Annotated in this window: 54 protein-coding genes, 2 tRNA genes and 1 pseudogene (1 of these 57 only partly in view); 33 read left to right on the top strand and 24 right to left on the bottom strand. The window is 68.5% G+C overall.

Features of this window, described 5'->3' with window-relative positions:
* Positions 1-779, bottom strand: partial view of a M20 metallopeptidase family protein gene (locus tag L2C96_RS28585; RefSeq protein ID WP_237338391.1) — the 5' portion only. It extends 448 nt beyond the left edge of the window; only the first 779 of its 1,227 coding nucleotides appear in the window; its start codon is at positions 777-779; its stop codon lies off the left edge, out of view.
* A gap of 58 nt (positions 780-837) precedes the next feature.
* Between L2C96_RS28585 and L2C96_RS28580 the strand changes: the two genes are divergently transcribed.
* The 4 genes from L2C96_RS28580 to L2C96_RS28565 all read left to right on the top strand — a co-directional run bounded on the left by L2C96_RS28580 (position 838) and on the right by L2C96_RS28565 (position 2,169).
* On the top strand, positions 838-1,320 hold the full coding sequence (locus L2C96_RS28580) for a tRNA adenosine deaminase-associated protein (RefSeq protein ID WP_020419480.1): 483 nt from the start codon (positions 838-840) through the stop codon (positions 1,318-1,320).
* 1 nt (position 1,321) lies between these two features.
* Positions 1,322-1,774, top strand: a complete 453-nt coding sequence (locus L2C96_RS28575) for a nucleoside deaminase (protein ID WP_020419481.1) — start codon at positions 1,322-1,324, stop codon at positions 1,772-1,774.
* Between the two features lie 50 nt (positions 1,775-1,824).
* Positions 1,825-2,037 (top strand): CsbD family protein, encoded by a 213-nt coding sequence (locus tag L2C96_RS28570; RefSeq protein WP_020419482.1) that lies wholly within the window; start codon positions 1,825-1,827, stop codon positions 2,035-2,037.
* Between the two features lie 45 nt (positions 2,038-2,082).
* A tRNA-Ser gene (locus L2C96_RS28565) sits at positions 2,083-2,169 on the top strand.
* Between the two features lie 51 nt (positions 2,170-2,220).
* On the opposite strand, the gene L2C96_RS28560 is transcribed toward L2C96_RS28565, so the two are convergent.
* Positions 2,221-2,688, bottom strand: a complete 468-nt coding sequence (locus tag L2C96_RS28560; protein WP_237338390.1) for a hypothetical protein — start codon at positions 2,686-2,688, stop codon at positions 2,221-2,223.
* A gap of 219 nt (positions 2,689-2,907) precedes the next feature.
* Here L2C96_RS28560 and L2C96_RS28555 point away from each other — a divergent pair, with 219 nt between their 5' ends.
* Both L2C96_RS28555 and L2C96_RS28550 read left to right on the top strand, forming a co-directional pair.
* Entirely contained in the window at positions 2,908-3,309 is a 402-nt protein-coding gene (locus tag L2C96_RS28555) for a hypothetical protein (protein ID WP_020419484.1), read from the top strand.
* Between the two features lie 124 nt (positions 3,310-3,433).
* Positions 3,434-5,815: a DUF8508 domain-containing protein gene (locus tag L2C96_RS28550; protein ID WP_308191189.1), complete on the top strand. Its 2,382-nt coding sequence runs from the start codon at positions 3,434-3,436 to the stop codon at positions 5,813-5,815.
* 36 nt (positions 5,816-5,851) lie between these two features.
* On the opposite strand, the gene L2C96_RS28545 is transcribed toward L2C96_RS28550, so the two are convergent.
* Positions 5,852-6,109: a YbaB/EbfC family nucleoid-associated protein gene (locus L2C96_RS28545; protein ID WP_020419486.1), complete on the bottom strand. Its 258-nt coding sequence runs from the start codon at positions 6,107-6,109 to the stop codon at positions 5,852-5,854.
* A gap of 95 nt (positions 6,110-6,204) precedes the next feature.
* Here L2C96_RS28545 and L2C96_RS28540 point away from each other — a divergent pair, with 95 nt between their 5' ends.
* On the top strand, positions 6,205-6,372 hold the full coding sequence (locus L2C96_RS28540) for a hypothetical protein (protein WP_237338389.1): 168 nt from the start codon (positions 6,205-6,207) through the stop codon (positions 6,370-6,372).
* A 92-nt stretch (positions 6,373-6,464) separates the two neighbouring features.
* Here L2C96_RS28540 and L2C96_RS45380 read toward each other — a convergent pair.
* The 10 genes and pseudogenes from L2C96_RS45380 to L2C96_RS28495 all read right to left on the bottom strand — a co-directional run bounded on the left by L2C96_RS45380 (position 6,465) and on the right by L2C96_RS28495 (position 14,364).
* Positions 6,465-6,999, bottom strand: a pseudogene (locus L2C96_RS45380) (IS5 family transposase).
* A 221-nt stretch (positions 7,000-7,220) separates the two neighbouring features.
* Entirely contained in the window at positions 7,221-7,577 is a 357-nt protein-coding gene (locus L2C96_RS28535) for a hypothetical protein (RefSeq protein ID WP_020419488.1), read from the bottom strand.
* Positions 7,574-10,297 carry an FtsK/SpoIIIE domain-containing protein gene (locus L2C96_RS28530; RefSeq protein WP_020419489.1) on the bottom strand — a complete coding sequence of 908 codons (2,724 nt, stop codon included), beginning with the start codon at positions 10,295-10,297 and terminating at the stop codon, positions 7,574-7,576. Before L2C96_RS28530 ends, L2C96_RS28535 begins: the two co-directional genes overlap by 4 nt.
* Positions 10,298-10,304: 7 nt before the next feature.
* Positions 10,305-10,553: a hypothetical protein gene (locus L2C96_RS28525; protein WP_017986315.1), complete on the bottom strand. Its 249-nt coding sequence runs from the start codon at positions 10,551-10,553 to the stop codon at positions 10,305-10,307.
* On the bottom strand, positions 10,554-10,814 hold the full coding sequence (locus L2C96_RS28520; RefSeq protein WP_017986316.1) for a hypothetical protein: 261 nt from the start codon (positions 10,812-10,814) through the stop codon (positions 10,554-10,556).
* Positions 10,815-11,013: 199 nt separating this feature from the next.
* Positions 11,014-11,100 (bottom strand) — tRNA-Ser (locus tag L2C96_RS28515).
* 36 nt (positions 11,101-11,136) lie between these two features.
* Positions 11,137-11,808, bottom strand: a complete 672-nt coding sequence (locus L2C96_RS28510) for a class I SAM-dependent methyltransferase (protein ID WP_237338388.1) — start codon at positions 11,806-11,808, stop codon at positions 11,137-11,139.
* Between the two features lie 35 nt (positions 11,809-11,843).
* Positions 11,844-12,071, bottom strand: coding sequence for a hypothetical protein (locus L2C96_RS28505; protein WP_020419491.1), 228 nt, complete (start codon positions 12,069-12,071; stop codon positions 11,844-11,846).
* Between the two features lie 44 nt (positions 12,072-12,115).
* Positions 12,116-12,880, bottom strand: coding sequence for a lipase family alpha/beta hydrolase (locus L2C96_RS28500; protein WP_020419492.1), 765 nt, complete (start codon positions 12,878-12,880; stop codon positions 12,116-12,118).
* Positions 12,881-12,984: 104 nt separating this feature from the next.
* The gene (locus L2C96_RS28495) at positions 12,985-14,364 is read right to left on the bottom strand and encodes a helix-turn-helix domain-containing protein (RefSeq protein ID WP_237338387.1); all 1,380 of its coding nucleotides are present in this window, start codon (positions 14,362-14,364) and stop codon (positions 12,985-12,987) included.
* Between the two features lie 205 nt (positions 14,365-14,569).
* On the opposite strand from L2C96_RS28495, the gene L2C96_RS28490 reads away from it, so the two are divergent.
* The 5 genes from L2C96_RS28490 to L2C96_RS28470 are packed head-to-tail and all read left to right on the top strand — an operon-like array spanning position 14,570 to position 20,938.
* Complete coding sequence (locus tag L2C96_RS28490) at positions 14,570-15,616, top strand: nucleotidyltransferase family protein (RefSeq protein ID WP_237338386.1); 1,047 nt, start codon at positions 14,570-14,572, stop codon at positions 15,614-15,616.
* A complete protein-coding gene (locus L2C96_RS28485) occupies positions 15,597-16,694 on the top strand; it encodes a 3-oxoacyl-ACP synthase III family protein (protein ID WP_237338385.1) in 1,098 nt (365 codons plus the stop codon). Before L2C96_RS28490 ends, L2C96_RS28485 begins: the two co-directional genes overlap by 20 nt.
* Positions 16,687-17,445, top strand: a complete 759-nt coding sequence (locus tag L2C96_RS28480) for an SDR family NAD(P)-dependent oxidoreductase (protein ID WP_237338384.1) — start codon at positions 16,687-16,689, stop codon at positions 17,443-17,445. The genes L2C96_RS28485 and L2C96_RS28480 overlap by 8 nt, the downstream gene beginning before the upstream one ends.
* A gap of 31 nt (positions 17,446-17,476) precedes the next feature.
* A complete protein-coding gene (locus tag L2C96_RS28475; protein ID WP_237338383.1) occupies positions 17,477-19,417 on the top strand; it encodes a CocE/NonD family hydrolase in 1,941 nt (646 codons plus the stop codon).
* Positions 19,418-19,426: 9 nt separating this feature from the next.
* Entirely contained in the window at positions 19,427-20,938 is a 1,512-nt protein-coding gene (locus L2C96_RS28470; protein WP_020419498.1) for an MFS transporter, read from the top strand.
* On the opposite strand, the gene L2C96_RS28465 is transcribed toward L2C96_RS28470, so the two are convergent.
* Positions 20,905-22,872: a CocE/NonD family hydrolase gene (locus L2C96_RS28465; RefSeq protein ID WP_162146047.1), complete on the bottom strand. Its 1,968-nt coding sequence runs from the start codon at positions 22,870-22,872 to the stop codon at positions 20,905-20,907. The genes L2C96_RS28470 and L2C96_RS28465 overlap by 34 nt on opposite strands.
* 199 nt (positions 22,873-23,071) lie before the next feature.
* Between L2C96_RS28465 and L2C96_RS28460 the strand changes: the two genes are divergently transcribed.
* The 4 genes from L2C96_RS28460 to L2C96_RS28445 are packed head-to-tail and all read left to right on the top strand — an operon-like array spanning position 23,072 to position 27,044.
* A complete protein-coding gene (locus tag L2C96_RS28460; RefSeq protein WP_237338382.1) occupies positions 23,072-24,067 on the top strand; it encodes an SDR family NAD(P)-dependent oxidoreductase in 996 nt (331 codons plus the stop codon).
* A gap of 29 nt (positions 24,068-24,096) precedes the next feature.
* Positions 24,097-25,218 (top strand): DegT/DnrJ/EryC1/StrS family aminotransferase, encoded by a 1,122-nt coding sequence (locus L2C96_RS28455; protein ID WP_237338381.1) that lies wholly within the window; start codon positions 24,097-24,099, stop codon positions 25,216-25,218.
* A 9-nt stretch (positions 25,219-25,227) separates the two neighbouring features.
* Positions 25,228-26,397, top strand: a complete 1,170-nt coding sequence (gene neuC / locus L2C96_RS28450) for a UDP-N-acetylglucosamine 2-epimerase (protein ID WP_020419502.1) — start codon at positions 25,228-25,230, stop codon at positions 26,395-26,397.
* A complete protein-coding gene (locus L2C96_RS28445; RefSeq protein WP_020419503.1) occupies positions 26,394-27,044 on the top strand; it encodes a NeuD/PglB/VioB family sugar acetyltransferase in 651 nt (216 codons plus the stop codon). The genes neuC and L2C96_RS28445 overlap by 4 nt, the downstream gene beginning before the upstream one ends.
* A gap of 10 nt (positions 27,045-27,054) precedes the next feature.
* On the opposite strand, the gene L2C96_RS28440 is transcribed toward L2C96_RS28445, so the two are convergent.
* Genes L2C96_RS28440 through L2C96_RS28420 form a run of 5 tightly spaced genes read right to left on the bottom strand, consistent with a single transcriptional unit; the run spans position 27,055 to position 32,621 of the window.
* The gene (locus tag L2C96_RS28440; protein ID WP_051123574.1) at positions 27,055-28,095 is read right to left on the bottom strand and encodes an ABC transporter ATP-binding protein; all 1,041 of its coding nucleotides are present in this window, start codon (positions 28,093-28,095) and stop codon (positions 27,055-27,057) included.
* Complete coding sequence (locus L2C96_RS28435; protein WP_237338380.1) at positions 28,092-29,126, bottom strand: ABC transporter ATP-binding protein; 1,035 nt, start codon at positions 29,124-29,126, stop codon at positions 28,092-28,094. Before L2C96_RS28435 ends, L2C96_RS28440 begins: the two co-directional genes overlap by 4 nt.
* A complete protein-coding gene (locus L2C96_RS28430) occupies positions 29,123-30,016 on the bottom strand; it encodes an ABC transporter permease (RefSeq protein ID WP_237338379.1) in 894 nt (297 codons plus the stop codon). The genes L2C96_RS28435 and L2C96_RS28430 overlap by 4 nt, the downstream gene beginning before the upstream one ends.
* The gene (locus L2C96_RS28425) at positions 30,013-30,963 is read right to left on the bottom strand and encodes an ABC transporter permease (protein WP_237338378.1); all 951 of its coding nucleotides are present in this window, start codon (positions 30,961-30,963) and stop codon (positions 30,013-30,015) included. The genes L2C96_RS28430 and L2C96_RS28425 overlap by 4 nt, the downstream gene beginning before the upstream one ends.
* 11 nt (positions 30,964-30,974) lie before the next feature.
* Positions 30,975-32,621: an ABC transporter substrate-binding protein gene (locus L2C96_RS28420; RefSeq protein ID WP_084506122.1), complete on the bottom strand. Its 1,647-nt coding sequence runs from the start codon at positions 32,619-32,621 to the stop codon at positions 30,975-30,977.
* Positions 32,622-32,935: 314 nt separating this feature from the next.
* Here L2C96_RS28420 and L2C96_RS28415 point away from each other — a divergent pair, with 314 nt between their 5' ends.
* From L2C96_RS28415 to L2C96_RS28405, 3 genes are all read left to right on the top strand, one after another.
* A complete protein-coding gene (locus L2C96_RS28415) occupies positions 32,936-33,907 on the top strand; it encodes a succinylglutamate desuccinylase/aspartoacylase family protein (protein ID WP_084506123.1) in 972 nt (323 codons plus the stop codon).
* A complete protein-coding gene (locus L2C96_RS28410) occupies positions 33,891-35,015 on the top strand; it encodes a pyridoxal-phosphate dependent enzyme (RefSeq protein WP_237338377.1) in 1,125 nt (374 codons plus the stop codon). The genes L2C96_RS28415 and L2C96_RS28410 overlap by 17 nt, the downstream gene beginning before the upstream one ends.
* A gap of 296 nt (positions 35,016-35,311) precedes the next feature.
* A complete protein-coding gene (locus L2C96_RS28405) occupies positions 35,312-36,799 on the top strand; it encodes a M81 family metallopeptidase (RefSeq protein WP_237338376.1) in 1,488 nt (495 codons plus the stop codon).
* A 5-nt stretch (positions 36,800-36,804) separates the two neighbouring features.
* On the opposite strand, the gene L2C96_RS28400 is transcribed toward L2C96_RS28405, so the two are convergent.
* Complete coding sequence (locus L2C96_RS28400; RefSeq protein ID WP_020419512.1) at positions 36,805-37,626, bottom strand: IclR family transcriptional regulator; 822 nt, start codon at positions 37,624-37,626, stop codon at positions 36,805-36,807.
* A 235-nt stretch (positions 37,627-37,861) separates the two neighbouring features.
* On the opposite strand from L2C96_RS28400, the gene L2C96_RS28395 reads away from it, so the two are divergent.
* The 7 genes from L2C96_RS28395 to L2C96_RS28365 all read left to right on the top strand — a co-directional run bounded on the left by L2C96_RS28395 (position 37,862) and on the right by L2C96_RS28365 (position 44,897).
* On the top strand, positions 37,862-39,136 hold the full coding sequence (locus tag L2C96_RS28395; RefSeq protein WP_237338375.1) for an aspartate aminotransferase family protein: 1,275 nt from the start codon (positions 37,862-37,864) through the stop codon (positions 39,134-39,136).
* Positions 39,133-39,525: a RidA family protein gene (locus L2C96_RS28390; protein WP_020419514.1), complete on the top strand. Its 393-nt coding sequence runs from the start codon at positions 39,133-39,135 to the stop codon at positions 39,523-39,525. The genes L2C96_RS28395 and L2C96_RS28390 overlap by 4 nt, the downstream gene beginning before the upstream one ends.
* The gene (locus tag L2C96_RS28385) at positions 39,526-40,389 is read left to right on the top strand and encodes a fumarylacetoacetate hydrolase family protein (RefSeq protein ID WP_020419515.1); all 864 of its coding nucleotides are present in this window, start codon (positions 39,526-39,528) and stop codon (positions 40,387-40,389) included.
* 5 nt (positions 40,390-40,394) lie between these two features.
* Positions 40,395-41,771 (top strand): FAD-binding oxidoreductase, encoded by a 1,377-nt coding sequence (locus tag L2C96_RS28380; RefSeq protein ID WP_237338374.1) that lies wholly within the window; start codon positions 40,395-40,397, stop codon positions 41,769-41,771.
* Positions 41,768-42,814: a (Fe-S)-binding protein gene (locus tag L2C96_RS28375; protein ID WP_237338373.1), complete on the top strand. Its 1,047-nt coding sequence runs from the start codon at positions 41,768-41,770 to the stop codon at positions 42,812-42,814. The genes L2C96_RS28380 and L2C96_RS28375 overlap by 4 nt, the downstream gene beginning before the upstream one ends.
* Positions 42,815-43,034: 220 nt before the next feature.
* The gene (locus tag L2C96_RS28370) at positions 43,035-43,937 is read left to right on the top strand and encodes an AraC family transcriptional regulator (protein ID WP_237338372.1); all 903 of its coding nucleotides are present in this window, start codon (positions 43,035-43,037) and stop codon (positions 43,935-43,937) included.
* Positions 43,938-43,949: 12 nt separating this feature from the next.
* Positions 43,950-44,897, top strand: a complete 948-nt coding sequence (locus tag L2C96_RS28365; RefSeq protein WP_020419518.1) for a helix-turn-helix domain-containing protein — start codon at positions 43,950-43,952, stop codon at positions 44,895-44,897.
* Between the two features lie 8 nt (positions 44,898-44,905).
* On the opposite strand, the gene L2C96_RS28360 is transcribed toward L2C96_RS28365, so the two are convergent.
* The 3 genes from L2C96_RS28360 to L2C96_RS28350 all read right to left on the bottom strand — a co-directional run bounded on the left by L2C96_RS28360 (position 44,906) and on the right by L2C96_RS28350 (position 47,851).
* Positions 44,906-45,556, bottom strand: a complete 651-nt coding sequence (locus L2C96_RS28360) for a hypothetical protein (protein WP_020419519.1) — start codon at positions 45,554-45,556, stop codon at positions 44,906-44,908.
* A 131-nt stretch (positions 45,557-45,687) separates the two neighbouring features.
* Positions 45,688-45,957 carry a winged helix-turn-helix domain-containing protein gene (locus tag L2C96_RS28355; RefSeq protein WP_020419520.1) on the bottom strand — a complete coding sequence of 90 codons (270 nt, stop codon included), beginning with the start codon at positions 45,955-45,957 and terminating at the stop codon, positions 45,688-45,690.
* Positions 45,958-46,156: 199 nt separating this feature from the next.
* On the bottom strand, positions 46,157-47,851 hold the full coding sequence (locus L2C96_RS28350; protein ID WP_237338371.1) for a GGDEF domain-containing protein: 1,695 nt from the start codon (positions 47,849-47,851) through the stop codon (positions 46,157-46,159).
* Positions 47,852-48,003: 152 nt separating this feature from the next.
* Between L2C96_RS28350 and L2C96_RS28345 the strand changes: the two genes are divergently transcribed.
* The 4 genes from L2C96_RS28345 (at position 48,004) to tsrT (ending at position 52,644) form a co-directional block, all read left to right on the top strand.
* Positions 48,004-49,374, top strand: coding sequence for a tryptophanase (locus L2C96_RS28345; protein WP_237338370.1), 1,371 nt, complete (start codon positions 48,004-48,006; stop codon positions 49,372-49,374).
* Positions 49,375-49,538: 164 nt separating this feature from the next.
* A complete protein-coding gene (locus L2C96_RS28340; protein WP_237338369.1) occupies positions 49,539-50,537 on the top strand; it encodes an AraC family transcriptional regulator in 999 nt (332 codons plus the stop codon).
* A gap of 82 nt (positions 50,538-50,619) precedes the next feature.
* Positions 50,620-50,904 carry a helix-turn-helix domain-containing protein gene (locus tag L2C96_RS28335; protein ID WP_020419524.1) on the top strand — a complete coding sequence of 95 codons (285 nt, stop codon included), beginning with the start codon at positions 50,620-50,622 and terminating at the stop codon, positions 50,902-50,904.
* An 84-nt stretch (positions 50,905-50,988) separates the two neighbouring features.
* Positions 50,989-52,644, top strand: coding sequence for a tryptophan 2-C-methyltransferase (tsrT, locus tag L2C96_RS28330; protein WP_237338368.1), 1,656 nt, complete (start codon positions 50,989-50,991; stop codon positions 52,642-52,644).
* Between the two features lie 143 nt (positions 52,645-52,787).
* On the opposite strand, the gene L2C96_RS28325 is transcribed toward tsrT, so the two are convergent.
* Complete coding sequence (locus tag L2C96_RS28325) at positions 52,788-53,951, bottom strand: glycoside hydrolase family 3 N-terminal domain-containing protein (protein WP_020419526.1); 1,164 nt, start codon at positions 53,949-53,951, stop codon at positions 52,788-52,790.
* 138 nt (positions 53,952-54,089) lie between these two features.
* On the opposite strand from L2C96_RS28325, the gene L2C96_RS28320 reads away from it, so the two are divergent.
* The 3 genes from L2C96_RS28320 to L2C96_RS28310 are packed head-to-tail and all read left to right on the top strand — an operon-like array spanning position 54,090 to position 55,661.
* Positions 54,090-54,377 (top strand): DUF6343 family protein, encoded by a 288-nt coding sequence (locus tag L2C96_RS28320; protein WP_237338367.1) that lies wholly within the window; start codon positions 54,090-54,092, stop codon positions 54,375-54,377.
* Positions 54,378-54,405: 28 nt separating this feature from the next.
* Entirely contained in the window at positions 54,406-55,047 is a 642-nt protein-coding gene (locus L2C96_RS28315) for a phosphoribosyltransferase (protein WP_020419528.1), read from the top strand.
* Positions 55,044-55,661 carry a dienelactone hydrolase family protein gene (locus L2C96_RS28310; RefSeq protein ID WP_237338366.1) on the top strand — a complete coding sequence of 206 codons (618 nt, stop codon included), beginning with the start codon at positions 55,044-55,046 and terminating at the stop codon, positions 55,659-55,661. Before L2C96_RS28315 ends, L2C96_RS28310 begins: the two co-directional genes overlap by 4 nt.
* Positions 55,662-55,710 lie beyond the last annotated feature (49 nt).

The following is a 55,710-nucleotide window of genomic DNA, read 5'->3' as shown; positions in this document are numbered from 1 at the left end:
GTACCGGCCTGGATGCGGGTCACCGACACCACCGCCGGGTCGAACACGCTGACCCGCCGCGTCACCATCGTCTGCAGCGCGCCGACCATCGCCGCGGCCGCCGGCACCGGGTCGATCGCGTTGTGCGGGCTGGACCCGTGCCCGCCCTTGCCGGTGACCTGGACCGTGAACGTGTCGTTCGAGGCCATCAGCGGTCCCGGCCGCGTGGTGATCAGCCCGGACTCGACGTGGGACAGCAGGTGGATGCCGAAGGCCTTCTCGGCCCGCGAGCCGGCGGCGTCCAGCACGCCTTCGTGGATCATGTGCCGCGCGCCGTGGTAGCCCTCCTCGCCCGGCTGGAACATGAACACGACCGACCCGGCCAGCTCGTGCCGGTGGGCCGCGAGCAGCCGCGCGGCGGAGGCGAGCATCGCGGTGTGGCCGTCGTGGCCGCACGCGTGCATTGTCCCGTCCACTTCGGAGGCGAACTCCAGCCCGGTGTCCTCCTGCAGCGGCAGCGCGTCCATGTCCCCGCGCAGCAGCACCGCGGGCCCGTCCTGCGCGCCGCGCAGCACGGCGGTCAGCGCGGAGGTCGACTTCCCCTCGACGATCTCCAGCGGGAGGCCCTCCAGCGCCCGCCGGACGGCGGCCTGCGTGTGCGGCAGGTGGAGGCCCTGCTCCGGCCTCCGGTGGATCTCACGGCGCAGCGCGACGGTGGCCGGTTGCAGAGCCTCGGCCTCGGAGAGCAACGCGGCGAGCCGGGTGTCCGGCAAAGGGGGCAACTCCGTGGGTCCCGTCATCTTCCGATCCTCGCAGAGCGACTGCACCGATGATCCGTCCAGGTATACGGTGTGCGCTATGTCGGTGAAGGAGCCGGTTGCGGGATTCGCGGTGGCCGTGGTCCGGGAGGACGGCAAGTGGCGCTGCAGCGCGCTCGACGCCGGCGCACTCACGGGGTTGGACGCCGCCATCACCGAGCTGGCCAAGTTGCGGTCCACGGGGGCCGTGTTCGGCCTGCTCGCGGTGGACGACGAGTTCTTCGTGATCGTGCGGCCGAGCCCGCGCGGACCGTCCCTGCTGCTCTCGGACGCGGCGGCGGCGCTGGACTACGACATCGCCGCCGACGTGCTCGACGTGCTGCGGGTCGATCCGCCGGACGAGGAGGACGACTCCATCTGGCCGGAGGGCGACCTCGACATCCTCGCCGACGTCGGCCTGCCCGGGCCCGAGCTCGAGGTGATCGCGGGTGAGGTCGACCTCTACCCGGACGAGCAGCTGCAGATGATCGCGCAGCGCTGCGGGTTCGGTGGCGAGTTCACCGCGCTGCTCGACGAGATCTGACGTGTCCGACGCCGACCTGGTGTCCGTGGCGCTGGCCGCGGCGCGGGAGGCCGGCCCGGACGTGCCGATCGGCGCTGCCGTGTTCGCACCCGACGGCCGCCTGCTCGCCAGCGCCCACAACGCCCGCGAGGAGCTGGGCGACCCGACGGCGCACGCCGAGGTCATCGCGCTGCGGGAGGCGGCCCGCGAGTTCGGCGACGGCTGGCGGCTGGACGGCTGCACGCTCGCGGTGACGGTCGAGCCGTGCACGATGTGCGCCGGGGCGCTGGTGCTCGCGCGCGTGGCCCGGGTCGTGTTCGGGGCGTGGGAGCCGCGCACCGGGGCGGTCGGTTCGCTGTGGGACGTGGTGCGCGACCGGCGGCTCAACCACCGGCCGGAGGTGCGCGGCGGGGTCCTGGAGGCCGAGTGCGCCGCGCTGCTCGCCGAGTTCTTCACCGGTCACCGGGACGTGTGACGCCGCGCGAGGCGGGGTAGCCCTCAGTCGACCGCGTCGAAGGAGGGTCGATGAACGTCGTGAAGAACCGGATGACGAGCCGGTCCCGCCAGGCCAAGGGCGGGGCGCGGGAGCTGTTCGGCCGCCTCACCGGCAACCGCCGCCACCAGAGCGCCGGTCGTGCCGAGCGGATCCGCGGTGTCGTGCGCGAGACGACGACCGAAGTGGCGGACTGGGCGGCCACCGCCGCGCGGGACGCGCAGCGCCGCTTCCGCTCCAGGTGAGGAGTGCCTGCAAGCCGCTCTTGGGCGTCTAGTAACCTAGTCGGCGGTAGCGTGTCCGAGCGGCCGAAGGAGCACGACTCGAAATCGTGTGACGGTTGACCCCGTCCGTGGGTTCAAATCCCACCGCTACCGCCGGATCGAACGCCGGGTCTCCCCAGGGAGGCCCGGCGTTCGTCGTTTCCGCTACCGCACGTCCACGGTGGTCTCGGCCGCGGCGGCGCCGTTCGCGGACAGGGTCAGGGTGGCGGTGCCGAAGGTGACGTCGAGGACCTTCGCCGCCCAGATCGGGTTCGGGCAGGCAGGCACGGGTCCGACGCCCACCGCTTTGCTCGTGAGCTGGAAGGCGGATCGCCCGTGGTGCGGGATCTGCTTCCGCCCGCTGGTCGCCGTGACCTCGACCTCGGTGTCCTGCCCGGTGACCCGGTGCCCGGCCGGGTTGACGCACTCGACCCGCGCGGTGCCGGCTGCCTTGGCGGTGATCTCGAAGGTCGTGCCGCCGAGGCCGGCCACCTCGCCGGTGCACTCGAATCCGGCGCCGGTGTCGCTGCACGCCGCGGCGCCGGTGACGAAGTGGCCGTTGTCCGCCTGCGCGGGCGCGGCGAGCGCCGCGACGGCGAGCGCGCCCGCGAGGACGCCGAGCATCCGCCTCATCTGCCTGCCTTTCGTCGGGGAACCCAGTCTCGGCTCGCCCGGCTCTCGACGGCGGCCCGCTCACACGGACGGGTGGCACGGTTCGCCCGCCTGGGGCCCGCAGACGATCCGTACCGGCCGCTCCCCGCCTGCGGGAACAGCCCGCCGGCGTGCGTGGGATCCGCCAGCGCCAGGTCGTAGGTTCATCCTCTTGGTCACTTCTTCTGCTGGGGGTACCCGATGAGACTGCTCAACGTCCGCACCCTGTCCGCGGCGGCGGCTGTGGCGGCCGCCGGCGTGCTGGTGCCGGCCGGCACCGCGGCCGCCATGCCCGACCCGCCGGGCGACAGCTGGGACCACACCTTCACGGCCCCCGGCGTCACCGTCTACGTCGAGGAGTACGGCGACCGGATCTCCGTCTGCGACAGCGCGGCGAACGGCTCGAGCGCGCAGGTCAACGTCTGGGCTGACGGCGGGTGGCGTTACAAGGCCGTCGCCAGTGGCGGCTTCGGGAGCTGCGTGACGCACTCGGCGAGCGAGGGCGGTGCCTACAACCTGCCGGAGGGCGCGTTCATCGAGCTCTACTACAAGGGCGTCAGCACCGGTTACGCCACCAGGAGCACGTACGTCAACGACCACTGAGGCACCCTCCGTAGGTCGTAGGCCGGGCGGACGAACCGTTACCGGTTGTTGCCGCTGAGTCTTCCTTCGTCTCACCTCATAGAGGGAAGATGCCTCGACTGTTGATCAGACGAGGGGACTCAGGGTGACGACCAGTCGAAGAATCGGCGTGCTCGCCGCTGCTGCTCTGGCGGGCGCGACCGTCGCCGCCGCACCGGCGTCGGCGGCGAGCCCGGACGTCGTGATCGCCGAGGTCTACGGCGGTGGTGGCAACAGCGGCGCCACGCTGACCAGCGACTTCATCGAGATCGCCACGGTGGGCGGCAGCTTCGCCCTGGACGGCTGGAGCGTGCAGTACCTGCCCGGTTCGCCCAGCGCGTCGAGCAGGTGGCAGGTGACCGCGCTGACCGGCTCCGTCGCGGCGGGCGGCCGGTACCTGGTAGCCGAGGCCACCGGATCGGGTGGCACGGTCTCGCTGCCCACCGCCGACGCCGCCGGATCGATCTCGATGGCCGCGGGGTCCGGCACGGTCGCCCTCGTCCAGGGCACCACTGCCCTCACCTGCCTCACCGCGGCCGACTGCGCCGCCGACCCGCGGGTCCGCGACCTCGTCGGATACGGCTCGGCGACCGTCCGCGAAGGCAGCCCGGCGCCCGCGCCGAGCAACACCACCTCGGTCGCGCGCGCGACGCTGACCGACACCGACAACAACTCCACCGACTTCGCGGCAGGCGCCCCGACCCCGGTCAACACGAAGGGCGAGACCACCGGCGGTGACGCGGGCGGCACGCCGGCCAAGATCCACGACATCCAGGGCACGACCCGGCTGTCGCCCCTGGCAGGCAAGAAGGTCACCGACGTGACCGGGGTCGTCACCGCGCTGCGCACGTTCGGCTCCGCACGCGGGTTCTGGATGACCGATCCGCGGCCCGACGCCGACCCGCGCACCAGCGAGGGCGTGCTGGTGTTCACCGGCTCGACCACGCCCGCGGTGGCCGTCGGCGACGCGGTCACGGTGTCCGGCACCGTCACCGAGTACTACCCGGACAGCCAGACCGGCTCGATCTACCAGTCCACCACCGAGATCACCGGTCCGAAGTGGACTGTTCAGTCGAGTGGCAACCCGCTGCCGGCCGCGACCGCGATCACGCCGGCCACCGTGCCCGGCACCCTCGCCCCCAACGCCGGCGGCAACACCGAAGCCCTGCCGCTGGAGCCCGCGAAGTACTCGCTGGACTTCTGGGAGTCGCACGAGGGCGAGGTCGTCAGCGTGCAGGACGTCCGCGTGGTCGGGCCGTCCACCGAGTACTACGAGCTGTACGTGACCACCAAGCCGCGGGAGAACCGGACCGACCGCGGCGGCACGATCTACACCGGCTACGACAGCCCGAACACCGGCATCCTCAAGATCGAGTCGCTGATCCCGTTCGCGCAGCGCCCGTTCCCGCAGGCGAACACCGGCGACACGCTGACCGGTCTCACCGCGGGCCCGGTCGAGTACGACAGCTTCGGCGGGTACACGCTGCAGGCCACCACACTGGGCGAGGTCAAGGACGGCGGCATCCAGCGCGAGGTGACGCGCAAGCAGTCGCCGAGCGAGCTGGCCGTGGCCACCTACAACGTCGAGAACCTGTCCGCCGTGGACGACCAGGCCAAGTTCGACCAGCTGGCGCGCGGCGTCGTGGAGAACCTGGCGTCACCGGACATCGTGACGCTGGAGGAGATCCAGGACAACAACGGCCCCGAGGGCGAGGGCGACGGCGTGGTGGCCGCCGACCAGACGCTGAAGCGGTTCACCGACGCGATCGCCGCCGCAGGCGGGCCGCGTTACGAGTGGCGGCAGATCGACCCGCAGGACCTCACCGACGGCGGCGAGCCGGGCGGCAACATCCGCGTCGGGTTCCTGTTCAACCCGCGCCGGGTGTCCTTCGTGGACCGTCCGGGCGGCGACGCGACCACCGCGGTGTCCGTGGTGAAGGAGCGCGGCAAGCCGCACCTGTCGGTGTCGCCGGGGCGTGTCGACCCGGGCAACCCTGCGTGGGCGAACAGCCGCAAGCCGCTGGCCGGGGAGTTCGTCTTCCACGGCCACACGGTGTTCGTGATCGCCAACCACTTCAACTCGAAGGGCGGCGACCAGCCGACGCACGGCCGGTACCAGCCGCCGACGCGGAGTTCGGAGGTGCAGCGCGGGCAGCAGGCGCAGGTGCTGCGCGGGTTCGTCGACGAGCTGCTGAAGGCGGATCCCTTGGCGGACGTCATCGTCGCCGGCGACCTGAACGACTACCAGTTCTCGCCCGCGCTGAAGACGCTCACCGCGGGCGGCGCGCTGACCGACCAGATCGACCGGCTGCCCGCCGACGAGCGGTACAGCTACGTCTACGAGGGCAACTCGCAGGTGCTGGACCACATCCTGACCTCGCGGGCGCTGTGGTGGGTCGACTACGACGTGGTGCACATCAACGCCGAGTTCGCCGAGCAGGCGAGCGACCACGACCCGCAGATCATCCGGTACCGCCCGACCCTCTGACGCCGGGGCCGCCGTCGCCCTCCCGGGCGGCGGCGGTCAGCGGTGCAGCTGGCGGGCGCGACGTTGAGCGGCGCGGGCGGCCTGCAGCATCGCCTCGGCCAGGTCCGACGGCTTCACGTGCTCGAAGAGGGCGGAGTTGATCGCGACTTCGAGGACCTCCCCGTTGCCGGCGACCCCGACCTCGACCAGACCCCAGTCGTCCTGGGCGGTGACGACCTGCTGGGCGGCCTGACGCCGCCGGGCGGCCTGGCGCTCCTCCACGGCCTCGGACTGGGTGGTCAACTCGCGGTTCACCGGATCCTCTTCCTCTCACCTGGCTGCTACGACGTGACCGACTCCCCACCGGTTCCGTGGGGAACCAACCACAGGCGCGCAACGTCGGAAAGATCATGAACTGGGTACGCGCGACCGTCGACCACCTCTCCCGCCGCGAGGTCTCACCCGTGGTGCCGGCGACCCTGCGCGGCGACCTGAGCTGGGCGCGGGCGTACGTCCGCCGCGAGATGCCGAAGCCGGACACCCTGGAGCCGGAGAGCTGGCTCCGCCCGGCGAACTAGGAAGTGTCCTGTAAGTCATCGGAGCCAGAGGATGATGGCGGCGATGGTGAGTTCGGCTTGGTAGTAGGCGGCGCGTTTGGCGTCGCGGGTGGCTAGGTCGCGGAACTGTTTGAGCCGGTTGAGCGATGCCGTCGAGCAGTGGCAGTTGTGGGTTGTCGCCGGCGTGGCCGCCGGTGAGCAGCACCCGCATCGGCAGCCCGCGGCCATCGACGGCGAGGTGGATTGTGGTGCTCAGTCCTCCGCGGGAGCGTCCGAGTCCTTTCCCGTCGACCGCGAGCGCCTCGACGCCGGGGGCGCAGCCCCCCTTTTTTCCGGGCGCCAGCAGAATGCTGGTGCGCCCGGACCACGCTCGAATCAACCGAGATGACCCACGCGACCTCGCCGACCGAGGTGTCCTTGACGATCACCTCGTCCAGGATCTTCTGCCAGGCGCCGTCGGCGGTCCACAACCGCAACCGCTCGTGCACGGTCTTCCACGGCCCATACTGTTCGGGCAGGTCACGCCACGGAGCGCCGGCGTAGCTTCCACAGAATCGCGTCGAGCACCTGCCGGTGATCCCGCCACCGCCGACCCCGACCCGACACCGGCACCGACGGCTCAATTCGCGCCCACGCCCGATCCGTCACCTCACCCCGACCCACCACAACCCAAGATCAAACCAGAACCGCAGCTAGATCAATTACAGGACGCGAACTAGTCGCAGCGCTCGGCAGAGTGGGCGCCGACCACCGACGAGGGGCAGCGCCCCGCGATCCGGCGTCGCACTGCTTGCCCCGCCACCAGGATCCCGTGGTCGCCACCACGGCGTGCCGAGTGGTGCACCGCCGGCCGGCGGCGGCACCCACGCTCAGCGCCGCGCGCGCCACCCCAGCGACAGCACCGCGTCCACCAGCTCCTGGTAGGTCTCCTTGACCTCGCGCAGGTAAAGATCCAGCCGCCCGGCGTAGGCGTGCGGTGCGGGCGCTGGGTCGGCCCCGACCTCCAGCCACGGCAACCTGCTGACGTTGTCCTGCGCCATCCGCCACCAGTGCTGCGCGCCCTGCACCGTGCGGGCCTCGCGTTCCTTCGCCTCCGCCACGGCGGCCTCCGCGGCCGCGATCTCGGCGTCCAGCTCCTCGGCCCGCCGCCGCTCCCACGCCCGCAGCTCCTCGGCCGCCTTGCCGGCCAGCCCGACGATCTGCTTGTACTCCATCGCCGCGTTCATGCCTGGTGCTCCAGCCGGTCGAAGGGGATCATCACCTCGGGCGAGACGTGCGTGCTGCGGTCGAAGAACAGCGCCCGCCCCGGCCGCGGCGACCAGTGCACGACCTGCCCGGCCGCGAACTGGCTCAGCTCCGCGCCCTGCACGTCCAGCGCCGCCCACGCCCCGATGTCGTCGGTGCCGGCGAACCCGAGCGTGTCCTTCAGCCGCGCCGTGCTGCGCCACCACCCGATCGTGTGAGTGCCCTTGCCTGGTCCCTGCTTGAGAACCACCCGGAAGTGGTCCAGCCCGCTCTTGAGCTGACCGGGTTGCTTCTGCTCCAGGATCGGCAGCGCCGCGTCGACGCCGTACAGCAGCAGGATCCGCGCGTGCTCGGGCGGCTCCTCGGCGAGCTTGGCCATGTGCTCGCCCAGTTCGACGTCGCTCAGCCGCACCACGCGGTGCCCGTCCGACTCCAGCCCGTCGGCCAGCTCGCCGACCGCGGACGCGCACCGGTCGACCAGGCACGCCACCAGGAACTCCACCTCGTGCGGCGGGTACTGCTTCGCCAGCGAGCGGGCGGCCGCGTCCATGATGGACAGTGCCTCGGCGATCGCGGTGCCCATGATCGCCAGGTTGCGGCCCGGCGCCCCGGTCAGCTCCACCGCGCACGCCGTGTCCTCGACGTCGATCGACTGGCCCAGCAGCGCCCGCGGCGGCCCGCCCGGCGTGAGCCCGGCGAACGCGGCCGAGTGCTCCAGCACCGGCGAGTGCGCGCCGTCGAACAGCCGCGGCCGCTGGTGCTCCTGGGCGTAGCGCTCCCACAGTTCCCGTTGCAGCGACGAGAAGATGTCCTTGCTGCTGGCGTCCGGCACGTGCGCGAGCTGGTTGCCGTGCGCGACACCCGAGTCGTGGTTGACCACCGCGTGCCACTTCGGCGCGGCAACGGCCGCGTTGTTGGTCTCGGCCAGCACGCGCCGCGCCTTGGGCATGGCGATGCGCAGCGTGCACTGCTCGAACACCGCCGGCTTGCCCCAGAACGCGTCGATGCCCGCGATGTCCTGGCTCGCCAGGATCAGGTGGATGCCCTGGGCGCGGCCACGGCGGGCGATGTCCTCCAGCAACGCGGTCGCCTGGTTGGTGACGCCGTCGCGGCCCGCGAACAGGTACTGGAACTCGTCGATCACCGCGACGATCCGCGGCCAGTGCCCGTCCGGGTCCTGCTGGCGCAGCCCGGCCAGGTCGGTGACCTCGTGCTCCTTGGCCGCGGCCGACCGGCGGCGCAGCTCGTCGGCGAGGAACCGCAGCAGCGCCAGGCCGAACTCGCGGTCGGTGTTGACGTTGACCCCGATCAGGCGCGCGTGCGGCAGCCAGCTCGCGTCGCGGCGGCCCGGCGCGAGCCCGGCGAAGGACACGCCCTCCTTGAAGTCCAGCAGGTACAGCGCGAGCTCGTCCGGCGGGTAGCGCGCGGCGAGGCTGCCGAGCAGGGCGTAGAGGAAGTTGGTCTTGCCCGAGCCGCTCGGGCCGCCGATCAGCGCGTGCGGGCTGGCGTCGCCGATGACGACCTCGACCGGATCGCCCTCGAAGAACCCGACCGGCGCCCGCAGTTCGCGCGCGGAGTTCTCCTGGCCCAGCTCGGCGGGCAGCAGGTCGCGGAACGACCGCGGGCCGCCCTGCTTCTCCACGATCGCGTCGGCCAGCCTGCTCGCCGCGGCGCTGACCTCGGCCGACGGGATCGGCGGGTCCAGGTCGACGACCAGGTTGGGCCCGGTCATGCTGGTCGCCGCGTGGTGCTCGTCGAGCATCCGGATGTTCTCGAACGCGCCGCCGAGGATCGTCGGGATGTCGACGGTGATCAGCGAGATCCCGGCGGCCAGCGCGGCGCCTGCGATGCGCTTGAGCTCCCGCAGCGGTTCCGGCGCCCACGTCTCGCCGTTGCCGAACAACACGACGATCCGCCACGGCTCGACGCGCTGCCCGAGCTGGTCGCGCAGGCCGCGCAGCGAGGTGTGGCCGGCCTGCATGGTGTGCGCGTGGATGCGGCGGATGTGCCCGGTCACCTCGTCGAGCAGGACGCCGAGCTGGTCCGGGTCGTACAACGTGACCGCGGACGTGCGGGACAGCGGGTACAGGTTGGGCAGCACGGCGGTCAGCTGCGCGACGTCCCACAGGTGGATCCGCACCGAGCCCAGCTCCATCGTGCTGAGCACGCGCAGCAGCAGGCCCTCGATGAGCGATTCGACGGCGGCCCGGCCGCGGACGGCCGTGGTGATCGCCAGGTGCGAGTCGTCCAGCAGCGGCACCACCACCGGGAACGGCCCGGAGTCGTCCATTGTGGACGAGCCGATGCGCCACAGCGGCGGCGGTTTCAGCGGTTCCCGGCCCGCACGGCCGAGCCACGCGCTGGGCGGCAGGCTCGCCGGCCCCGGCGCCACGCGCGCGACCAGGTCCCGCAGCCGCGCGGGCACGGTCGCGGCGTCGGTGTAGAACGCGGCGTGCTGCGCGTTGAGCTTGTCCCGCACTCCGGCCATCACCGGGCTGCGGAGCGCGGCGGTGAGCTCCTCGTCCCCGGCCGCGTTGTCGATGCCGACGCGCACGATCTGCTGCTCCAGCTGGAGCCGGGCCAGCTCGGTCTCGGCGATCTGGCGGCCCGCCTGCGCGGCGCCGAGCACCATGCCCAGCTTCTCGCGCATGGTGCCCAGTGCCGTCACGACCCGGCGTTTCTGCTCGTTGGCCTTCGCCATGGCGCGCCTACAGCCGGGCCAGGTAGGTGTTCACCAGATCGTCGGCGGCGCGCAGCCGGTCGGCGTCCTTGCCGAGCCGGTCGACCGCCGCCGCCAGCTCCGGCGGCACCCACGCGTCGGCCTGTTCATGGGCGTTCACGATCACTTCGCGCGCTTCGTCCAACAGCTCCACCGCACGGTTGGTGTGTTCGCTTGCCTCGGCCAGTTTCGCACGGAACGCGGTCAGCTGCGCCTGCAGTTCGGGGAGCGAGAACATCTAGAGGCGGGCGGCGTACGACTCGGCCGACGACACCGCCGCCTGGATGGTGTTCTGCTGACCGCTGATGCCCTGCAACGCCTCGGCGAGCATGCTGTTCGCCTGGGTCACCTCCGGCTGCGTGCTTCCCGAGGTGACCTGGCCCAGGATCTGCTGGGCCTCCTCGAGTGCCTGAGCGGCCTGCTGGAGGGCTGCGACGCTGGCGTTGCACTTCTCGTTCGCCATCGCGATCCCAGCGCGGATCTCTTCCACTCCGGCCATAGTGACGCGGGTTCTCCTCGAGCTAGCGGTTAGTACGGCCGCGTGTGCGGCCTGTCAACAAACTATCGGTAGAGCGGACCAGAGCATGAGCCTGGTCACTGGTGCATCCGGGTGAAGCGCGGAGCCGGTTCACACGGCCGTGTGCGCCCTGAACGCAGAACGCCGGGCCCCTGTGGGGTGCCCGGCGTCGTGCGAAGAGCGGAGGATACGGGATTCGAACCCGTGAGGGCTGTTACACCCAACACGATTTCCAATCGTGCGCCTTAGGCCGCTCGGCCAATCCTCCGCTGAGAAGGGTACAGCAGGCCTCGGCGCGCTCCGCCTAGACCCGCTTCTGGCAGGTGTAGGCCCCGTAGACCCGGCCGGTGAACTGCACGTCCAGGACCTCGAACCCGGCGGCGTCCAGCATCGGCTCGAGCAGCCACCGGAAGGTGCTGTGCTCGGTCCGCACGTGTTCGGCCAGGTCGTCGCGGGTGTAGCCGACCTGGGGGTCGGTCACCGCCTGGTCGAACCAGTCCCGCAGGACCGATTCCGTCTCGCCCGGCTGGAAGTCGTAGATCAGGTCCCGCAGCCGGAGCAGCCCGCCCGGCCGGAGCATCCCGGCGATACGGTGCAGCGCGATCGCCTTCCAGAAGTCCGGCAGCTGGTGCAGCGCGTGCCGCGTGAACACCGCGTCCGCCGGCTCGCCCCGGTGCTCGTAGGTGAGGAACCCGGCCTGGACGCACTCGACGTTCGGCAGCCCCGCGGACCGGATCACGGCGAGCATCGCAGGCGACACGTCGACCGCCACCACCCGGTCGAACCGCTCCGCGGCGGCGATGGCGAAGCGCCCGGTGCCCGCTCCCAGGTCGACGACGGTGCGGCCGTCCAGCAGGGCGAGGTCCTCCGACGGGTCCGGCCGGCCCTGCTTGCGGTCGAAACCGGCGACGAAGCCGGGGTCGAGGTGTTCGGGCCCGGCATGGGCGAGCTCGTCGAGCATCCACGGTCCGGTCATGCCCCTGATTGTGTCGGCCGTGGCCAGCGGTTTTTTCAGGCCGCTTCGGGTGGGGCGGCGAGGATCTCGCGGCCGGCCTCGGTCAGCCGCACGCCCACCCGCTGGCCCAGCAGGCCCGGCCGCGACGGGCACACGAACCCGGCGTGCGCGAGCAGGTGGGCCGTGACCTGGTCGCAGCAGGGGAGCCCGTCGATGAACAGGTCCGGCTCCGAGCTGCACGTCATCTCCGCGCGGCCGGCGCTCACGGCACGCAGCATCGCCATCGCGCGGCGGGAGAGGTTTCGTCGTTGTTCCATCGTCGCCCCCGTCAGGCCGACCGGGTGAGTGTCTCCCCGTCGTCGTCCGGGGCGGCGACGGGCGCGGACAGTGCGCAGATCTCCTCCACGACCTGGCGGTGCGCGGCGAGCGCCAGGTGACCGACCCCGGGCAGCACCACGTTGCGCACGTCGAGGTCGGGGTGTTCGATGCGGCCGTGGCGGCTGGGCAGCACCAGCTCGTCGCCGTCGCTGGAGAACGTGACGAACTTCGTCGCGACCTCCGGCGCCGGCCGGTCCAGCTCGGCCAGCAGATCGCTGCCCGGGCGCAGCTGGCGCGCCAGGGGGATCGGCGAGAACAGCCAGGCCGCGACCGTGCCGCCGTGCGGCGTGCCGACGGTGACCACGGTGCCGACCCGCTCGTGCCCGCCGAGCCGCTGCACGTAGTAGCGGGCGATGAGGCCGCCGAGGCTGTGGCCGACCAGGTCGAGCTTCGCCGCGCCGGTGACCTCGCACAGCTGCTCGATCTGCCCGGCCAGCCGCGCGGCGGCGGACCGGACGTCCCGCAGCAGCAGGCTGTAGCTGAACGAGACGACCGGCCCGGCGCCGCAGCGGTCGAGCGCGAGCTTCAGGTCGGTGAAGATCGCGGTGTTGTCGGCCAGACCGGGCAGCACCACCAGCGGGCGGCCCGATACCGGCGCCGGCAGGCTCCGGCGGACCGGGTGGATCGCCCAGCGCCGTCCGATGCCCGCCGGGTACCGGACCGCGTGCGTCACCACACTCGCGATCTCACCCGCGACCGTACGCAGAACCGTCATCGCACACCTCCCCGTCGAGGTGGTCGTCCACTTGCTGCGAGGTTAGCCGTGGGTACCGACATTTTCGTTTCGCCGCCCCGGTATCGGTTTCGTTTCGACCCCGATCAGTGGAACAGGGCGAGCTTGCCGGCGACCTCGCGGGCGGCCGCGAGCAGGGTGCGCACGGTGCCCAGGTAGGTCTTGGCCTCCGAGGGCAGGATGTGGCTGTCCCGGCTGGTGGGCATGTCCAGTTCCCGCGCACGCTGGCGGAGCAGCTCGATCTGCGAGAACTGGTGCCCGAACTGGGCCGCCACGGCCGTGCCGACCACCTGCTCCGGCGCGGACAGCGCGGGCCGCAGCCCCTGCCGGGCGAGCAGGCCCGAGCCGATCAGCTGCGCGGCCTTGGCCAGCAGCAGGAACGCCGAGTCCGGCGACACCTCCGCGAGGCGTTCGGCCGAGGAGATGTGCTTGGCCGCGAGGTCCAGGAACGGCTGCCCGTTGGCCGCGGGCCCGCCGACGAGGTCGAGGTGACCGGCCCGCACCAGCTGGATGACGACGTCGTGCCCGTTGAGGCTGACGCCGGAGGCCAGCGGCACCTGCCGGGGCGGGATGGGCGCGATCTCGACGACCGGGTGGCCCGGCCGCTGCCGCGGGATCTGCAGGCCGTCCAGACCACGCTCGGGCGCGGCGATCGAGAAGCTCACCGGGCGCTTGAGCCGCTGCTCGGCGCGCCGCGCGGCGGTGTGCAGGCCCTGCTCGTCGGCGGGTGCGCCGGGCTGCAGGGACACCAGCAGTTCGATGCTCTCCGGGGCCGGGCCCGGCAGGCCGGCGAACCGGTCCGCCCACACGCCGCCGACCAGGATGCGCAGCACGCCGCGCACGTTGCCGAACTCCTCGCCGAGGATCTGGGGGACGCCGTAGGTGAGGCGCAGCAGTTCGGCGAGCGGGCGCGCGAGCGGCCCGTCCCCGGACGCGCGCATCAGGCGGATCGTGCCCTCGCGGCGGCTGGTGAGGATGCCGGCCTTCTCGAGGAGCTTGTTCTCCTTGTCCACGGAGGCGAGGGAGCTGCCGGAGTGCTCGGCCAGTTCGGTGAGGCTGAACGAGCGGTCCGGGTTCAGCAGCGTGGCCGCGAGGATGCCGGCTTGCACGCGCGACCGGAAGACCGGGAGGAGGGCCGGGGTGCCCTGCGCGCGGCGCGCGGGCCCGGGCGCGGCGGGCGCGTTGTCGGTGACGACGGCGTGCCCGAGCCGATTTCGCCGGCGGGCGGCCGCGGCCGCCTGGTCGAGCCGTTCCTGGGGCACCTGCAGGACGACGGACAGCCATCGTCGGGTGCCCAGCCGCGGGATCTGGTGCCCGCGTTCCCAACGGGCCACCAGATCACGCGTGACGGTCGGCCGCCCCGAAACGGTCGCCAGTTCGCGCGCCAGGGTGTACTGACTGAGCTTCCGCTCCCGCCGAGCGGCCCGGATCAGGTGCGAGATGGGCTGGTTCAGGTCCACTTCCATGATCTTCAGGGCTCCTAGTTCCGCCGATTGGGCCACGACCGTAGCTCCGCCCCTGGCCCCCGCACCGTACGTTTCGCGCACGCTTTCATCTGTTTTGCGCCCCCGGCGCGCTGAGCCCGCTGCTGGGTGAACTCGTCCCCTGGCTGGCCGCCGTCAGCGTTGGGAAACATCGGCTTGTGCTGGGGACCGGATGAATGGGTGAAGTATGTGCCTCAAGGAACTACTGATAGGCCCGGACGCCACTGTCCGTGACGCGCTGCTGGTCATCGACATGCACGAAATCAGCGAGGTCCTGGTCACCGACACCCGAAACAAGCTTCTGGGCGCGGTGTCCGAAAACGACCTGCGGCGTTCGTTGCTGCAAGGAGCCAATCTGGGCGACCCCGTGTCCGACCTGATCCGGCCGCCGATGATGACCGTCGGATCCAAGTCGGGCCGTGCCGAAGTGCTGGACCTGATGCGTGCCCTCGGGCTGCGCCAGGTGCCGATCCTCGACGACGAAGGGCACGTCGAAGGCCTGCACATCGAGAACCGTGTGCTCGGCGTGCGAAAGCGCCCCAACTGGGCGATAATCATGGCTGGTGGCAAGGGAACACGCCTCGGTCCACTGACGAAGACCATTCCGAAACCGATGCTCCCCGTCGCGGGTCGCCCGATTCTGGAGCGTTTGGTCCTCCATCTCGTCGGTGCGGGCATCGAACGGATTTTCCTCTCCGTCAACTACCTCGCGAGTATCGTGGAGAAACACTTCGGCGATGGCTCGCAATTCGGTTGCTCCATCGAATACCTGCGCGAGGACCCCGACGTGCCACTCGGCACCGGCGGAGCGCTGCGTCTGCTCGGTGAACTGGGATACGCGCCGGCGGAACCGTTGCTGTTGATGAACGGCGACCTGATCACCGGGTTTTCCGTTGATGGGTTGCTGAACGCCCACGCCGACAGCGGCGCGGTGGCGACCATCGCGACCAGCACGTACGAACACCAGATCCCGTTCGGGGTCACCGAATGCGATGGGAACGAACTGGTGCGCATCGTGGAAAAGCCGACCCCCACCTGGGAGGTCAACGCCGGAATCTACGTGATCGACCCGGCGTTGTTGTCCCGGGTGCCGCACGGGCAGCTGTATCCGATCACCGAGCTCTTCGTGGACTGCATCAGCCGCGGTGAACGAGTCTGCTCCTGGTCTCTCCGGGACGACTGGCAGGACATCGGGAGACCCGACGAGCTGGCACGTGCACGGGGCCAGGCATGAGTGCGATCACCAGTCGTACACAGATTGCAAACTCGCGAGCAGAGCGGAAACGAGCACTCCGATGATGAAGACCGTCGTGTTGGGCACCGGCTCATACCTGCCGCCCACAGTCCTGACGAGTACGGAACTGGGTGATCGCCTCGGCACAGGGGGCCAATGGATCGTCGACAAGACGCACATCAGGGAACGGCGTGTCGCGGACGGGAGTGAGGCGACCTCGGACCTGGCGACAGCCGCGGCCCGACGAGCGCTCCAGAGCTCGGGCACCAGTCCGGACGAGCTGGATCTGGTCATCGTCGCCACGTCCACTCCGGACCAGCCGATTCCGGCCACCGCCGCGTTGGTGCAGGCGAACATCTCCGCCGACCGGGCCGCAGCCTTCGACGTCGACGCGGTCTGCTCCGGTTTCGTCTACGCCCTGGTTGTCGCTCACGGCATGTTGCTCGCCGACGACAGTTGCCGGAAGGCGCTCGTGATCGGTGCCGACATCTATTCACGCATCCTCGACTACGACGACCGGCGGACGGCGGTCCTGTTCGGTGATGGAGCGGGCGCGGTCGTGCTGGGCAAGACGAACGCGGATCGTGGTATCCACACGACGCTTCTCGGTTGTGACGGGAAGCGGGCCGATCTCGTCCAGGTGCCCGCAGGCGGGAGCCGGCGACCGGCTTCCCCGCAGACACTCGCTGACGGCCTGCACTACTTCAAGATGATCGGCAGGCCGGTGCGCGAACTCGCCGGACAGGTCATGCCGGAGGTGGTCGAACAACTCCTCAAGCGGGCCGGCCTGACCCTCGACGACGTCCAGCACCTCGTGCCGCACCAGGCCAACGGTGTGATGCTCGCTGAACTCGACTCCGCGCTCGGGCTCGCGCCGGGGGTGATGTGCCGCACGGTCGAACACTTCGGGAACACCGGGGCGGCATCAGTGCCGATCACCCTCGATCACGCCGTGCGCGGCGGGCAGATCGGTGAGGACGACCGGGTCGTGCTCGTGACGTTCGGCGGTGGAATGAGCTGGGGCGGCGCTCTCCTGACTTGGGCCTACACACATGGCGAGGAGACGTCCCATGACTGACGACGCAATGGATTTCGCAGGTCGCGTGGTCGTCGTGACCGGAGCCAGTCGCGGCATCGGGAGCGAGCTCGCCCGCGCGTTCGCTCAGCGCGGAGCACGGCTGGGGCTCCTCGCGCGGGATATCGGTGCGCTGAAGCGCCTGGCCGACGACCTCCCCACCGAGGTCACCACATTCGGCTGCGATGTTTCCGATCCCGCTGAGACGGATACCGCGATCAAGGGCGTTGCCGAGCAGTTCGGCCGGATCGATTCCGTGGTCGCGAACGCGGGAGTGTCCCTGCCGTCCCACCGTGCGCACAAGCTTTCGGACGATGTGTGGCGTCGCGTGATCGATGTCAACCTCACAGGAACCTTCAACACGGCCCGTGCCGCACACGCCCACCTCGCGGCGACAGGCAGGGGTCGTCTCGTGCTGACTTCCTCGATCATGGCGCGAGTGCCCCGGCGAGGCCTCAGCGCCTACGTGGCTTCGAAGGCGGGGATCGAGGGCCTCACCCGCGCACTCGCCGTCGACTGGGCTGTGGACGGCATCCTCGTCAACGCGGTGGCACCCGGTTTCTTCGACATCGGCCTCGGGTCCGCCTTCGGCAGCGACGAGCGGTTGAGGACGCAAGTGCTCGCGAAGACACCTCAAGGCAGGCTGGGTTCGATCGAGGAACTGGCGAACGTGGTCATGTACCTCAGTGGCGATCGATGTGGCTACCTGACCGGCGAAGTGCTCACGGTCTCCGGGGGGTACGGCCTTGGATGAGGTCCGAGCCGATGTGCGTGAAGGACGATCGGTGAATCCCCCGAAGGAGTTCGATGTCATCGTCGTGAAGGACGTGCGGATTCCGTCGAGCTCACCCGCGGTGAGCTTGGCCGCCGACATCTACATGCCACTGGTCACCAAGCCGTGTCCTGCCGTCGTGACCATGCACAGTGTCCGCAAGGATGCGATGGCCGGCATGGGTGTCCGACGATTTCTCCGCTACTTCGCGAAGCGCGGATACGCCTCGCTTCTCGTGGACACCAGGGGGACTGGTTCGTCCGATGGCGAGGCGGTTCCGTTGCTCAGTCCGAGCGAGGGTGAGGACGGGGCTGCGGTGGTCGAGTGGATCGCTGACCAGAGCTGGTGCGACGGAGCGGTCGGGATGTGGGGGTCGTCGCACGGCGGGATGCTCACACTCGCAACGGCAAGCCTGCGGCCACCGTCCCTGAAGGCCGTTGTGGCCATGCTCGCCGCGACGGACATCGAGCGAGATCTGATCCACCCTGCTCACCAGCGTGGGGGGATCGGATATTTCGGACGGTTCGCGCTCCTGGACATCATCTTCAGCATGATGCCGGCGTTGCGCGCGGGCGATGACGTCGATGGGCAACGCTGGAAAGCGCGGGCGAGTGGCTTCACACCCCTGGTGCTCGACGCGTGGCGCAACAAGGCGGGCGCCCCGGTTTGGCGGGAACGTGCTGTGGACATCGGGCGCATCGAGGTCCCGACCTTCTGTGTGGCTGGGTGGCGGGACGTCTACTGCGACAACATGATCCAAGCCTACGAGGAGCTCTCCGTGCCGAAGAAGCTGCTCGCGGGTCCGTGGCTCCACACCTTCGTCGACGCGTCTCCGAGGGAGCCGGTCAGCACGGCGGAGTTGACGTGTGACTGGTGGGACCGGTGGCTCCGGGACGCTGAGACCGATAACAGCGCCGACCACGACGAGATGATCTATCTCGAGGGAACGCGCCCTGGCTGGTACACCCCGCGAGCATGGCCACCTCCGGACAGTCTTGTGCGAAGTTATGCGGTAATGGGCGTGGACGAACTGGCGCCGGTGGATGAGCGTGGGGCGACTGGCGAGGACGAAGCCATCGCGGCCCATCAGAACGATTCCACCGTCGGTGCCCTGACGGGTTTGTGGACGACGCCGACCGCGGTGTTCGGTTACCCGCTCGACCAGACCGACGATGATCGACGGTCGATGGCTTTCACCAGCGATGCGCTGGCGGAGGACCTCATCATCACCGGCCGGCCGGTTCTACGACTGGTGTGCGGGGAGGACACGACAGCGGTACGTTGCGTTGCCAAGTTGACCGACGTCGACGAGGCGGGGCGTTCACGGGCTATTGCTGTCGGCGTCGCCGGTCTGACTCCCGGCACGCGGGACGAAGTCACCGTCACGATGAACTCGACTTGCTACCGGGTGGCGCGGCGGCACCGCCTGCGGCTGGTACTGGCGGACAACGACTTTCCCCGGCTCTGGCCGGTGAATGGGCCTTCCTGCCTCGCTGTCGCCTCCGCGAACCGGCTTTCCGGCGCGAAGGGACACTGGTCGCGGCTCGAACTGCCCATCTTGGAGGAGAGCACCCTGCGACCCGTTGCCGTGCCTCGACCCGCGAAATCGACGGGAGGAACGAGCCGGGTGAAACTGCCGGCCCCCGTGTGGGTGACATCCCGCGACCACGTGAGCGGCGGCGCGGCTGTGCGGATCGACACGACTGAGGGGGCTCCATACGAGTCCGGCGGCGAGCACTTGCTGATCATTGATCGCACGATGCGCGCGACGGTCTCGGACCGGAATGCGACGAGCACCGAGATAAAGGGGTCCGGCCGCGCGTCGGTCCGTACCGAGTCGGGCGACGACGTGATCGTGGAGGCGCGGGTGACCGTCGAAGACGACCAGTTGCGGGCCGAAGGGCTGGTCGAGGTCAACGGCATCCGGGTGATCACACGGCATTGGACAGCTTGAGGAGCGACATTGCGTGTCCTCGAGGATGTGACGACGCGGCGGTGGTCGCTCGCGACCGTTGCGGCGACTGCCGGCTTGGTGCAGCTAGACGTGATCGCGGTCCAGGTCGCGCTCCCCGCACTGGGGCAGGAGTTCCGGGCCGGCTTCCACGAGCTGCAGTGGGTCATCGATGCCTACGCGGTGGCACTGGCGGTGTTCCTCCTGCTGGCCGGTTCGGTTTCGGATCGGTGGGGTAGGAAGCGGACCTTCACGGCCGGTCTGTGCGTGTTCGCTGCGGCGTCGTTGGCCTGTGGTCTAGCCGGGAACACGGAGTTGCTCATCGCCGCGCGAGCCGTCCAGGGGGTCGGTGGTGCCACCCTGCTCGCTGTCGGTCCAGCGCTTCTCAGTGAAGTGTTCACGGGAAGATCCCGCCCCCGAGCGTTGGCCGTCTTCGGTTCGGTCGCGGGTTTCGCGATGGCCTTCGGTCCGGTGGTCGGCGGCATGCTTGTCCTGCTCGGCGGTTGGCGCCTGATATTCCTGATCAACGTTCCGTTGTGCCTGCTGATCGGGTGGGCCCTTCAGCGGCACGTGCCCGTCGCGACGGGCCGGAAAGCCGTTGCCACCGACTGGACGGGCGGTGCGTTGATGATCGTCGCGATCACCCTCACGGTGGTCTCGGCGATGAGCATTGGGCAGCAGCCGGTGAGTGGCACGCTGGTCTGGGTCGTTCTGGCTGCCGCCGTGGTCGCCATGACTGCCTTCCTCCTCACTGAAGCTCGCCGTGGCGCTGATGCCCTCCTCGACCTCTCGTTGTTCCGCAGCATCACCACCAACGGCATGTCACTGCTGGCGCTGCTCACCGGGGCGACCTCGGTGCCGGCGATCTTCTTCTCGATGGCCTACCTGCAGAACCGTCTGGGGTTGTCACCGGCGACTGCTGGACTGACGCTGCTGCCGTGGACGATCCTCATCTGGGCGGGCAACATGGCGTCGGCCCGGCTGTTGCGCATCTGCTCACCGCGCGGCATTCTCATCACCTCGATGTCGTTCGTCGCGGCAGGCGGTGTGCTCGCCGGACTTGTCCGCCCCTTGGACTCACTGGCCATGCTCTTGCCGATGATGGTCCTGTTCGGCCTGGGGATGGGCCTGTGGAATCCGGTGCGGTTGATGGTCGTCCTGCACGAGGCCGGGCCGGGACGTGCCGGCCTGTCGTCCGGCCACAACCAGTGTCTGCAGCAGCTCGGTGTGGTACTCGGACTCAGCTTCACCGGTGTGTTCTTCCAGACCCGCGTCGGCACGTCGCTCACCGGGGCCGTGGGCCCGCTCCCCCCTGAGGTATTGGCGGGAGTGGCTGCGGGCAGGTTCGCGCAACCCGCTGGACAGTCCGCGGCGCAGTGGGAAGTCGCTGCGCGCGGCGCTTACCAGGCAGCTTTCCAGAGCACGATGTTGCTCATCGCGGCTGGTGCCTGCGTGGCTGCGGTCGTCGCGGCGAGCACGGTGCGCTCACGTCACGTGCTGAGCTCGGAGGACACTGTCTCGTGACCGTGCGGCTCCCGTGCGGAGCGGAACGACCATCCTCCTTCGAACACCGGCAGGCCGTTTCGTTCGACAACCGCGTGCGCGATCAAGTCGCCGGCGGACAGGTGGAGGTCGACGCCAACCCGGGCGAGTGTCGTGCCGTTGCGCTGGACGACCAGCTCCTCGTGCGCCCGGATCGCGGCGTCGGCCGGTGCGCGTTTGGACACCTCGGCGTGGACTTCCCGGTGGGCTCGGAGGACTTGGCCCGACGGCATCCGGCCGGACGAGTCGTGTCCGAGAACGACCTCGAGCCGCTGGTTCAAGCGGTCGGGTCTGATGGACCAGGCCGGATCGTACCGATCATCAGAGGTGACCGGTCGAGGTGCCGGCGGCGGCAGGTCGAGTGATCGTTCGAGCGCGTCACGCGGTGATGGGGTCTCCACGACAACATCGGTGATCTTCAGCTCGGCTGCCTCCGGCCTTGGCCGGATCCGAGGGAAGTCGCCAGTACTGAGGCTGACGCGGACACGGTGACCCGCCGCTACCTGGTAAGCAGTGGCGCGAAGAGGGATCTTGATGGCTCCCGGTTCCGTCACCGGAGAGGCGCCCGCCGTGATCAGGTGTGAACGGCCAGCCGGGTCCACGTCGGTGAGTCGAACGAAGAGCTGAGCGGCTTCGCTGTCGCCACTTCGGTGCGACACCGTGACCTCGACGTGTGGTCGTCCGACCAGCAGGAGGCCTTTGTCCAGCGGCCTCGTCGTCAGCGACAGGCAACGCGCGTCGTCCTCCTGCTGGTCCTGGGGAAGTCCGTACCCCGCGGAAGGTACTCCCCACAAACCGCTGAGCGCGCCGACTGTCGGGTCGCTGTCGATGTGTTCGACATCGGCGGACCGGTGCGCTCGGTCCGTCATCTCACGCAGCTCGGGCACGTCCGAATCCCTTGACCAGTACGCCGTCGTCGACGACGGGGGCCAGCGGTCGAGCGCGTGCCAACCCGGCCTGCTTTTCTGCACGTACACGGTGACGGGAGGTTCGTCCAGGATGCCCGTCTCCTCCCCGATCAACCAGTGGTTCCACCACCGCAGCGCGATCGGGAGGAAATCGATCGGCTCCACGAAGGAATCCTGGGGCTGCGAGTGCATCCAAGGGCCCACGATCAGCTTTTTGGGTGCCGGTATGGCCTCATAGGCGCGGATCATGCTGTCCGTGCACATGTCACGCCACCCGCCGACGCAGAAGGTGGGCACACTGACCGATGCGGCATCGATGGCGCGTTCGCGCCACACCGGGTCCCCAGGCCCGTGCTCAGCGAGGTCAGCGAGGTAGGAGCCAGACAGGTTCAACCGCTCCTCCCAACGCTGTTCGTCTTGGCGGGACGGCGTTCGAACGGGCGGCAGGAGCTGCAGCGCGAGCGTGTTGGCCCCCCACATGGCGAATGGACCAAGGTCGCTCGAACCTTCGGCGGGGTGGACGAAGTCGAGTTCGGGATCGGTCATCGCCACCATGGCGATGATGCACTTCAGGCCACGGGGCTTGCGAACCGCCGCTTTCATCGCGGTCATGCCACCGTAAGAGCTTCCCCACATGCCCACACTGCCGTCGCACCAGTCCTGCAGCTCCAGCCAGGAGATCACCTGCAGGGCGTCGTCGGCTTCCTCCGGGGCGAACGGAGGCAGAGCCGGCCCGTCGGAGGAGCCGGTCCCGCGGCAATCGACCAGCAGGCAGTTGTACCCGCGCCGGGCGAACCAGCGGAAGGCGTGGTCGTAGCTGATGCCTCCTGCCACGTCCTTGCGGTAGGGAACCATGGTGACGATGGTCGGAGCCCGATCTGCCCGGCATGCGGGATAAAGATCAGCCGCGAGCGACCCCGATCCGTCAGCGAAGGGAATGCGAACCTCGCGAACGTCGACGGGATCGGCTGTGCCCGGCTCACCGGCGAGTCCTGCCTCGTGTCCCATGGCTCCCCTGAACAACCCTCGTACGGAGATTTCGCTGAGTGAAACAGACGTATCGTATGAAGGGAGACGGCGATCTGTCAACGTCGCGGCAGCGTAAATCGGGGCCTCGTCGCACCCGGCGCCGATCCCACACCATGGGCGGTGACACGTGCACGGGCGCGGACGATCGTGCCGCCGATGCGACGACGAGGGGCCGACTGTGGGTTCGTTCTCCGGAAGAAACGTCTTGGTTACCGGTGCCGACGGCTTCATCGGCAGCCACCTGGTCGAGCGTCTGCTCAGGGAAGGTGCCGAGGTTCGCGCGTTCTGCGCGTACAACCCCAACGGATCCTTCGGCTGGCTCGACGAGCTCGCCGACGACCAGCTGGCGCGCGTGGACGTGCGGCTGGGCGACATCCGTGATCGACGGTTCGTGGCCAACGCCGTACGGGACACCGAGATCGTCTTCCACCTCGCGGCCCTGATCGCGATCCCGTACAGCTTCGACGCACCTGAGTCGTACGTGGAGACGAACATCCGGGGAACTCTCAACGTGCTGGAATCGGTGCGCGACGCGCGGGAGGTGCAGATGATCCACACCTCCACGAGTGAGGTCTACGGCACCCCGGAGACAATTCCGATCACGGAGGGACATCGGCTCCGGGGACAGTCGCCGTACGCGGCGACGAAGATCGCCGCGGACCAGATGTGCGAGGCTTACGCGCGGACGTACGGTACGAACGTCGTGACACTGCGACCGTTCAACACCTACGGCCCCAGGCAGTCCGCCCGAGCCGTCATCCCCACGATCCTCGGCCAGCTCCTCGCGGGTGCGCGTCAGGTCCGGCTCGGAAACCTCGCCCCCCGCCGTGACCTCACCTTCGTCGAGGACACGGTGGACGGGTTCCTGGCGATGGCGGCGGCGCGGCTGAGTCCCGGGTCGCTCGTGCAACTGGGTACTGGGCAGACGGTGTCGATCGGCGAGCTGTTCGCGCTGTGTTGCGAGGTGACGGGGTCCGAGGCCGAGGTCGTCACGGACAAGCGGCGGGCCCGCCCGCCGGCAGCCGAAGTCGACGTACTCCTGTCCGATCCCACCAAAGCGGGAACGTTGCTCAACTGGCGAGCTTCCTGGCCCCTGGCCAAAGGCCTGGAAGAGACCGCCCGTTGGATGCGGCCACGCGTGGACACCCGTCACGCGACGAGGTACCACGTATGATCCCTCTGGCGGAGCCGACTCTGGGAAACGTGGAGCGGCGTTACGTACAGGAGTGCTTGGACAGCGGGTTCGTCTCCTCGGTCGGTCCGTTCGTCGAACGGTTCGAGCACGCCTTCGCGCGGGTCATCGGTACGCGTCACGCCGTGGCGTGTTCTTCCGGCACCGCGGCTCTGCATGTGGCGCTGCGTCTGGCTGGAGCCGGGCCGGGCACACAGGTCGCGCTGTCCGACTTCACGTTCATCGCCTCGGCCAACGCGGTCTCGTACACGGGTGCCGACCTGTTGCTCGTGGACAGCGAGCGCGACACCTGGAACATGAACACCGAAATGCTCTACGACACGGTGCGATACCGCGCCAGGACAGGACGTCGGATCCCGGACATCGTCGAAGTCGTGCACGTGCTCGGACACCCGGCGCGGATGGAGCCGCTGCTGGAGCTCAGGGCAGAGTTCGGGATCCGGATAGTCGAGGATGCCGCGGAGTCCCTCGGTGCCGCGTGGGTGGCGGGAAAGCCGGCGCCCGCGCGAGCGGGCGCGATCGGCGACTTCGGATGTTTTTCCTTCAACGGCAACAAACTGATCACAACCGGTGGTGGCGGAATGATCACGACTGATGACACCGAGCGGGCTGCCATGGCCAAACACCTCACGACACAGGCGAACACCGCTGGCAAGTACTACGTGCACGACACCGTCGGCTACAACTACCGCCTGACCAACGTCGCGGCCGCGCTCGGTCTTGGGCAACTCGAGCGCCTCGATGACCTGCTCGCCGCAAAACGAGAAATCAGCGCTCGGTACGGACGCGCGCTACACGGCTTGCCGGCGTCACCACCACCGCACGCCCCTTGGGCGGATCCGACGTTCTGGCTCTACTCGGTGCTACTGAACGACGCCTCCAGCACTGCGGCGGTAGTGGCCTGCCTCGAGGGAGCCGGAGTTCACGCGCGGCCGCTGTGGCCCCCGCTCCACCTGCAGGCGCCGTATCGGGACGTTGAACGGCTGGCCGGCGAGACGGCCGAGGAGCTCCACGGCCGAGGCGTGTCCTTGCCGAGTTCGGCGCACCTGTCCGAGCGCGATCAGGAGCGGGTCGTCGTCAGTCTTCGCGCTGCGCTGAACAGCACACACTCACGCCACGACTCGGCAGTGTGAGGGCAGGCCATGCGAAGAATCTGCGTTTTCACCGCGTCTCGCGCCGACTACGGGCCGCTGCTCGCCCTGATCGAAGAGTTGCACCGTGACCAGGACATCGATCTCCGGTTGCTGGTCAGTGGCGGGCACCTCGTCGACGGCCAGGGACACACCGTGGAGGTCATCGAGCGTGACGGATTCCCGATCGGCGGTCGCGTCGACATGGTCCTGTGCGGGGACACGCCCACCGCGGTGGCGAAGTCGTTCGGAGTCGGCGTGCTCGGCTACGCAGATGCGCTTGACCGCATCGGCCCCGATGTCCTGGTCGTACTCGGAGACCGGTACGAGGCGCTGGCCGTGGCGACCGTGGCCATGCTGCAAGGCCGGCTGGTTGCCCACATCGCGGGCGGGCAGATCACCGAAGGCGCTCTGGACGATTCGCTCAGGCATGCGATCACGAAGCTGTCGGACCTCCACTTCACCGCGACACCTGAGTTCCGTCGCCGGGTGGTGCAGCTGGGGGAGGCCCCGGAGCGGGTGCACTGCGTCGGCGCGCTGGGCCTCGACTCGGTGCGGACGCTCCCGTTGATGTCGCGCGGTGAACTTCTCGACGACCTGGGCCTGCCCGACGAGACGCGACTCATCGCGGTCACATATCACCCCGCGACCGCCGACCCGGACGGGAGCGACGAGGGACTGAACGGCCTGCTCGACGCACTCGGCGAAATGAAGACCCACGTCGCCGTCTTCACCGGAGCCAACGTGGACGCCGGTGGTGGGCGGATCGCGAGGCGGATTTCCCGGTTCGTCGCCGACCACGCCGACCGGGCGGTCCTCGTACCGTCGCTGGGGCAGCGCCGCTACTTGTCCCTCCTGAACCATGCCGATGTCGTCGCGGGGAATTCCTCGAGCGCGTTGGTCGAGGCCCCCGCGTTGCGAACCCCGACCGTGAACATCGGCTCGCGCCAGGACGGGCGGCCGCGGGCGCCTTCGGTCATCGACAGCGGATGTGGCGCGGATCAGATCGCGGAGGCACTGCACCGGGCGATGTCCGAACCTCACCGCGAGCTGACGAACCGTTCGACCTCCCCGTTCGGGGACGGTCACGCCGCGCAGCGGATCGCGGGGATCCTGCGAGCCGTACCGGTCGGCAAGCCGCGGAAAGCTTTCCACGATGTTCAATTCGAGGTCCGAGGATGAACGACAGCATGAAGAACCTCGTCGTGTTCGGAACCGGTGGGCTGGCCCGCCGGATGGAAGCCCTCATCGAGGGCGCCAACCGCGGAGGCGCCGGCTACCGGTTGATTGGTTTTCTCGGAGAAGAGGACCCGGACAAGCGGATCCCGGTTCTCGGACCGGATCGGCTGTTCGAGGAGCTGGCGGCGGAATTCGTCATCGGCGTGGCAGATCCGGCTGCCCGGGAGCGGATCGATGCATACGCGTGTGAGCGCGGAGGGCGGGCGGCCACGCTCGTCCATGCCGGTGCACATCTCGAAACCGCGGTGGAGCTCGGTGCCGGCGACCTGCTCCTGGCAGGCGCCTGCATCGAGTCGTATGCGGTTGTGGGAAGGCACGTGCTCGTCAACGTCAACGCTGTGGTCGGTCATGATGTTCTGGTGGGCGACTACACGACCGTCAGCCCGCTGGCGGCGATCGGGGGCGGGGCGGTTGTCGGTTCCCGCGTGCACATCGGGGTCGGCGCGTTCATCCACCCGGGACGCCGCGTCGGTGACGGGGCGGTCATCGGCGCCGGGGCGGTAGTGGTCCGGGACGTGCCCGGAGGTGAACGGGTAGCGGGCGTGCCGGCGCGCCCGCTACCCGGCAGAGCAGGCTTGACGCCCTCGTGAGCGTCGTGGATCAGACCGGCACCCCAGTTCGCTCGCTGTTTTCGATCGACTCCGCGTAGTGACAGGCCACGAGTGTGCTCGTCGAGGCGATCGGGCGCAGAGCCGGACGCTCGGTCGCACAGCGGGGCTGTGCCCAGCGGCAGCGGGTCCGGAACCGGCAGCCGCTCGGCACGGACAACGGACTCGGCACCTCGCCCCGCAGGACGATCTTTTCGCGCGTGGGATCAGTTTCGACCTCAGGGATCGCGTCGATCAGCGCCTTGGTGTACGGATGCATCGGTCGATCGAACAGGTCGTCGGAGTGGGCCGTCTCGACGAGTGCGCCGAGGTACATCACGCCGATGCGGTGCGAGAGGTTGCGGACGACCGCGAGGTCGTGGGCGATGAACAAGTAGCTCAAACCCAGTTCGTTCTGGAGCTGTTTCAACAGGTTGACCACCTGAGCCTGGATGCTGACGTCCAGGGAGCTGACCGGCTCGTCGCAGAGCAGGAGCTCCGGTTCGACCGCCAGGGCTCGAGCTATCGCCACCCGCTGCAACTGCCCGCCGCTGAGGGCATGTGGAAACCGGTTCCGGTGTGCGGCGTCCAGGCCGACTTTGCGCAACAGCTCGACGACCACGTCGCGGCGGCGTCCGGGGTCGCCGATGCGGTGGATGTCGAGCGGTTCCCGCACAGCGGCTTCGATGGTGTGGCGCGGGTTCAGGCTCGCCCGGGGATCCTGGAAGATCATTTGAACGGATCTCCGCAGGCGCTGGTCAGGACGTCCTGTAGTGATGTCCCGGCCGCTCAACGTGATGGAGCCGGAAGTGATCGACTCGATGCGCGCCACGGCTCGTGCGACCGTCGACTTCCCGGACCCGGACTCGCCCACCAGACCGAGGGTTTCGCCGGGAGCGATCGTGAGCGAAACACCGTCCACAGCCCGGAGCTGCCGTACAGTTCTGAGCCCGCTTCGCACCGGGAAGTGCACGTGCAGGTCGGAGATGTCGAGGACGTCAGGACTTCCCGTGGTTCGCGCTTGTGTGGTCGGTTGCGCCTGCTGCGACGTCACGCCGCCCTCCCCGGTGTCGCCTTCCAACACGCAGCCGCGTGGGTCTGCGATCCCAGCGGCGGAAGCGCACTTCGGCAGTGGTCGTCGGCGAGTGGACATCGCGGCGCGAAGCCGCAGCCGGTTTGCGGGTGCGCCTCGAGGGTGGGCGGCTGTCCCGGGATCGGCGTCAACGCTGCCGTACGTGGAGCGTTGAGCCGTGGACGTGAGGAGAGCAGCCCGCGGGTGTACGGGTGCTGGGGTGCGGCGAGTACTTCCGCGGTGGCACCGGTTTCGACGATGCGCCCCGCGTACATCACCGCGACCCGGTCGGTCACCTGCGCCACGACCCCGAGGTCGTGACTGATCAGGAGCATGCCCATCGAGAGTCGTTTGCGCAGGTCGGCTAGTAGCTCCAGGATCTGTGCCTGGATCGTGGCATCCAGGGCCGTCGTTGGTTCGTCCAGGATCACCACGCTCGGATTCGTGATGAGCGCTCCGGCGATCATCACCCGCTGTCGCATGCCACCGCTGATTTCGTGCGGGTACTGGCGAAGCCGTCGCGCGGGATCGTTGATGCCGACGAGTTCGAGCATCTCGAGCGCACGCTGGCGCGCCTGGCGCCCGTGAGCGAGCCCGTGCAGCCGGAGCGGTTCGGTGAGTTGGTGCTCGATGCGCATGGACGGGTTCAGCGAGCCCAGTGGGTCCTGGAAGACGTAGGCGATGTCGGCTCCACGCACCTTGCGCAATGCTCTCGGTGACAGGGTGAAGACGTCACGCCCGGCGAAGCGAACTGCGCCCGAGACCGAGGATGTCATCGGGTCGAGCAGGCGGATCATCGCGAGGGCAGTGATCGACTTCCCGCTCCCTGACTCGCCGACAATACCCAGTGACTCGCCGGCGGACAGGCTGAAGGAGATCCCGTGCACCGCCTCCAGGGTCCGGCGGTTCCTGCGGAAGCGCACGGTGAGGTCGTCGACCTCGAGCAATGACGATGGCTCGAGTGTGCTTTCGCCGGACGGGATCGCATAACCGGGTTTCAGTTCAGTGTTCACGGTGCTGCCTTCGGGTCGACGGTCACGGCATCGGTGTCGAGGCGGTCACGCAGACCGTCTCCGAGGCCGTTGAGGATCAGCACGAGCGCAGCGATGGCCAGCGCCGGTACGACTGCCAGGAAAGGCTGGGTCATGAGGAAATCGCGGCCGTCGGTCAGCATCCGGCCCCAGCTGGAGCTCGGAGCTTGTGCGCCGACACCGAGGAACGACAGCGCCGCTTCGGTGAGGACCGCGAAACTCAGCACCAGCGTCGTGATGACGAGGAGTTGTGAGCGGATGTTGGGCAGGATGTGCACGAATATCACGCGAAAACCGGACGCGCCGACTGTTCTCGCGGCCACCACGTAGTCCTTGACACTCTCCGAAGCGACCACACCACGGACGAACCTTGTCGCCTGCGGGACGTAGATGACACACATCGCGATCGCCGCGGTCGTCAAGCCTGGCCCGAGAGCGGTCGCGAGCACCAGCGCGATCAGGATGCCCGGAAACGCGAACAGGAGGTCGAGGAACCTGCTGACCAGGAAATCGACCCGGCCTCGCCGGTACCCCAGGATCAAGCCGAGAGGGGCGCCTAGCGCCATGCTCACGATCGTGACGATCGCCGAGATCCCCAAACTGATCCGCGCACCGTCGAGGATCCGGCTGAGTTGGTCGCGTCCGAAGTTGTCGACACCGAAGATGTGTTCGGGTGATGGTGGCGAAAGCGGCTCACCGACCGCCAGGTCTTGCGGTCCGTAGGGGGCGAGCAACGGCGCGAAGACCGCGGCGATCGCGACGAGTGTGAGCAGCGTGGTGCAAATGGTCACCCGGTAGTTGCGCGTGGCAGCGCGTCGCAATTTCCGCATCGCTGCCCGTGGCGCCCGGCTGGTTGTCTCGACGGCCGTCATTGCTGCACCTTCAGTCGAGGATTGAGGACCGCGTACAGGATGTCGGTGATCAGGTTCACGATGACGAAAGCGACTGCGAAGAACAGCAGACAGGCCTGGATGGTCGGGTAGTCCCGTTGGGTGATCGAGTTGAGAAGCAGCAGCCCGACTCCCGGGTACGTGAAGAGCAGTTCGACGACGAAGGCGCCGCCGAGTAGGTAGCCGACCTGGAGTCCGACGATCGTGACTGTGGGAATCGACGCGTTTCGAAGGCCGTGCCGGACGATCGTTCGCATTCTCGACGACCCACGGGCCTCCGCGGTACGTACGTAGTCCCGGCGCATTTCGTCCAGCAGACTCGATCTCAGCACACGTGCGATGACCGCGGAGGCCGGAAGACCGATGGTCAGCGCGGGAAGAACCATGCTCTGGAAAAAGGTGCCCAGATCGGCAGTCGGATCGACGTACCCTGCGACTGGGAAGATGCGCAGCTGAACCGCGAACACCACGATCAGCAGGATTCCGATGATGAAGTTCGGGATCGAGATCAGGACCGAGACGCCGGTCGCGATCGTGACGTCGGCGCGCCGGCCTGCGTACCGAGCGCTAGCGATGGCTGCAGGCACGGCGACCGCGAGTGCTACGAGGATTCCCGCGGCCGCAAGGTAGATGGTCCGGGATATCCGGCTGGCGACCTCGGTGACCACCGGTTCCTGCGTCAGGAAGGAACTGCCGAAGTCACCGTGCAGGATCGAGCCCATCCACGTGAGGTACTGGACAGGTATCGAGTGATCGAGGCCGTAGTGGCTGCGCAGAGCTTCCTGCGCCTCCGGACTTAAGCCGCCCTGCGCGAGTTGTGCGGACACCGGATCGCCCGGGATGAACCGCACGATCGCGAAGACGACGAGGGTGCTTACGAAGACGGTGACCAGGCCTGCGCCCAGGCGACCGAGAAGAAACCGCGACATGTTCCCCCTATTCACCTCTTGGCGGCGATTGCGTACCGCCACAAGCCGAGGGAGCTCGGCACGATCATGTCACCGTTGACGCCGGGCTTGTAGACCATGAGGCGGCCGGCCGTGGACAACGGAATCATCGTCGGTTCGTCGATGAAGATGAGTTTGAAGAGCTCGTTGTAGATGGACGCGCGTTGCGCGGGATCGAAGGTGGTGCGCCCCTGCACGATGAGTTCGTCGGCGCGGGGATTGTTGTAGCCCCAGAAGTTGCTGGTTCCCTTTGACGAGAAGAGCGGATCGATGACGTAGGACGGCTCCGGGCTGAGGAACCACTGACTGACAACGGCTTCGAAATCGCCCTTGGTCCGTCGGCTGACGTAGGTCGGGGCGTCGACGCGCGAGATGTTCGCGGTGACTCCGATCTCGCCCCAGTTGCTCCGCAGCACCGTCGCCGCGGCCTCGGAGACCGCGTCGATGGTGAGGATGTTCACGGTCAGGTTGCTCGCGTTCGCCTGCTGCATGAGGGACTGCGCCTTCGCGACGTCCCGGTTGTAGTCGAGGTTCTTGGGGTAGTTGCTGTCGGACGGCGGGTAGGGGGCGGTGCACAAGGGTTCGTTGAGACCGCCGCCGGTGACACGTGCGATCGTGGCCCGATCCGCGGTGAGCGCGAGTGCCTGACGGACACGTGGGTCGGCGAGAGCGGGTGATCGGGTGTTGAGGCCGGCGAAAGTCCAACCGGCGGAATAGGTGACGCCGTTCAACTGTTTAGAATCGACCAGCTGTTTGAACGCGCCAACCTGCGCCGCTGGCACAACGTCCAGCACGTCGGTCTGCGAAGCGCGCATCGATTGGGCTGCCGCTTGCTGGTCGGTGCGGAGGGTGAGCCGGAGCCGGTCGAGCCGTGGCAGCTCCTTGTTCCAGTAATCGGGGAAAGCCGTGTAGTCGATGAACGAGTCCTTCACCCACCGTTCGAAGCGGTACGGGCCGCAACCGATCGGACTGTCACCGAGCTGGTTGAGGGCCTCGGCGGGAGCGATGCACAAGCCGGGAAGGTTGTAGCGGAATCCCGCGTTGGGTGCGGGAAGAACGAACTCCACGGTCTTCACGTCAACGGCCTTCACCTGGACATCGCGGAAGGCGCCTGCGCGGTTGGAACCCAGGGCAGGGCTGCGGACCTGTTCGACGGTGGCGACGACATCGTCGGCCGTGACCTGGCGGCCGTTGTGGAAGCGAGCCTCGTGCAGGGTGTAACGGTATGTCGTGGGGTTGACGAACTCGAGCTTCTGCGCCAACGAGGGCACGAGATTTCCGCGGGTGTCGAAGCGCTCGAGGAAATCGTGGCACGGGTCGGCGTACCACTGGGTGTTGGAGGCGGTGGTGGAAAGGATGTTCAGTGTCGCGGACGGGAACGTGAGGGTGATGTCGAGGCTTCCGCCACGAGGAAGGGGGCCGATCACATCGCTGTAGATCGTGCCTTCGAGGCTCTGCCCTGGCTGGAGTGCGCTTCCGCTGGCAGCGGTGCCTGAGGCGGCGAGGCCGTTCGAGGTGCTGTTCCCGCCGGTTCCGCAGGAACTGAGTGTTGCGCTCAAGGCCCCGGTGGTGAGGGCGATACCAGTGAATCCGGCGGCCTGTAGGAGGGTCCGGCGGTTCATCTGGGGGTTGGGCGACATGTCTCGCTCCTAGTTGAGGGGTGTTTGTCGGGGGAGTCCTTCGGCGGAACCAGCTGGCCGGAAAGATGCGTGCTTGCTGTTTCTGCGGGTGGCGAGTTCGCAGGCGGCTGCGTCACGAAGTGATCGGTGCGCCAGGGGCATCACCATCGCGGATGGCCGCATGAAGTTTCATCACATGAGACATCCTGTTCAAGTTCGTGTCAACACGCCATGGCTGCTTGCGGGCGGATGTATGCTCATCTGAGACATGTGGTTCGCCAGATGAAACCCGGTTGGCCCACGGCGGAGGTGCGAGTGATCTCGTTCGAATCGGCATGACGGCATTCAGCCCAGGTCAGGGAGGGCAATCAGATCATCAGGTCCTTCCCGGCGGCTCGTGCCTGATCAGGGTGCGGGGACGCAGAGCTGGACCGACGCTGGCGCTTCTTGGCGGGGTTCACGGGGACGAGGACGAGGGAGTGCTCGCGGTCCTGCGGGTCGTGCGCGAACTCGCCGGGATCGATCTTTCCGGCACGGTGCTCGCGGTTGCCCGCGCGCATCCCGCGGCCTGGGCCGCGGCAAGCAGGACCAGTCCCCTCGATGGAGAGAACCTGGCGCGGAGCTTTCCGGGAGCCGCCCACGCCGGTCCCACGGCTGCCGTGGCCGCTGGGCTGACTAGCGAGGTCCTCCTGAAAGCGGATGTGCTGATCGACCTGCACTCCGCGGGTAGCCGTTACAGCATGCCGCTGTTCTGCGGCTTCTCGGAGGGACACGCTGCCTCCCGGGAGTCACGTACCTTCGCAGAAGCCTTCGGAGCGCCGATGATCTGGCAGCACCCGAGACCTTCGACCGGCCGGAGCCTGTCCGTTGCCGCTGAACGAGGCATACCCTCTATCTACGCGGAGTGTTCAGGTGGTGGTGAGATCCGGAAAGCCGAGCTCGACGCGTACGTGCGTGGCGTGCTTTCGGTCATGGCCGCCAACGGGATGGTGTCGGAGCGCTTCACGCGCTCCCCGGCCGCGCCCGCGCAATGGGTTCACGGTACCGGCGATCTCGACAGCGGGATGCAGTCGGGATGCGACGGTCTGTTCGTCACGGCGGTTGGCGCGGGGGCGTTCGTTCAGGCCGGCGCTGAGATCGGGCACCTGTACACCTTCGACGGCGACGAGGTCCAAGCCGTGTGCGCGACGAAGGCCGGCTTCGTGATGTTCCTGCGCAGGCAGGCACGCGTACGACGCGGCGACGTGCTGTTCGTGATGGCCGACGCGAGTGCGGAGAACAGGAGCGGACATGACAGATCGTCATAGTGGGTTGGAGCGCTTTGCCGCCGATCTGCCTCCGGTGACCAGCTTCGTGAGTCTCGGTGAGGGTGACACGCCACTCGTCGAGCTTCCCCGGCTCACGGCCGAACTCGGTCTGGCGCGACTTCGTGCCAAGCTCGAGTCGTTGAACCCCACAGGTTCCTACAAGGACCGCATAGCGGCGATGTCGGTGTCCCTGGCCCTGCGTGACGGGATGTCCGGGTGGATCGCGACGTCTTCGGGCAACGCCGGGATGGCGATGGCGGCGTACGGAACTCGCGCGGGTTTGCCTGGGTGCCTCTGCATGGTGGCGTCCGCACCCGCGGAAAAGCGGCTGTCGATCCTGCCCTACGCGACCGAGCTGCTCCTGGTCGAGGGTGTCGGGAGGGCGGCGACAAGGGCGGCCGAACGAGGGCTGTTCGACGAGGTGCGGGCGGCAGCGGAACGGCACAACCTCTACCTGGGGATCACCGCGCACGAGTTCAATCCCGAGGGGATGCGCGGCGCCGACACCATCGGCTACGAGCTGGCCGAGCAAGCGCCCAGCATGTCGCACCTCTACGTGCCGACTGGCGGTGGCGGGCTTCTGGTGGCGATCGCGCGGGGGTTGCGAAGCCGCGGATCGAGGACGAAGGTAGTCGCGTGCCAGCCTTCCGGTTGCGCACCGATCGCGCGCTACCTCGCCGGTGAGATCGACCATCCGCATGTCGGTGCCTGCAACAGTGACATCTCGGCTCTTCAACTGCCGAGTCCGCCGGACGGGCGGCGCGCCGCTGAGTCGGTGCGAAGCACCCGAGGATGGGCCGGGGCTGTTCCGGACACTGCCATCCTGGAAGCGCAGCGTGCTCTGGCGTCTACCGAGGGTGTCTTCGCCGAACCTGCGTCCGCGTGCGCCCTGGCCGTCCTCATTGACGACGTCCGGAGGGGTCGCATCGGTTCGCATGACGACGTCGTCCTGGTCGTCACAGGAGCCGGGTGGAAGGATCTCAACCGGTTCCACGGAGACGCCGAGCGCCTGCGCACAGTCGCTGTCCGGGATGTCGCCACAAATGTGGACGACTGGATGTCGTCGCGGAGGGCCAGCGTATCCGCGACGTTGTCGGAGGTGCGGTGACCGGCCATGCCTGAAACCAGTGGGACAGGACACCGTGCCCGCCCTGGTCACCTGCGGTGGCAGAGCCAGTGTGTGGATCTCCGAGACCGCGTCAAGCCAGGGCTTGTGACCTGACGGAGCTGCTCGAGCGCTCACGGCGCAGCTCCAGGAGGACCCACCAGCGGAGGAGCCACTGCGCTGGACGAGAACGCCGGCGCAGTCGCCTGGCGATCCGGCAGGCTTCCCGCGCCGCTGGCGCGATGGTGGTGGCTTGACTGTTTTTCCCGCCAATCCGAGTCTTCGACCAGGAGGTACCGTTGCGGATAGCGACTCTGGGCATCTACCACGAGGCGAACACGTACTCGCCCATCGCCGCGGATCTTGAGCTGTTCAACGAGGGCGGCGTTTACCGGGACGGCGAGATCATCGACAAGTTCGCGAGCTCGCACGCGACGATCGGGGGCTTTATCCAGGCGAGCTCGGAACTCGGCTTCGAACTCGTCCCGCTGCTGTTCGGAAGGGTCAACCCGGTTGGACCGATCACCCGGGACGCCTTCGAGCAGCTGTCGACCGAGATGGTGGATCGCCTTGCTGCCGATGGTCCGTGGGACGGGATCCTGTTGGCGCTTCATGGTGCGGCGGTCGCCGAGCACGTGCCGGACGCCGATGGGGAGCTGGCGCGTATGGTGCGCGCGACCGTGGGACCTGATGTGCCTGTGGGCGCGGTCTTGGACATGCACGCCAACGTTTCCCAGCAGCTGATCGACGCGCTGACGATCACCCTCGTGTACCAGACGAACCCACACGTCGACGCCGCCGAGAGGGCAGTGGACTGCGCCCGGTTGCTGGTGCGGGCGATCCGGGAGGAGGTTCGACCGGTCCAAGCGCTGCGGCAACTGCCTCTCGTCGTCAACATCGCGCGTCAGACCACAGACGAGGAGCCCATGGCCGGGTTGGTGGCCACTGCTGCCGCTATCAAGAATCGGCCCGGGATGCTTTCCGCGAGCGTGGTCGAGGGGTTCCCGTACGCGGACGTGTCGCACATGGGCATGTCGTGCATCTCGATCCACGACGGGGATCCGCGGGCAGCGGCGGCGGCCGCGGACGAGCTCGCGGACGAGATCTGGTCCTGTCGTGGCGAGTTGCAGGGCGAGGGGCATGACGTGCGGGCAGCGCTCGACCTGGCGCGGAACGCTGACGCCGGCCCAGTGGTTCTGCTGGACGTGGGTGACAACGTGGGGGGTGGAGCACCCGGGGACTCGACTGTCATCCTGGCCGTGGCCCAGCAGGTAGGAGTGCGTTCCTTGCTGCAGACCCTGTGGGACCCGGAAGCAGTCGCGGAGTGCGTGGATGCGGGTGAGGGGGCTGAGGTGGCCCTCGAGGTCGGCGCGCGCCATCCGCATTCGGCCGGTCAACCGGTCCGGGTCGAGGCGGTCGTGCGCCGGCTGGCCGATGGGCGTTTCGAGGAGCCTCGACCCACACATGGTGGGTTCCGGTTCTTCGACATGGGTCCGACCGCTGTGCTGGACACCTCAGACGGGCACACGCTGGTGGTCATGAGCAAGCAGACAGCCAACACGAGCCTGCAGCAGTACCGCTCGCTGGGCATCGACGTCCGGGATTACCGGGTGGTGGTCGCGAAGGGATGCAACGCCCCCCGGGCGGCCTACGCCCCCGTCGCGCAGAAACTCGTCACCGTGGACACGCCAGGCATCGCGGCCATGAACCTGGGCGCTTTCGAGTACCTGCACCGGCGCAGGCCGATGTACCCCTTCGAAGACCAAGTCGTCTACCGAAACCGTTGACCGGATCAACGCTCCTCGGTCAACGGGTTCGTGGCGATCCCCGCAGCCACCTCGATCAGCGTCTTGGCCACTCGCTTCACGTCCTGCATGGAGAAACGGGAGGCAGGCCCGCTCACGCTGATCGCTGCCGGCAGGTGTGTCGCGAGAAGCGGTACCGCGACACAGCGACCGTCCTCCTCGTTCTCCCCGTTGTCCACGGCATAGCCGGCGCGGCGCACCTTGGCGAGTTCATCCAAGTAGTCGTCCAGCGAAGTGATCGTGCTGGACGTCCGAGGAGGTAGCCCCGTGGTCTCCAGCAGGCTGCGAACCCGGTCCTCGGGAAGGTGCGCCGCGATCGCCTTGCCCAACGCGGTGGAGTGCAGGGGATCGTGATCGCCGCGCGCGGCGGCCAGGCGCACGCCACGCCTGCTCTCGACGATGTCGATGTATATGACGTGGTCCCCGTCGAGGAGCCCCAGATTCGCCGTCTCGCCGAATTCGTCGCGCAGCGCTGCGAGTGACGGGCGCGCGCGTTCGCGCAGGATCTCGAGGTGCCTCGACTGCATCCCGACGAAGCCGAGGCCGAGGCGGAACAGACCGCGTTCCTCGTCGCGCTCGACGTAGCGGTGGCTCTCCAGAGTCCAGAGGTAGCGGAACGCCGAGGACTTCGGCAAGCCGGTCGTCTGGGCGACCTCGTTGAGGGTGATGCCGTCGACGGACTCCTGCAGCAGGTTCAAGATCAGGCATACGCGTTCGACGGCGCGTACCGAGTAGTCGCGCTCCTCTTCTACGCGAGCGCTTCCGCCCGAAGCGGTGTCGTCCGGGTCCTGCTTGCGACGGCGAGCCACGTCTTCCTCCTCGTTTCGGTTGCCAATGTGATTGTTTCAGAGCTTAGTCAGCTGCGCGATCGACTGTCAGGGGGCCAAGGGCTTCACCGCTGGTTGAACGCGCCCCCTTGACGGCCTGATCGAATGAGCCGTACCTTGAGCACAATAGATTGTCAGTTTTATCTAGTGAAACGCAGCTCGGCGGGTTCCCGGCAGGAGGGGGTGTCGGCCGTTCGGCGGTGCGGGAGGGATTTCCATGCTCAACGACTCGCCGGGGACGTGCCTGCGTTCCGCCGAGCTCAGGCAACGTGCGCAGTTGCGAACCCCCGGGGGAGTGCACTCCAACGTCCGATTGAGCGGCGCGCAGGATTTCATCCAGCGGGCCAAAGGGGCTTGGCTGTACAGCGTCGACGGGCGCGACTTCGTCGACTACCTGCTCGGCCAGGGCCCGAACTTCCTTGGACACGCACCGGAAGCTGTCGTCAACGCCGTGTTCGAGGCCTGCCGGAACGGCGTCATCTTCGGAGGGCAGCACGAGCTCGAGGTGCAAGCTTCGGAACTCGTCTGCCGCACTGTGGGTTGGGCGGAGATGGTGCGGTTCGGCGTCTCGGGTACCGAGGCGGTGCAGGCTGCCTTGCGCCTGGCTCGCGCGGCGACAGGGCGGACGAAGGTACTGCGGTTCGAGGGCCACTACCACGGTTGGCTGGACAACGTCCTGACGAGCCCGCGAGACGGTCACTGGGGAACCGCGAGCGCAGGACAGCTCGAGAGTCATCTGGACGATTTCGTGGTTGTGCCCTGGAACGATCCGGTCCAGGTGGCAGAGACGCTGGAACAGCACCGGATCGCGGCCGTGATCATGGAGCCACTCATGATCAACGCTGGAGTCATCGAGCCGAAACCGGGTTACCTGGAAGAGGTGCGCCGGCTGTGCACCGAGTTCGGCGCGGTGCTGATCTTCGACGAGGTCATTTCCGGTTTCAGGCTGGGGTTGGGTGGCGCCGCGGAACGTTATGGAGTCACGCCCGACCTGGCCACCTACGGCAAAGCGCTGGCAGGCGGCTTCCCGGTTTCTGCTCTGGTGGGGCGCAGCGAGCTAATGAGCCGTTTCGGAACCGGAGAAGTGAACCACTCCGGGACTTTCAACAGCTCGGTCATGGCGACAGCCGCCGTAACCGCGGCACTGACGAGCCTGCTGGAGGACCCGCCGTACGAGCGGATCGCCAAACACTCGCGAAGCCTCATCGTGGGGCTGCGGGACCTCGGTGTCGAATTCGGACTGCCGTTGCGGGTGCAGGGGGTGCCGGCGGCGTTCCACGTGTCGTTCGGCGACGCCGACGTTTCCGACTACCGGTCGCTGCAGCAACTCGACCTCGCTCGTTATGAAAGGCTGGCGAAATCGCTGGTCGAGCACGGAATTTGGGTTACCGGCAGAGGCGTCTGGTACGTGTCCGCGAGCCACGGCGGCGACGAACTGGACGCAGCGCTGACCCGTTTCGAGGCTGCCCTCCGTGATGGAGCCGGTCGATGACGGCCGCGAAGCGGGCAAGCCTCGACGGCAACAAGTCGCGGTTTTCCCCCAGTTTCAGCGCCGGTGGCTTCGTCTTCGTGTCGGGACAGGCGGCTGTGGGCTCCGATGGGCAAATCGTGCCCGGCACGTTCGAGGAGGAGATGCGACGCTCCTTCGACAACGTCATCGGCATCCTCGCAAATCTCGGGCTCGGGCTCGGCGACGTCGTCAAGGTCGGCGCCTACCTCCAACGCGCCGAGGACCTGCCGGAGTACAACCGGATCTACGCCGAGTACTTCCAGCCGCCGTTACCTGCCAGGACCACGTTGACGAACTGCTTGACCGAACGGATCAAGTTCGAACTGGACGTCATCGCCTACGCGGGCGACTCCCGTCCGTCCACTTCCTGAATGCCGGAGTTGTTGATGAAGCTGATGCAGCTGGGCGAGCCTGGTAGCGAGCGCCCGGTCGTGTGCCAGGGAGGCCGGTACTACGACCTCATGCCGATCACCCCGGAGATCGACGGTGCGTTCTGGTCTTCAGGCGGACCGGATCGAGTGCGGGCGGCACTGGAGACCAACGCGTTGTTCGAGATCGACGTAAGCGGGCTTCGGGTCGCTCCGCCCATCGCGAGGCCGTCGGCCATCTACTGCATCGGCCAGAACTACGCGGCGCACGCCGCGGAGTCCGGCGACGAGCCGCCTAGCGAGCCGATTCTCTTCCACAAGTCGCCGAACACCATCATCGGTCCTCGTGACGACGTGCTGATCCCACGCGGGTCGGCCAAGACCGACTGGGAGGCCGAACTCGGGGTTGTCATCGGCAAACGCGCGCGGTACCTCGAGACGCCGGAGGATGCCAGGAGTTGCGTCGCGGGCTATGTGGTTTCCAATGACGTGTCCGAGCGCTCCTTCCAACTGGGGCGTCCCGGAGGACAGTGGTCCAAGGGCAAGTCCTGCGAAACCTTCAACCCGCTGGGCCCCTGGCTGGTCACGGCGGACGACGTGCCGGATCCGCAGGTGCTCGAGCTGCGGTCCTGGGTGAACGGCGAGGCGCGCCAGGCTTCGAAGACCTCGGACATGATCTTCACTGTCGACGAGATCATCTGGCACCTTTCGCAGTTCCTCGTTCTCGAACCGGGTGATCTCGTCAACACGGGAACCCCCGAGGGGGTTGCGTTGTCGGGGCGGTTCGAGTACCTGCGTAGCGGCGATGTCGTCGAGATCGAGATCACCGGCCTCGGCCGGCAGCGATCTGTGTGCGGGCAGGCGTGACGCACGTGGACCACGACTTCGCGTCCGCGCTGGCCAACATCGTCGGGCCGGACCACGTCCGGACGGCGCCGGGGGAGTTGTCGGTCTACGCGCGTGATGCCACTCCGCTGTTCCACCAGCCGCCGGGTCTTGTGGTGTTCCCATGCACCACCAGCGAGGTGTCGCGGATCTTGAGCCTCGCGAGCGACCGCGGAGTTCCCGTGGTGCCCCGCGGTGCGGGCTCGAACCTGTGTGCTGCGACCGTTCCGGTTCGCGGCGGGGTCGTGCTGTCGATGACCCGTATGACGCACATCGTCGAGATCAGCACGGACGAGATGCTCGCCCGGGTCCAACCGGGCGTGACGACCGCTCGCCTCGCCGACTGCGCCGAAGCCAGAGGCTTGTTGTACGCGCCTGATCCGAGCAGCCGCGTGACCGCGACCGTGGGCGGCAACATCGCCACGTGCGCGGGCGGTCTTCGCGGCCTGAAATACGGGGTGACTCGGAACTACGTACTGGGGTTGGAGGCGGTCCTCCCCACCGGCGAGGTGATCCGCACCGGTGGGCGGCTCTGGAAGGATGTCGCAGGCTACGACCTGACCCGCCTGCTCACCGGGTCTGAAGGCACGCTTGCCGTGATCACGGAGGCGACGGTCGCACTCCTGCCAAAACCAGCCGAAACACTGACTGGAGTAGCCTATTTCGAGTCACTCGAGGCCGCTTCCCACGCCGTGGGCCAGATCATCGCGAACGGGATCGTTCCGGCGACTCTGGAGTTCCTCGACAAGAAGTGCATCGGCGTCGTCGACGACTACACCGGACTGGGGTTGCGACGCGAGGCCGGTGCCATGTTGCTCTTCGGCGACGACGGCCCGGCCGAAGTCGTCACAGGAAACATGTCCCGGATGCGGCGGATCTGTACGGAGGCCGGCGCGATCGAGGTCACGGTCGCGCCGGACGTCGCCCAGTCGGAAGCACTGCTCGCGGCGCGCAGGTGCTCCTTGCCGGCGCTGTCGCGGCTCGGATCGCTCACGATCCTCGAGGACGTGAGCGTGCCCAGACCCAGGCTGGCGGAAATGGTGAGCCGCATCGACGAGATCGCCGACCGTTTCGATATCCGGATCGCCACTTTCGGGCATGCTGGAGACGGCAACCTCCATCCGACGTGTGTCCTCGACCCCGATGACGGCGACGCCGTGGAGCGTGCGCACAAGGCTTTCGCCGAAATCTTCCGCACTGCCATTCGCCTGGATGGCACCATCACCGGTGAGCACGGCGTTGGTGCGGTGAAACTGCCGTTCCTCGGCGAACGTCTGGGGCAGGAACAGGTCGAACTTCTGCGCCGGATCAAAAGGGCATTCGATCCAGCCGGAATCCTCAATCCCGGGAAGCTCGGATCATGATCTTCGACAATGAGCTGCTGGCCCGGTGCATCTCGTGCGGGTTCTGCCTTCCGGCATGCCCGACGTATCAGGCCACTCGGCAGGAAGCGGCTTCGCCGCGTGGACGGATCTTGCTGATGAGAGCGCTGGAATCCGGGGAGCTCGACGGCCAGGACCCGACACTGGCGGAACAAGCCGCGTACTGTCTGGGATGCCGCGCGTGTGAACCGGTGTGCCCAGCCGGGGTCCAGTACGGGGATCTGCTCGAACAGTGGCGCGATCATCAGTGGCGGGGCAGCAAGGCTCCGCTCCGTGCGCGGCTCTTGATGTTCCTGGTCGCCCAGACCCGGGTGGTGCGGGCCCAGGGGTGGTTCCGCAGGCATGCACGGAGTCCGGCGACGAAGGATGGGCCTTCGCTCATGCTGGGATGTGCTGAGCGAGGCCTGTTCCCGCAGGTGTCCCGGGCGGCGAAGCGGCTGGTGCCTGCCCTTGCGGTACCGGCCGACCAGGGTTGTTGTGGTGCGCTCCACGCGCACAACGGTGACTCCCGGGCAGGTGCGCTGATGGCGAAAGCGTTGGGAGACAGACTTGGTGGGGTGATCGTCACAACCTCCGGCGGGTGCGCTGCCCACCTCGCGCGCCAACTGGGCCGGAATCGGGTGAGGGAATTCAGTGAGTATCTGGTAGAAAGTGGTGTGCCGGAAGGTCAGGTGACTATCGGGAACCGGCCGGCGCGCGTGTCCTTGCAGGATTCGTGTCATCTGCGAAATGGTCTCGGGGTCTCCCGTCAACCTCGCGAGCTCCTCCGTGTCGTCGCCGAGTACGTCGAGCTGCCGTCCGCGGCGACTTGTTGTGGTGCGGCGGGTACGTACTCGATCCTTCGTCCGCGAGACAGTCAGAGGATTCTGGAAACGAAGATCGACGAGATTGAGCGGGCGAACCTCGATTATGTTGTTGCCGTGAACCCGGGCTGCCTCCGGCAACTGCGGACTGGATTGCGCAAGCGAAAGTCGCACGTACGTGCCGTGCACATCGCGGAACTCCTCGTGATCGCGGCGGAATAAACTCGGTTCTGCTCCCCGGGCGGCCTTGTTCGCCGCTCCGCCGTGAGTACTATGAAGGCCGTTGAACTTCGTTCTTCATGGCTGAGAAGGGTCAAGCGAGCAAACCGCGTGGCCTTGATCGATTATCCGCCTTCGCGATGAATAGTAGATCATGCAACAACGACCATTAGATCAGTTCGCACTCTTTCGGTCCCGTGATCTTGACGAGGTCAGGGACGAGATGTCGCGAGTGCTCTGTCCGCACCGCCTCGACGTGATCGATCCTCGTTGGCCCCTCGACGCGCGGATGAACTCGACAAGGCTGCACCACCTCGTGGTCAACTACGTGGAGTACAGTGCACCTGTTCTCGTGGAGCCGGGCGAGACCGGCTCCTTCTCCGTGGTCCAGGCACACCTGCGTGGACAGGGCACCGTCAGCTCGGGCCAGGACCAAGTCCTGGCCACTCGTGATCGCATCGTGGTGAGCTCGTCCCGGGAACCGCTTCGGATGTCCCTGACGGCGGACAGCTGTCTGGTCCTCCTCCGGATTGACTCGTCCGCAGTCGAAACCGTGCTCACGGGGTTCCTCGGTGAGGATCTCCGGCAGCCCGTACGGTTCGAGCTGGGCATGCACGTGGCTTACGGCGCGCCCCGATCCTGGTACAGGTCCTTGCTGGATTGCGTCGCACGTGTGGACAAGCGGGATGCGGTGCTGGTCTCCCCGGTCCGTATCGACAGGTTCGAGCAGGCGATGATCTTCCAGCTTCTCGCTGTCCAGCACAACAACTACAGCTCGGTGATCGACGAGCCCGTGAAGCCGGCTTCCGCACGACTGGTCCGGAGTGCGGTGGAGCTGATCGAGACGGGGTCCGGGGTGCCGCCGACGGAGATCGCGGTCGCGCGAGACCTCGGCGTAGGCCTGCGCCACCTGAGGGCCGCGTTCAAGCATCACCGCGGCGCGACCCTCGCTGATCACCTGTTGGGGGTTCGTCTGCAACGCGCTCGGCGGGATCTGCTCACTGCTGACCCCCGCGAGGTCACGCTGAACGAAGTCACGCAACGCTGGGGGTTCGATGTGCACTCCTTCGTCCCCTGGTACCAAGCCGCGTTCGGCGAGACGCCGGACCTGACGCTCCGTCAATGAGGAGGACGCACGATGGCCGACTCGTACTTCCGAACCCGGGATCTCGCCCTGGCCCGCTCCGCCGTCGAACCGATCTTCGGACAGCACGAGCTGAGGCGGACCGGCGAGCATGTCGAGATCGACATGCGCATGCGAACTCGGAGCGGCACCAGCGCGGTGTCGGCGATGCTGACGTACGGCGCACCGGTCATTGCCCGGCTCAACACGCCAAGGCACGCTTACGTCTCGCTGATCGTCCTGCAGGGACGATGCATGTGCCGGCACAGCGGCGCGTACCTCGATGTCGGGCCAGGCGGCATCGTAACCGTGTCCCCGGACCAGCAGTTCGCCATCGCGCCGGAGGCGGACTGCCTGTTGAAGGTGGCGAGGATCGAGCAGCACGTCATGCACGGAAGGCTCGTGCGTCTGGCGGGGTTCTGGCCCAACGACACGATCACCTTCAGCCCGGAGGTTGCCTTGGTCGCCGATCCGGGGCACACGCTCGCGACCACCGTCAACCGGTTCTTCGTCGGGGGACGCTCAAGGTTCGCTCGCTATGCGGATCACGTCTTCGTCGATTGGCTGTTGCGCAACCAGTCCCATGAGCACAGCGAAGCGACAACCGAAGGAGAACGGTCTGTCGTCGGATTCGAGACCGTGAACTTCGTGAAGTTGCTCATGCGCACGAATCCGGTGGCGGACACAACCATGAGCGAGTACGCCGCGGAGGCAGGTACTGGGTTGAAAGATCTCCTGGTGGCCTTCGAACGGTACGAAGGCTGTCTCCCGCACGAGTTCCTGCGTGGGGTGCGTTTGGACCGCGTGCACGCGCTTCTCCTGGAATCGGGTGGCGGGCTCAGGGAATTCACAGCTGCCCTGGACCGGATGGGTTTCCGGGACAACGAGCAGTTCCAGCAGTGGTATCTACGAAGGTTCGGCGAAACGCCGCAGCAGACGCAGCGCCGGGGGTCGTCCGTCTAGCGCGGCTGTCAGTCCTCGTCCTGGCGAGGCCACCACTGGTCCAGTAAGTCCATGCGAGCGTCCACCAGCGCTGCGTCGCGCAAGTCGACGAGGTGGACACCTCGCCAGCGCTGGAACCCGATGCGCTCCAGCATGTTGCCAGCTCGAAGGCTGGAGAGTTCCGCAGCGATCCGATCCGAACCGGGACGGGCGAAATCAAGGGGCGAGACCCGGCAAGCGGCGAGACGGGCGTTGGGCGACAGTATGCGCAGCGCGCTGGCAATGAGGGCGGCCCCCAAGCCGTGACCGCGCCACGGCTCGACGAGCTCGACGCGCCGTAGGATGACCATTCGCGGCGGCCCCTGACTGATCTGCGCGTCCAGTTCCGGGTGGAGCTTGCCCTGGTCCGGGTCGATCACAGTCTCGGCGATGAACTCCAGTGCCCACTCACCGAGTACCACCGAGTCGAGCAGGTTGCGCTCTTTCGTCAAATCCGCGATAACGAGTGAGATGGTCCCGACGTGGCGCAGGTCAACCGGGCAGATGTCGAGCTCAGAGACGTCGGCTGACGCGTCCCATTGTTCCGGCTGCTCGTCCTCGTCGTCGATCTGCCACCAAAAACGGCTGTGTGTGAGCGTGAGTTCGATCGACAGCGGGTTCGCGGGCAGATCGGGAACCACGATCACTCCTCAAGCAACACCGGTGGCGCTAATGCACGTGCATCCGCACTCTAGTTTGACACTATTCGTGCGGAAGTAGTGGGTGTATCGGTGTAGGACTACCGCCTTTCTGCTGTTACTCTGAGCAGCTCTCACGTTTGATGGCGCCTTCTCCGATTCTCGTCGGCGATGAAGGTGCCCTTTGAGCGGATGGTGAACACCAGACCGCGTTCACGGAGGATCTGGGTTGCGTGGCGCGCCGTGCCGAGTGAGACGCCGTACTCGGTGGCCAGTCGTCGTTCCGCCGGCAGCGGCGTGTTCGGGCGCAGCTCACCGGCCTCGATGCGGGCCTCCAGGTGGTCCGCCATCATCTCGTAGATGTACCCCGGCTTCGCGGTGGGATCGAACTCTGGGACGGTCACGGGAGGAAGGTAGAACGGCGTTAAAAGGGGCGGATTTCACGGTTGCTCCAAGATGCGCCTGTGCGCGCTATGACGGGGTTGATCACGAAGACGCCTGCACTGTCACCCTACCGGGTGGCGAAATGCGAAACGGTCGCCGAATTCGTCAGTTGTTCACTGTCGTCACCCGAGCGGGTTAGCCAGAACGGGCGCACAATTGTCAGCGGACTTGATTTGGGACGCGCATTGAGTCGTGGCCCTGTCCACGCAGTATCTCGAAACGGTCGGTGCCCGGCCAGCTGTTCACCCAGCTCGACCCCGGCACGTCCTTCGCGCGCTTCTTCAGCGGCGCCAGCAGCCGGGAAACCTCGCGGTAGGACTTCGCCGCCGTGCCGGCGCACACGACCGTCGCGAGCGAGACCGTGACCGTGAGGTGCTCGGCCGTCCACGGGGTGCCCAGCAGGGTGTCCGCGACGGCCGGGATCTCGTCGATGTCGCAGGCGATCAGGAAGTCGTCGCCCCCGACGTGGCTCACCGTGACGCTGCGCAGCTTCGCCGCCAGATCCGTCAGCGTCCGCCCCAGCGCCCGGATCAGGTCGTCGCCCGCCGCGAAGCCCACCGTGTCGTTGATGCGCTTGAACGAGTCGACGTCCAGCCACGCCACGACGAGCGGCCGCCCCGCGGCGATGCGGCGGTCCACCTCGCGCGCGACGGTGTCGCTGCCCGGCAGCCGGGTCAGCGGGTTCAGCGCGGCCGCCTCCTCGATCTTCGCCTCGGCCATCGCGCGCACGATCTCGGTCACGAACACCACGCCGAGGCACTCGCCGTCCGCGCCGACCACGATGATGTCGTCGGCGGTGCGGGTCAGGTCGGCGTCGGCGACCAGGTCGAGCAGCTCCAGCGCGCCCGCTCCGGTGCGGATGGTGCGCGGCGGGTCGGCCAGCCGCGCGGCCGCCTTGTTCGCGTGCAGCGCGTGCCCGTACGGGCCGGTCAGGTCCAGCAGGAACCGGGCGCGGTCGATCGACCACCGCGGCCGTCCGGCGGGGTCGATCCCGACGATCCCGCTCGGCGCGTCGTGGTCCAGCAGCACCCGCCGGACTTCGTCGCACGTCGCGTCGTCGGGCAGCGTCGTCGCGGGGTGCCGGAAGTCGTCCACGCGCGGCGCGGCCGCCCTGGTCAGCGGCACCGGCGTCGCGGGCCCCGGCGGCGCGGTGACCAGACCGGAGGGCATCGCGTTGGCGCGGGCCGGGGCGAACAGGTTGCCCTGCACGATCCGCACCCCCAGCCGCCGCGCCGCCGACAGCTGCTCCTCGGCCTCGATCCCGGTCGCCACCAGCCGGATGCCGGTCCGCGAGGTGAAGTGCACGAGCGACTCGACCAGCGCGACCGCCGCCGCCTCGCCAGGCAGCCGCCGCAGCGTCGTGCGGTCGAGCTTGACCAGGGCTACGCCGGCTTCGGCGAGCAGGTTCAGCGGCAGGTCGCCGGACCCGAGCCCGTCGAAGGCCAGGCGGAAACCCAGCTCGGCGAACCGCTCCAGTCCGGCGAGCAGCGCCTTCGGCGAGACGCCGTGGAACGGCGCGCCGATCTCCAGCACGATCTCCCGTGGACGGCGACCGGTGCGCCCGAGCGATTCGAGCAGCGGGTCCAGCACCAGCTGCGGCGCCGCGGCCGACAGCGCGATCAGGTTCAGGTGCAGGGGGAGCAGCGTCTCGTGGGTGGCCTCGGCGAGGACCGCCTGCGCGGCGAGGCCGGCGTCGACGTGGACCAGGCGTCCGCGGCGCTGGGCGGCGCGCAGGAGGTCGTGGATCCGCCCGGTGGCGGGCCGGGCGAGGGCTTCGACACCGACGACGCCGCCGGTGTACAGGCTGTAGAGCGGTTGAAAGGCGAAGCCTACGTCGTCGGCCGCTGCTTCCACACGTGAATCCTCCGCCGTCGCCGGGCCGGGCGGCCCGTTCGCGCGCCGATTGTGTCCCAGCTCACCATGGGCCCGAACTGGCCCCTACCGCCACGCCCGGCGGTCGCTCCAGGCTGGTCTGGTTGTCCGAATTGACCAGCGAGGAGCCGCCCGTGCCGCCCTTCATGGAGCCGTTCCGGATCAAGGCGGTCGAACCGATCCCGTTCCCCACCGCGGAGGAGCGCCGCGACGCGCTCGTGGCGGCGGGCTGGAACCTCTTCCGCGTGCCCGCCCGTGCCATCACCATCGACCTGCTGACCGATTCCGGCACGGCGGCGATGTCGGCCGCGCAGTGGTCCGCGCTCATGCGGGGCGACGAGTCCTACGCCGGCGCGCGGTCGTTCGAGCGGTTCGAGGCCGTCGTGCGCGACCTGACCGGCTACGGCGAGATCCTGCCGGTCCACCAGGGACGCGCGGCCGAGCGGATCCTGCTCGGCCTGCTGCTGCGGCCCGGCGACATCTCGGTCAGCAACACGCACTTCGACAGCACGCGCGCCAGCGTGGAAGCGGCCGGCGCGCAGGCGGTCGACCTGCCGGTGCCGGTCGCGCCGGGGGAGCTGAACCCGTTCGGCGGCGACCTGGACACCGGCAGGCTGCGGGACCTGCTGCGCACCTCGGCCGACCGCGTGAAGTGCGTCGTCCTCACCATCACCAACAACGCGGGCGGCGGGCAGCCGGTCTCGGTGCGCAACGTCAAGGACGTGCGGCAGCTCTGCGACGACCACGGCGTTCCGCTCTACCTGGACGCCTCGCGCTTCGCCGAGAACGCGTACCTGGTGACCGAGCGCGAGGACGGCTACGGGCACCTGTCGCCGCGCGAGGTGGCCCGCGTGGTCTTCGAGCTCGCGGACGGCTGCTGGGCCAGTCTCAAGAAGGACGGCATGGCCAACATCGGCGGGCTGATCGCGTTGCGCGACGCCGGTCTCGCCGCCCGCGCCCGCGAGCAGCTCATCGCGTTCGAGGGGTTTCCGACCTACGGCGGTCTCGCCGGGCGCGATCTGGAGGCGCTCGCGGAGGGGCTGCTGGAGGTCGTCGAACCGGACTACCTGCGGTACCGCGCGGAGTGCGCGCGCTGGTTCGGCGAGCAGCTGGGCCTGGCGGGACTGCCGGTGCTGCAGCCGACCGGCTGCCACGCGGTGTACGTCGACGCGGGCGCGATGCTGCCGCATATCCCGCCGCAGCAGCTGCCCGCGACCGCCTTCGCCAACGCGCTCTACCTGGCGGGCGGGGTGCGGGTGACCGAGCTGGGGACGCTCGTCTTCGGCAGGCGGGACCCCGACGGCGGGCCGGACGTGCCCGCGCCGCGCGAGCTGGTGCGGTTCACGTTGCCGCGCCGGGTCTACACCCTGAGCCACCTCGAACACGTCGTCGACGTGGCCGAGGGCGTCTGGTCGAAGGCGGACCAGCTGACCGGCTACCGCATCGTCGAGCAGGGAGGTGCCCTTCGACAGTTCACGGCGGTCCTGCGACCGGCCGCCGAATAGTAAAACCCCTGATCAACTGGGGTCCGACGCGTCGGATGCAAATTGCACATGGCAAGTTCGCCCGTTCGTCGGTAGCAATTGAACGCCTAACAACGGAGAGTGGTGCATTGGAGGTGTATGGGAGTCGGCGCCACCGTACGTTGATCTTTTCGACTGCCCGGGACATGACAGTACTGCCACTGGACAAGTACCGGCTCTTCCACTCGCGAGACGTCGACGAGACCCGCGAGCGGGTGGGCCGCCTGTTCTGCCCACACTCGATGAACACGCTCGGCCGCAACCCGCGGCTGAACACCAAGGTCAACTGCCGTCGCCTGGAGAACGTGGCGATCGCCGTGGTCGCCTACGGCACCGACGTGCGCGTCGAACCCGGCGAGCTCGGCTCCTTCTACGTGGTTCTGGCTCCGGTGATCGGCCGGGGCATGGTCCAGTGCGGACGCGAGCAGATCAACTCCGCGCCGGACACGGCCGGTGTGGTCGGCACGGACGACCCGCTGCGGATGCGGCTGTCCGACGACTGCGCCCAGTTCGTCATCCGGATCGAGCGGCCGGCGCTGGAGGCGCGCCTGGCCGAGCTCATCGGCGGTTCGGTGTCGGAGCCCGTGCGGTTCCGGCTGGGCATGGACATCACCCGCGGTTACGGCCGCAGCTGGTACCGGGAGCTGGCCTACGGCGTCTCGGAGCTGGACCAGCCGGACACGATGCTCTCCCACCCGGCCGCCGTCGAGCAGTTCGAGCGCAACCTGATCACCGGGTTGCTGCTCGCGCAGCCGCACAACTACACGGCGATGATCGAGGGCCGGGACCGCCCGGTGCCCTCGCGGTCGCTGCGGGCGGCGCTCGATCTGATCCACAGCCATCCGGAGGCCCCGCACACGCCGGGCAGCCTGGCCCACCAGGCCGGGGTGAGTGTGCGGGCGCTGCAGAAGGCTTTCCGGGAGCAGCTGGGCAGCTCGCCCAGCGAGTACCTGCGCGGTGTGCGGCTCCAGCGGGTGCACGACGAGTTGTCGGCCGCTCAGGTCGAGGTCACGACAGTCGGGGAAATCGCGAGCAAGTACGGGCTGATGCACCACGGCCGCTTCGCGGCGGCCTACCGGGAGCGGTTCGGTGAATCACCCAACGCGACGTTGCACAGACGGTCTGGACGTCTACTGGAGTTGTGAAGGGGCGAATCGTGCGTGATGAGGACAAAACCGTGCGCCGGACAAATCGTGTCGGCGGGCCGGCGCTCGTAGCTTCCGCGTCATGAGCGCCGACGCTGCCGTGGCCGCCCGCGACTCGATGCCGATCGGCCGGTTGATCCGGTCCGCGCGGCACGAGCGCGGGCTGACCCAGTACCAGCTCGCGGACGAACTCGTCACGGTCTCGGGCAACGAGAGCCTGGGCCGTGGCGAGGTCTCGCGCTGGGAGCGGGGCAAGCGCGTGCCCGGCCCGTACTGGCAGAGCCACCTGAGCCGGGTGCTGGAGGTGCCCCCGGACGAGTTGCGTGCCGCCGCGCGCACGGCGAAGCAGTGGCGACGGCGCCAGTGAAACACAACCCCTGATTTCCCCATCCCGCTTTTGCCATTTTTGCAGCGAAAGTTGTGCTCTTTTTCGCGCAGGAGTGGGAGTCCCATGGGAAAGTCTTTGGTCACACTGGTCAACCCGAATCTCGTCCATCCCCCGATCACGCCGTACGCGCTGGACATCCTGACGACCTCGCTGGAGGCCGACGGGTTCGATGTGGACGTCGTGGACCTCACGTTCCGGCGGGACGACTGGTGGACCGTGCTGCGCGAGTACTTCGCGAGCCACACGCCGATGCTGGTTGGGGTGACCGTGCGCAACACCGACACGATCTACGCGCAACAGCAACGCGGTTTCCTCGGCGACCACCGCGCCATCATCGACGAGATCAAAATGCACAGCGCGGCCCCGATCATCGCGGGCGGTGTCGGTTTTTCCTCGATGCCGTTCGCGTTGGTCGACTATTTCGGCATCCCATTCGGGGTGAAGGGGCCGGGTGAGGAAATCATCGTCGGCCTGGCGAATGCGCTGCTGTCCGGGGAACCGCCGGATACCGTGCCCGGGCTCCTGGTCAACCGCGGCGGCGGGCGGGTGGAGAAGGTCGTGCCGCAGCTCGGCCGCCGCGGCCGCCCGCTGTCCTCGCCGATCAACACGACCACGAGCTACACCCGCCGGTCCGGGGAGCCGTGGAAGGTCGACAACCTGCGCTACTACCGCGGCGGCGGGCTCGGCAACATCCTCACCAAGAACGGCTGCGCCTACTCGTGCGCGCACTGCGTGGAGCCGGACGCGAAGGGCACCCACTTCACGCGCCGCGCCGTGGAGTGCGTGGTCGACGAGATGGAGGCGCTGACCGCGCAGGGCGTGTACGACCTGCACACGACCGACAGCGAGTTCAACCTCGTCATCGCGCACAGCAAGAACGTGCTCCGCGAGATCATCCGCCGCCGCGACACCGACCACTCCACGCCGCTGCACAACCTGAAGCTGTGGATCTACGCGCAGCCGACGCCGTTCGACGACGAGCTGCTCGACCTGCTCGTGCGGGCCGGGTGCGCGGGCATCAACCTCGCGCCCGACCACGTGCGCGACGACGTGCTGGACGGCTGGAAGGTCTCCGACGGCGGCCGCCGGTTCTACACCTTCGACGACGTGCGCGCGTTGTGCGCCAAGATCGCCAAGGTCGAGCTGCCGGTGATGGTCGAGGTCCTGCTCGGCATGCCAGGGGAGACAGCGGTGACGATGACCGAGGCGGTCCGCCGCACGCTCGACCTGGACGTCGCGGTCGCCGGTTACAGCCTCGGCATCCGCGCGTTTCCCTACTCGCCACTGGGGATCCGGATGGCGGAGCAGTGCGCCGGCCGTCGCACGCTGCCCGGTCTGCAGTCGGACTCGGCGGTCGAGCCGATCGTGCTCAAGCCGCGGGCGATGTGCGAATCGATCGTCGAGTACGAGCGGCAGTTCGCCTTCGACCGCGACGGCCGTTTCCGCCCGGTCTACTTCCTGTCGCCGGACCTGCCGGAGGACCCGGCGACCATCGCGTCGCCGAACGGGCGGTGGGTGAACAGCGTGCAGATGCTGTGGGACCTGGTGCCCGCGTCGGAGTACCACCGCGTGATGCTGCCGACCCTGCCCGGCATCACCGAGGACGACAACAACTACGCGGACAACCCGTTCCTGCTCAAGCTCATCGAGCTCGGTTACACCGGGGCGTTCTGGTCGCACTGGCCGCAACGGCACGAGATCATGCAGGGTGCCGCCTGACCAGGGACTATTTCGATCCGAACACGAGACCTTGAGCTGCCGCGAAGGTTACGTAGACTTTCCCGCGGCGACACGCCCCAGATCCCGCTGCGTCGGCCGGACCCTCAGCGTCGAGGAGCCGGCCGGCGCAGCCGCCCCACTTCTCAGCACGCGTGCTTGGCGCGCAGGACCGTGGTGAGCGCGTCGGTCACCCGCTCGGCGGACAGCGTCCCGTCGGCCGTCGCCTTCTCCATCGCGTCCAGCACCGTCGTCACCCGGCCACCCGAGGACCACAGCGCCTGGTCCGCGCCGGACTGCACGGCCTTCACCACGGCCTGCGGCAGCGGGTATCGCTGGGTCACCGCCTTCATCGCGCCGAGGTCGTCGGTCAGCACCGGGCCGTCGAAGCCGAACTCGCCGCGCAGCAGCTGGTAGGCCGCGGGCGACAGCGACGCGGGCTCGCCACCGGTCAGGCCGGGCACGTCGAGGTGGCCGACCATGACGGCGGCGGAGCCGAAGTCCGCGAGGTTGCGGTAGGGCACCAGGTCGTTCTCGCGCAGTTCGTCCAGCGGCGGGGTGGTCACCGAGCCCTTGTGCGAGTCGCCGGTCGCGTGCCCGTGACCGGGGAAGTGCTTGACCACCGGCTGGATCCCGGCGTCCTCCAAGCCCGCCGCGAAGGCCTGCGCGTAGCGGCGCGCGGTGTCCGGGTCGGCGCTGAAGGAGCGGTCGCCGATGACGTCGCCGGCGGCGCCGTCGGTAAGGTCGAGGACCGGCGCGTAGTCGACGGTCACCCCGCGCGCGGCCATCGCCCGCCCGCGCTCCCGGGCGAGCTCGCGGACCTCGCCGGTGGTCATCGTGGCGGCCATCTTGCGGGCGCTGGGGATCGACCCGTCCAGGTCGTCGAGCCGCTGGACGCGGCCGCCCTCGTCGTCGACCGCGACGGACACCGGCAGCCGCCCGGCCTGCTGGACCTGGTCGAGTGCCTTGTTCTCGAGCAGCGCGGTGGCGTTGCCGCCGAGGAAGATCCCGCCGACCTGCTCGGTGCGCACGAGGTCGGCCGCGCCCTGCGGGTCGGACGCGTCGACCCCGACGACGACCAGCTGCGCGAGCCGCTGGCGGGGCGTGAGTTCGCCGATCACGGTGGCGCACGCGTCCGGCCCCTCGGCGGCGGCGATGCGCGGCTGCGGCGGCGGCGCGGTGGTCGGAGCGGCGGCCGGGGGCTGCTGCTCGGCCTCGTCGCCGCCGGCGTAGACGACCACCGCGGCGAGCAGGGCCCCGGCGGCCAGTACGAGCAGCAGTCGCCGGGTCAGGTGCTTGGCCGGCCTCATCGGCGTTGGGTGTTCCTTCCTGGCGGAATGGGGTTCGCGGCCACGGTAACCCAGTGCGCGGCGAGCCAAACGGCTCGTCGCCGGACCGGGTGAGGGCGGCCACGTGTCCGCGGCGGGCCCGGCGGGTAGCCGGGGAGCATGCGAATCCCGCGTGAGCGGCCTCGCAGCCGCGAGGAGTACCAGCGGGGCCTGCCGGACTACCACGATCCGACCGCCGGTTTCGGTGGCGCCGCGCCGGCGTACAGCGCGCTGACGCTGCGGATCTGGCTCGCCGCCATCGGCATCCTCCTCGCCGCCGGGGCCGCCGTCCTGTTCGCCACGATCGAGATGTGGTGGGTGACGGTGCTGATGTCCCTGGTGGCGGTGGGGATGGTGACCGACCTGGCCTGGGTCGTGCACCGCAAGCGCCGCGGTGAGCCTGGTTGACGATCTCCGGCAGGGGTAGACCTGTGGCATGAGGCGGCGACACGAGTACCGCGACCGCCACGAGGCGGGTCTGCGGCTGGGTGAGCTGCTCGCCGAACGCGAGTGGCGCGATCCGCTGGTGCTGGGGCTGGCGCGCGGCGGGGTGGTCGTCGGTCACGCGGTCGCCCAGGTGCTGGGCGCGCCGCTCGACGTGGCGGTCGCCCGCAAGATCGGCGCGCCCGGCCAGCCGGAGTTCGGCGTCGGCGCGGTCACCCCGGACGGCCCGCCCTACTACGACGAGCGGTCGCTGTCGATGCTCGGGCTGCGGCCGGCGCAGCTGGAGGCGGTGTGCCGGGCCGAACGCGCCGAAGCTCGCCGCCGCGCCGTGGTCTACCAGCGCGGACGTCCGCCGCAGCCGCGGACCGGACGGGACGTGCTGGTGGTCGACGACGGGCTGGCGACCGGCGTGACCGCGCGGGCCGCGTTGCGGGCGTTGCGCGCGGACCGGCCGCACAGCCTGGTCTTCGCCGCGCCGGTGTGCGCGCCGGACGCCGCGGCGGCGTTGAAGAGCGACGCCGACGAGGTGCTGTGCCTGCTGGCGCCGCACGGTTTCCGGTCGGTCGGACAGTGGTACGCCGACTTCCGCCAGACCGGCGACGACGAGGTCATCGAACTGCTGGAGACGTCATGACCGTTCCGCTCACCGTCGACCCCGGGCTCCAGGGCGATCTGACGGTCCCGTCCGACGCGATCGGGGTCGTCGTGTTCGCCCACGGTTCGGGCAGTTCCCGGCACAGCGCCCGCAACATCGCGGTGGCGCGCGAGCTGCAGGACAACAGGTTCGCCACGCTGCTGTTCGACCTGCTCAGCCCGGACGAGGACCACGGCGACCGGCGGTTCGACATCGACCTGCTGACCGAACGCCTGCGCGCGGCGATGGCCGAGCTGTCCCGGCGCGCGGAGACGGCCGGGTTGCCGCTGGGCCTGTTCGGGGCGAGCACCGGCGCGGCCGCCGCGCTGCGGGCCGCGGCGGCCGAACCGGACCGCGTGCAAGCGGTCGTGTCCCGCGGCGGACGCCCCGACCTGGCCGGCGACGCGCTCGCCCAGGTGCGGTGCCCGACGCTGCTGATCGTCGGCGCGCGGGACGAGGAGGTGCTGCGCCTGAACCAGTCGGCGGCCGCCGAGCTGGGCGGACGGCACGACATGGAGATCGTCCCGAAGGCGACGCACCTGTTCGAGGAACCCGGCGCGCTGGAGCGGGTCGCCCAGCTCGCGGCCGCCTGGTTCAGCGAGTACCTCCCCTAGGACGTGTCCTCAAAGTTGGAGATTCGACCTGGTTTGATCTTGGGTTGTG

Source organism: Amycolatopsis tucumanensis, assembly GCF_021654135.1.
Taxonomy (GTDB): Bacteria; Actinomycetota; Actinomycetes; order Mycobacteriales; family Pseudonocardiaceae; genus Amycolatopsis_E; species Amycolatopsis_E tucumanensis.
The sequence above is the reverse complement of the archived record's forward strand: the minus strand, read 5'-3'. Positions and strand labels throughout refer to the sequence as shown.

Coding starts and splice junctions, on each gene's coding strand:
- L2C96_RS28580 (WP_020419480.1), top strand. CDS start 838: ATGTCGGTGAAGGAGCCGGTTGCGGGATTCGCGGTGGCCGTGGTCCGG.
- L2C96_RS28570 (WP_020419482.1), top strand. CDS start 1,825: ATGAACGTCGTGAAGAACCGGATGACGAGCCGGTCCCGCCAGGCCAAG.
- L2C96_RS28560 (WP_237338390.1), bottom strand. CDS start 2,688: ATGAGGCGGATGCTCGGCGTCCTCGCGGGCGCGCTCGCCGTCGCGGCG.
- L2C96_RS28555 (WP_020419484.1), top strand. CDS start 2,908: ATGAGACTGCTCAACGTCCGCACCCTGTCCGCGGCGGCGGCTGTGGCG.
- L2C96_RS28540 (WP_237338389.1), top strand. CDS start 6,205: ATGAACTGGGTACGCGCGACCGTCGACCACCTCTCCCGCCGCGAGGTC.
- L2C96_RS28535 (WP_020419488.1), bottom strand. CDS start 7,577: ATGAACGCGGCGATGGAGTACAAGCAGATCGTCGGGCTGGCCGGCAAG.
- L2C96_RS28530 (WP_020419489.1), bottom strand. CDS start 10,297: ATGGCGAAGGCCAACGAGCAGAAACGCCGGGTCGTGACGGCACTGGGC.
- L2C96_RS28525 (WP_017986315.1), bottom strand. CDS start 10,553: ATGTTCTCGCTCCCCGAACTGCAGGCGCAGCTGACCGCGTTCCGTGCG.
- L2C96_RS28520 (WP_017986316.1), bottom strand. CDS start 10,814: ATGGCCGGAGTGGAAGAGATCCGCGCTGGGATCGCGATGGCGAACGAG.
- L2C96_RS28510 (WP_237338388.1), bottom strand. CDS start 11,808: ATGACCGGACCGTGGATGCTCGACGAGCTCGCCCATGCCGGGCCCGAA.
- L2C96_RS28505 (WP_020419491.1), bottom strand. CDS start 12,071: ATGGCGATGCTGCGTGCCGTGAGCGCCGGCCGCGCGGAGATGACGTGC.
- L2C96_RS28500 (WP_020419492.1), bottom strand. CDS start 12,880: ATGACGGTTCTGCGTACGGTCGCGGGTGAGATCGCGAGTGTGGTGACG.
- L2C96_RS28495 (WP_237338387.1), bottom strand. CDS start 14,364: ATGGAAGTGGACCTGAACCAGCCCATCTCGCACCTGATCCGGGCCGCT.
- L2C96_RS28490 (WP_237338386.1), top strand. CDS start 14,570: ATGTGCCTCAAGGAACTACTGATAGGCCCGGACGCCACTGTCCGTGAC.
- L2C96_RS28480 (WP_237338384.1), top strand. CDS start 16,687: ATGACTGACGACGCAATGGATTTCGCAGGTCGCGTGGTCGTCGTGACC.
- L2C96_RS28465 (WP_162146047.1), bottom strand. CDS start 22,872: ATGGGACACGAGGCAGGACTCGCCGGTGAGCCGGGCACAGCCGATCCC.
- neuC (WP_020419502.1), top strand. CDS start 25,228: ATGCGAAGAATCTGCGTTTTCACCGCGTCTCGCGCCGACTACGGGCCG.
- L2C96_RS28445 (WP_020419503.1), top strand. CDS start 26,394: ATGAACGACAGCATGAAGAACCTCGTCGTGTTCGGAACCGGTGGGCTG.
- L2C96_RS28430 (WP_237338379.1), bottom strand. CDS start 30,016: ATGACGGCCGTCGAGACAACCAGCCGGGCGCCACGGGCAGCGATGCGG.
- L2C96_RS28425 (WP_237338378.1), bottom strand. CDS start 30,963: ATGTCGCGGTTTCTTCTCGGTCGCCTGGGCGCAGGCCTGGTCACCGTC.
- L2C96_RS28420 (WP_084506122.1), bottom strand. CDS start 32,621: ATGTCGCCCAACCCCCAGATGAACCGCCGGACCCTCCTACAGGCCGCC.
- L2C96_RS28415 (WP_084506123.1), top strand. CDS start 32,936: ATGACGGCATTCAGCCCAGGTCAGGGAGGGCAATCAGATCATCAGGTC.
- L2C96_RS28410 (WP_237338377.1), top strand. CDS start 33,891: ATGACAGATCGTCATAGTGGGTTGGAGCGCTTTGCCGCCGATCTGCCT.
- L2C96_RS28395 (WP_237338375.1), top strand. CDS start 37,862: ATGCTCAACGACTCGCCGGGGACGTGCCTGCGTTCCGCCGAGCTCAGG.
- L2C96_RS28390 (WP_020419514.1), top strand. CDS start 39,133: ATGACGGCCGCGAAGCGGGCAAGCCTCGACGGCAACAAGTCGCGGTTT.
- L2C96_RS28385 (WP_020419515.1), top strand. CDS start 39,526: ATGCCGGAGTTGTTGATGAAGCTGATGCAGCTGGGCGAGCCTGGTAGC.
- L2C96_RS28375 (WP_237338373.1), top strand. CDS start 41,768: ATGATCTTCGACAATGAGCTGCTGGCCCGGTGCATCTCGTGCGGGTTC.
- L2C96_RS28370 (WP_237338372.1), top strand. CDS start 43,035: ATGTCGCGAGTGCTCTGTCCGCACCGCCTCGACGTGATCGATCCTCGT.
- L2C96_RS28365 (WP_020419518.1), top strand. CDS start 43,950: ATGGCCGACTCGTACTTCCGAACCCGGGATCTCGCCCTGGCCCGCTCC.
- L2C96_RS28340 (WP_237338369.1), top strand. CDS start 49,539: ATGACAGTACTGCCACTGGACAAGTACCGGCTCTTCCACTCGCGAGAC.
- L2C96_RS28335 (WP_020419524.1), top strand. CDS start 50,620: ATGAGCGCCGACGCTGCCGTGGCCGCCCGCGACTCGATGCCGATCGGC.
- tsrT (WP_237338368.1), top strand. CDS start 50,989: ATGGGAAAGTCTTTGGTCACACTGGTCAACCCGAATCTCGTCCATCCC.
- L2C96_RS28325 (WP_020419526.1), bottom strand. CDS start 53,951: ATGAGGCCGGCCAAGCACCTGACCCGGCGACTGCTGCTCGTACTGGCC.
- L2C96_RS28320 (WP_237338367.1), top strand. CDS start 54,090: ATGCGAATCCCGCGTGAGCGGCCTCGCAGCCGCGAGGAGTACCAGCGG.
- L2C96_RS28315 (WP_020419528.1), top strand. CDS start 54,406: ATGAGGCGGCGACACGAGTACCGCGACCGCCACGAGGCGGGTCTGCGG.
- L2C96_RS28310 (WP_237338366.1), top strand. CDS start 55,044: ATGACCGTTCCGCTCACCGTCGACCCCGGGCTCCAGGGCGATCTGACG.